The sequence below is a fragment of the Pelovirga sp. C15f genome, assembly GCF_057178085.1.
On record NZ_JBXUCV010000007.1, the window covers coordinates 1 to 57671 of the forward strand.

Genomic DNA, 57671 nt, shown 5'->3' on the forward strand with positions numbered 1-57671 from the left:
GGGATTCGAAGCGCAGCGAGCGCTGACTGAATGTCAGAAAAGCTGCCAGGACGGCCGCGTCAGCGAGCGGAGGGGAGCCGACGCAGGAGCCCGCGTGATGCGGGTGACGTAGTGGGCGAATCCCCCTCACGGACGCCACATTGAAGCGCCTCTGTCGAGTCATCGGAGGAGGCGTTTTCTTTTGGGGTTGATTGGGGGTTGGCTGGATGTTGGTTTCCCGCGAAAGCCTGCCATGATTCTGCTGTGAAATTTGGAGAGAAACATCTCCTATAACTATTCCCTCCAATTTAGTTGTCTTATCGATTTCCAATTTTATTCAATTGTTATAATGAAGGCACAATCTGAATCATATTGTTTTTATCGTGGTTAACTATAACTGAAGGCGTGATCAGAATCTGATTTTTTGTATCGTGAGACACATACCAAACGTCAATTTTATGATAATCCGCATTATCAGGAATAATATTTTCAACGCCAAAGGGATACCCCCATCTATCTAAGACATAATATGGAACTTCCTCACGTTTTAAAGCCAGAGCTATACCAATAGCTTGTGGCCAATCACGACTATCAAAAAGTAAAAAGATAGGTTTTTGAGGCGCTTGACTTAGGAAATAATGAACTTTTTGGGGAATTGACAGGTCGGACTCATTGATAGATTCGGTTGAGGGAGCCTGAACATATACAGCCACAAAAGTGAGCAATAAAAACGAGAAAGCAACACCTATGCGTGGAGCATTTGGAGAAACTTTCTCAGTATATTTTGAAATTATCAAAAAAAACGGAGTGCTTAAGAGGAAAATAAGTCCATAATTAAAGTAAGCATTAAAAGCATATAATTGACCGTCCTGTATCATTCCCCACAATATAGTCAGAAAAAACGACAGAAAAACAAAAAGGGTGAAATTTTTAAAGAAATACCATTGTTCAATCTTCAAGTTCTTCAAAAGATTTTTGTGAAGAATAAAAAGAAATGTCAACAGTGCTGTAGACCAAATTAAGAACAAAAAAATGTTTTCTGAAATAAAATTTAATATATTTAATTTTGATTCAATGAAGGTACCATTTCCAGTACTAAATGAATAAAAAAAGAATGAAAGAAGGTATCCAAGGGACTGGGTAAATGATTTTGATTCCCCAGAATGTGTCTCTATATGTCTAAATATTGAAGATATATTTGATTCAGATCCTTTTAGTAAATCGATCACAAAAGGAATTATGAAAATTAATATTAAAAAAAACGAAAGAAGCAATGGACTTTTTATGGATTTTTTATTTTCTAGTTTTTTTCTCCTAAATATAAATAAAATTATTGAAACTATAAAAATTGGGAAAACAAATAATGGCTGCGCTACATGACTATGTATCAGTAGGCATGAACTTAATGTTACGAGGGGCAATAAAGCAATATTACCGATAGAGAGTGCAGTTGCATATACAACAAGAGCAACTAAAGGCCCTGTTAAAATATTTGGTGGCCATATATCAATAATAGATAAAGATGCGTGATAATAGTGAGCTACAAAAAAAATAAAGAGAAAGCTAATAAACAACCATGATCGACTGAATCTGTGCAAAATCGACAATGCCGATCCTATGAAAAAGCTTTGAACCAACATGTTCATGAAAACATGAGACTGATGTGGTGAATTAAATATTTTTATTGTATCGTGAAAAAGAAACTCTCCCAATGCATAGATATAAAAAAAGGCTGGGCCAGGATGATTAAAATTCCATCGTGAATAATTTCCGTAAATTTCTTCAAAGTTTTTTGCATTAATTATTTTAAGTGAGTTAGCTGCATAATCACCTGTCTCAAATATTGCTGGACCAAAGAAAAAATCCTTATAATAAATAAGAAAAAAAACAGATATTAGCGCTGAGAGCAAAGAACACCTTTTCATATCCATAATTCTACCAATATTTATATTTTTCTAGTTATAGCAGAGGAGAACTCCCAAAGATTGTCATCAGGCCAGTCCAGCATTTCTAAAGATGTACCGTTTTTTTGCAAAGACAACAATCCCCTTGTTTTTGTTTCTACCAATCCAAAGATGGTTGGCAGCCCATTCGGCATAATTGTTGACGGATTGCTATGGATCCTCACATTCCCCAATAACTAGCAAACCAGCACCAAGCCCTTCAAGGGCTTCATACTTTTTCCTAAGTGCGCCGTTGCAGTTCCAAGTGATAATTTTCACTTTTACTCCTGCCCATTAATTCATCGCCCTGTCAGTATCTCGGACACCTACACCTTTGTCAAAATCAAAAGTAGATCATTTTCAGTTTGCCAGCTTTTCACCCCCAGCCCTGATCCCTGTGATCGGGGGCTTTTTATGCCACGAAAGGAGCCCTATATGATCCGCATCAACAACTGGCAAGACCTGTCCTTGATCGAGGACGATCTCGACATCAATCTCGCCATTCTGGAGCCGGATGAGTGGGACTATGCCGAAGCCCTGGGACCACCGGAAGAAACTATCCTGACCCGGATCGAATACAACGGCAATGTCCGTGTTTTCCGCCGTCTGATCTTCCCCACAGAAATTGTCCTCATCGAAGAATCCGCTCAGTAAAATCCCCCGTCAAAACCGTTCCGTAAACCAACCTCGTACCAACCTCACCACGCCATGATTCCGTCCGATTGATTCATATGCCGCAAATCCACAGGTCTGTTCAAGAGATCTCTGAGCAGACGTTCAAGGAGGCCTCCATGAAAAAAATGACCATTCACGTCATCGAGAGCCTTCCCGGACCGCCCGATGATGCCAAAACCTCCGACGCAGGAGGGCACCTGATGTGCCTGTCGAAGTGGGTGAATCCCCCTCACGGACGCCACATTGAAGCGCCTATTTCAAGTCATCGCAGGAGGCATTTTCTTTTGGAGGTTGCTTGGGGGTTGGTTTGACAGCCACATATCCCTGCCCTTGCCCGGCATCCGCAATCACGAAGGCCGCTTCCAGATATCGACATCTTGTCGAAAAAGTTTACACGGTATTGAGCCAACCATATGAAGAACCTCAACAAGCTGAAATTTATATAATATATATAGATGGCCCCTTTTTTGCTTATAAGCACAGAAACAATTTATATACTTTCTCAACTTCGTGTCCTTGGAGAAAAAAATGATTATAAAGAAATCTACTTTAAGTATTCTTTTGGTGTTTGCAGTCGTATTGACAATGGCAAGCACCTCAATGGCTCTTAGCTACACCTATGCTACAGATGTCAGATGGGATGATGGAACGGGCGTGACGTTGAGCAGTACTGTGGGTTCACGATATAATCAGACAAGTTCCCTTGGCAGTCCAGATTCGACTTTTTTAAGCTTGGGCCTTGGTGGTCTTGCAGTTTTCGACTTTGGGGCGGAGTTTGATGCTGCAGCTATTGTTTTTGAAACAACCAACGGCACAAGATCTACCTATCCCGAGTCAGCTAATGTTTATGTAGCCGATTCATCATACGATTTCTCTGGATTGAGCTCTGCAAATGGTGGAGCAACCATCAGTGTTTCAGATTTTAATTTTGTCGCTTTAATTTCAAATGCCACAACTTCGACCACTATTAACTTAACAGGTGGTCCTTTCCGTTATCTGCTCGTACAAGATGCTACCGTCGGCGGACCTAGTACGGATGGATTTGATGTCAACGCAGTTGGTGTCTCCCCTGTTCCCGAGCCCGGCACTCTGCTCCTTCTCGGTAGCGGTCTGACAGGTCTGGCCCTGTATAGACGCAGGATGAATAAAGTGTAAAGCTTTTTCGACACTGTAAAATATTTCGACACATAAAGGCGGAGTCGGCAATGGCTCCGCTTTTTTTGCCCCATCGGGAATTCATCTCGATGGGGTTTTTGTTTCCGCAAAAAAAGAATTCGTAGGCTTCCACGGTAGGTTTGCATGTTAGAAAAACTTTTCTGAGATAATGCTCTCTGTATAAGCAGGGAAGTTTTTATTGTGTCATTGTCGGGATTCGAAGCGTGAGGAAGCTTACTGAATGTCAGAAAAGCGGCAAGGATGTCCGCGCCCGTGAGGAGGGATGCGGCTTTGAATTAAAATATATGTCGGAAAACCTTACACTAATTATGAGCATTATAATTGCGAATCAGTAACTTACCGAACATACTCACATAAAATACGAGGCATAATTTATGCAAAAATCTATCATAACGCCATAAAGTTTTCATCTTATGGAGATCCAGGTGAGTTTCCGGTCCCGCTAAAGACAGTAACATCTGCCAGCTGTTTGAAATGTTGATTGATATGCCATTGAGGGATATTCATTTTTTCTTTGAACTATTGGGGGAGCGATACAGGAGGATAATCATGAAAAAAACTGCCAGATCGCTACTTTGTGCAACAGTTATATTGATTTTTCCATCACTGTTATTCGCAACGTCAACAGCAACCAGTACGGGGAGTCTCAGTGTCGACTGGGGACAACATTCAGGAGCCTTTGATTGGAGCACCAGCATCTATGGAATGAATGGTGCTGATGCAATCTGGGGGACAGAAAAGGCAAGTGACTATGATAGCCCCGGGTGGGTCGAAAACCTGGAGAGTGTTATTGATACGTCGTCAGCGACATTTGAAAATTCTGGCTCTGCTGCTGTCGGCGAAGCGTCAACAACAACCACTAGCGTCTCCTCCTCCGCTCAGGTGACCAACAACGGAACCGGCGTTACGTTAAATGCGTCGGGGACATCCCATTTAGTGCGTAACTTTACGATTACAGCTGCAGGGGATTTTAGTTTTGTTGCGAAATATCAATTCACAGATTCTGGAGTGCATGATGATGCTGATACTGAATGGGTTTACTGGGGGCATCATGTCAACCTTACTCTCAGCTACCATTCTTCAGAAGGGTGGGTAAAACTGGCTGAAGATATTATCGCCTACAATATAAATGATCCCATATCAGCTGAAGGATTGCTCTCAGTCGTTGATGCAACGGGCTGGGACCCACTGCGTAACTATGCTGTTGAACTCCATACATACAATACAGCCTCGGCTTATTCACCTGCCAGAGAACCTGCCGCAGTCCCCGAGCCCGGCACTCTGCTCCTTCTCGGCAGCGGCCTTGCCGGCCTGGCCCTGTACCAACGCAGGACGAATAAAGCGTAGAGTTCTGTCGGCAACCGTAAAAATACCGACACACTACCAGCGTTGTCAGCAATGACTCCGCCGGTAGTGTGTCTCAATGATGTAAGGAAGGGGAACTTCATTACCTGAAGTGCGACCGGGTAACACAAAACTAATTATGAGCCTAATTGGCATTATGTCCCCAGGCCAAGGTTCTTGATCAGCGTCACCACCCAAATGTCCTGATGACCACCTTTTTAACGGATAATTTTCCAGCTTCCATCCGGTTGTCTGCAAGCGGTGCCGTAGGCCTGCTGCTCCTCGCCCCCTATCCATACCGTCTGTTGATACTCACGACAATACATACCGGAACTGGTCTGGTAGGTTTCTAATGGTGTCAACTCACCACGGTGACCACTATCAGGATTACGCCATGGCGTTGATGTTCGGGTCGGGGCATGCTCCAGGGCATACTGGGCATTCTGCTGCATGATCACCTGGTCGGCCCGGTCCAGGGTCCGCCCTATATCCTGACCAATCAGCGCTCCCGCCAGGGTTCCTACCGCCACGGCCAGCAGCCGTCCGCGGCCGCCACCAACCTGGGCGCCAAGCAAGGCGCCGGTTCCTGCCCCGAGCAGGGTCCCGGTCTGCTCACGCGGCCCGGCTGAATAAGGGGCACATCCGCTGACGGCCAGCGCCAACAACAGCATCGACACAGCTAACTTTTTCATAACGGCACCTCCAGAAACTTTCTGCTCCAAACTTTCACAGTTACAAAGATCATAACAGACCCGCACAGAAAAACCACTTCAGCAAAAGACTTCACTTGACGCAGCATGCCAGTCCTGGATTTTCACGGGGCGACCTCTCGGCACCATGATGTCCATGCTTCAGACCGCCCCTAGGTGTTGACCACTTCCATGCGGTTGAGGTATTTGCCGATCAGCGCGGCAACAATAACCAGCAATGAACAGATCAGAATCATAATGATTCCTAGAGCCGAGAGTCGGCCCCACAAACCGTCTTCGGCAAAGCGCAGAATCTGAACAGCCAACACCTCGGTCCCCGGACGCGATAGAACCACCGATAGGGTCAGCTCACGCAGGAACATGGAGGCCATCAGAATCCACCCGGAAACAATGCCGGGAATCAGCAGCGGGATGATGATCTTGCGCAGGGTATAAAAAGGGCTCGCACCACAGACCCGGGAGGATTCTTCCAGATGGTCGTGTATCTGGACGAAAGCACTCGAAATGGGGCGCACCCCGTAGGGAAGATAAGTCGCGATGTAGCCGATTAACAAAGCCGTCAGGGTGCCGTAAAGTGGGGTGCGGACAAAAAACCACATGAAACCGACGCCAATGACGATTCCAGGAAAGGAAAAAGACAAAAAAGTCAGAGAATCGAGGATCCCAGCCGCTGTGGTTCTAACCTTGACGACTACATAAGAAACCAGAATCGACAGCAGGGTACCCAGGGTTGCGCCGACAATGCCGAGGTAAAGGCTGTTTTTCAGGGACAGAAGAGACACCGGATCCTTGAGGACATCAATCCAGTTAGCCCAGGACATCATCGAAAAGGCGCGGGCACTGGGTACCATTGAGTACGGCAGCATCGATGTGTAGAACAGCACCATGACCGGCAGGACGATCAGGACGAAAGAAATAATCCCGACGATAACAAACATCGGATAGCGGGCATTGTTCAGTTTGATCAGGGTTGGCTTGAACCCGCGACTGGTCACGGTAACAAATTTGCTGCTTTCACGGGTTAAATAACGGTACAGATAGATCAGGGTAATGGAGGCAACCAGGGCGCTCATGCCGATCGCCGCAGCCAGACCGAAGTCGGCGGCAAAGCCGCTGGAAATACTGCGATAGATGTGGGTCGAGAAGACATAAATCCGTCCGGGCATGCCGATCACCGACGGCACCGCAAAGGAAGCAAGGCTACGGACAATGACCAGAATCATAGCAGCGAGAATCGCCGGACGCAGAACCGGCAGGGTAATTTTTATCAAGGTCCGCCAGGCCGAAGCACCGCAGACCTTGGACGATTCCTCCAGAGACACATCAAAAGAGCTCATGGCCGGAGCAATGACCAGATAGGCAATAGGCAGATCAAGCAGCCCTTCAACCAGAATCATGCCGGTCAGGCTGTAAATATTAAAAAATGACCGATCAAGGCCGAACAGCTCGTAGAAAAGGGTATTGAGGATGCCATTGTTGGGGTTGAGCAGCAGCACCCAGCTGACAGCAAACAAAATATGCGGAATCATCATCGGAATAATCGAGATGATCCGGAAGATGAATTTAAACGGCAGGTCGGTTCTGGTGTTGACATAGGCCAGAAACAAGGCCAGTGCGGTGGCAAAAACCGCCGATCCCAGGGTGAAAACAAAGGTGTTCCAGAGGATTTCAGCAAAATCCGGATCGGTGTAGGCGGCGACATATTTGCTGGTGGTAAATTCGCCGAAAGAAACGAAATCCCGCGAAAAACTGCCGAGCAGCAGCATAATCACCGGGCACAGGGTGAGAAAGCCGACAACGGCAATCAGGCCGGTAGTCAGGGTCGGTTTTTTATTCATGGAAGCCGTCCAGTTCCTATTGCGCCAGCAGGAAACAGTGATCAGGATCAAAAGCGATACTGATGGTATCCCCTTCGTTGATATCGCGGATCGGATCAATGGTTGTTGTCAACAGCGTCTCGCCAATGCGGATCTCCCCCTCGTAGGCTTCGCCGATGAAGATCAGGGTTTCCATGCGACCACTGAAAACATTTTGTCGATCTGTTTCGTGTTGCGCTGCAAGGTTAATAAACTCAGGCCTGACACACAGGATCGCCTCCGTATCAATGGCAAGGGCATGTGGATTCAGGGCGTAAATCTTGCCGATGGATGAATCGAACAGGGCATGCCCCCCTTCGGTCTGGGCTACCTTGCCGGGGATCAGGTTGGCGCGGCCGATAAAGTCGGCAACAAAGCGATGGTCAGCGTTAAAGTAGATTTTTTTCGGGTCGCCGATTTCGATAATCTTGCCGGCACGCATCACCGCAATCTGATCAGACAGGGCAAGGGCCTCGATGCGATCATGGGTAACATAGATCGCGGTAATTTCCAGTTCGCTGAGAAAAGTACGCAGCTCCTTGCGGGTTTCTTCCCGCAGCTTAGCGTCAAGATTGCTCAGGGGCTCATCGAACAGAATAACTTTCGGTTCCGCCACCAGCGCGCGCGCCAGGGCTACCCGCTGCTGCTGTCCACCGCTGAGCTTGGTCGCCGGTCGCTTTTCGAACCCTTCCAGCTGAACAAACTTAAGAACCCCGGCGACTTTTTCCTGGATCTGGTCGCGAGGCATCCCGGCGGTCTGCAGCGGATAGGCGATATTGTCGAACACGTTCATATGTGGCCAGATGGCATAAGTCTGAAACACCATGCCCAGACGACGCTTTTCCGGCGGGACAAAAATCCCGTCGGCTTGGGAGAAAACCAGGTCGTCGCCAATGAAAATTTTTCCTTCGTCCGGGGTTTCCAGTCCGACAATGCAGCGCAGCAGGGTGGTTTTACCGCAGCCACTCGGCCCGAGCAGGGTAAAAATCCGATTGGCCGGAATCACCAGATCAACCCGGTCCAGGGCTTTGATCTGCTTCCCTTCCGAGTAGTAAAAGCGGCTCAGTTGTTCGATGCGAATTTCCATACGACCTCTTGTTTTACCGGGCCGACACCAACATAATTCGGCATCGGCCCGGGGCTGGAACGACGGTGGGATAAGCTGTGAGCGAGATTATTTGCCGTAAAATATTTTCTGAAACTCACTGCCCCAATGACGGATTTCCGGGTCGGTGAGTTCCCGAATCGGCAACACCCTGACCTCACTGATACCATCTATCGGTGGATAGACCCCGGGGGTCAGCACATATTCACCAACCTTGTCGGCCAGCAGCTGCATCGCATCGCGACTGAGCCAATAATCAACAAAAGCCCGTGCCCCGGCCGGATTGGAAGCGCCGGCAGCAACCGCAATGGCCCTGGGTGAGCCGAGCAGCGTGTCGACCCTGGCCCAGTCAAGGGGCGCCGGCGCTTTGGTCACAATATATTTCGGCATGGAAATGCCGATCAGTTTCTGACCACTCTCAATGGGTGCCGGAGTTGGGCCGAACGACGCGACAAACATTGGCTTATTGGCGGCAACTCCTTTAAGAAAGGCCATCCAGGAATCCTCGTCGGCAAAGATCCCGTTTTCTTTGAGGCCGACCAGCCAGGAGATAGTCGTAGCGTGAGACGCGGGATCGGGCATAACAATCCGATCAAGCCATTTGGGGTCGGCCAGGTCTTCGTAGCGGGTTGGCACATCCTCCGGTTTGACCAGTTCCTTGTTGTAGATCAGCCCGACATATTCAATCCCGAACTGGATAACGCTGTCATCTGCTGTTGCCCAGTCAGGATAGCCTGCGGCGGCAGGTGACCGATAGGGTGCGAGCACCCCTTTTTCCTTGAGCATATTAATGATGGGGAGGGGGCCCTGCAGCACGTCGGCCTGAAGCCTGCCGACGGAAAATTCGGTCAAAACGGTTGCCAGATATTTGCTGGTTGACATCCGGGTGTAGACTGCGGTGCCTTCATGGCCGACATTGTAGGCTTCAATCAAGGGTTCGATCGCTGTCATGTTCGCGTAAAAGTTGATGTTGTCGGTAGCTGCGGCAGCAACACCGCACCACATCAAGGACACCAAACTAAGCACCAGCAGGACTTTTTTCATCATTGACTCCTTTTTCATGTTGGGTAAGGGCAGGTGTTGTGCGCTGGACAATTTTAATATCAATTGGCCAAAGTCAGATTACGGAAAAAACAGGATATCTTTCGGCAACCATGGCAAGTTTACCATAGAAATTCGCAAGCATAAGGGACACTGTTTTTTTATCTTTGGTTTTATTGAATTTTTTTTTATCACAGGTTTTTCCTTCAAGATAGTTCAACTGTTATCCTTTTACAGTACACAGTCGAATGCCGCCGAAAATCCTGTCGAAAAAGTTTACACATCGTGAATCAGTCCAGGAAACAGCCACAGCCTGCTGAAATATAGGGCTTAATTATATGGCCTGTATTTTGCTTGATTCTCAGCCTGATGCTTCACTGGCAATGCGATTTAGTCAGTATCCTCTGGAAATAACACTAAATGACAAACCAGTTACGGCACCAGCACCTGGTAATCTGTCCTTTTCTGCTGTTGGCCTTGCCGATTGACACGCAGAAAGGATGCTTTACCGATGCAGAAAGAAATCACGCGTTAAACATTCCGACACTGTAAAGTATCTCGACATACGATAAGCGAGGAATATGAAAGAACGCCGCGCAACATTTGGTTACGATTGCAAATTGTGTAAAAGGGCATGTCACCTTTGCAACTACACCAGTTATTCGAGCGATCCCGTCGTTTTTAATCTGAACTTCTTCAGCCTGGAATTCCTTTCTTCCAATCGTTTTCAGGCCCAGCCCTTTTCTCATCAAATAAAAGGCTCAATTCCTTATCGTCAAAGGAATTGAGCCTTTTATTTCAATATTCTATTCAATGATTTTTTGCGTTATTGCACCCTAAAAAGGAATTTCATCGTCCGGGTTGAAGGCCGGTTCCTCAAAATCATCCTTGCTGGAGCTGCCGCCTGATGGCTGTTGTCCGCCACGCTGGGAAGAAGTATTGCCCCTGTCCTGCTGACCTCCGTAGCCACCACCCTGGCTGTCATCTTTAGTGCCGAGCATCTGCATCTGATCAACGACAATCTCGGTGATGTAACGTTTGTTGCCGTCACGATCATCATAAGAACGGGTCTGGATTTTCCCCTCAATGTAAACCTGCTTCCCCTTGTGCAGGAACTTGCCACAGATCTCCGCCAACTGCCGCCAGGCAACAATATTGTGCCACTCGGTTTTTTCCTGCCGCTGCCCGTCACGATCCTTGTAACGCTCCGTGGTCGCCAACGAGAAAGTCGCTACCGCCGTACCGGACGGGGTGTAACGCAGCTCCGGGTCTTTACCGAGATTGCCTACTAGAATAACCTTATTAACCGACATGAAAACCTCCTTATGTTCTGCAAATTGCCAAAAGTTGTTGTCACTCGCCTAAAGTTAGTGTCACTGAGCTTAAAACATATTAAATGCGCTGATACATTTTTCTCATCAGCGCTTAAATAGTTGGCAAGTGTCTTCTGATGTTTTTGAGCTGGTCATCGTATATGTTTCGTAAAGAGAATGAAAGTCAAAGTCTCTTCCAATAAAAGATGTGTATGAAGGACTCCTGGTATTTCTAACACGAAATGAGCCTGAACATCACGTGGAAAACTTCCATGAAGAAAGGAGCAAAATCACCATAAATGTCAAGCGCCTACAGAATCATCAGGTTAACAGCATATATCTTGTCTAAGTCGGTCACTTATACCAATTTGAAACTCACCACCGGTTATTGCGTGAAAACCCGCCACCTCGATTGTAGAGTGGCGGACTTTTTGGTTTTGATACCCACAATAAACGAAACGGATTTTCAGCCGATAGCTGTACAATTAATTCTTAGGTGATATATGAATCCAATACACCATAATTCATGAAAATGCACCAGCTCGCATGGGCTAACCAGGTCATTATGTGCTGTAGATGGTGATCAACGAGAAAAACGGGAAGTGTTCCTCATTTTCTCGAGTTTCCCTGTCATGGATTATTCCAAACATTAAGGATTGCTATATTTATGGCCTATGGATTGTGAACAACCCCGCTTTTAACGACCATCCGACAGGAATTGATGCCGATGCCATAAGCTAGATCCGCTGGCCGATCAATGTCCCACAAGGCAAAATCAGCTAGCTTGCCAATCTCCAACGTGCCTATATCGTTAGCAAGGCCTAGAGCACGTGCAGCATTAGAGGTGACTCCCAAAAGGGCCTCCAACGGTGTCAGGCGAAACAAAATACATGAAAAATTCAGAGCGGTAAGAAGCGAAGTCAGTGGCGAGGTTCCGGGATTACAATCGGTAGACACCGCAATAGGGATACCAGCCGATCGTAATGCGTCGACAGGTGGAAGCTTTGTCTCACGTAAAAAATAAAAAGCACCGGGAAGCAACACTGCTACAGTGCCGGCATTAGCCATTGCGTCAATTCCTTCGGGAGAGAGATATTCGAGATGGTCTGCTGACAGCCCCTTGTATCTTGCGACCAACTGCGCACCTCCGCAGTCTGAGAGCTGCTCTGCATGCAGCTTAACCGGCAAACCGGTTTGTTGTGCCGCCTTGAAAACTCGTTCGGTCTGAATAGGAGAAAATCCGATCTTTTCACAATATACATCCACAGCATCCACCAGCCCCTCAGCCGTAAGCACAGGCAGCATATTTTGACAGATATCGTCAATATATGCATCCGGTTGATCGGCGAATTCAGGTGGAAGGGCATGAGCTCCAAGAAAGGTTGTTCGTACCCGGATCGGTAATTCTCGACCGATCCTCCGAGCCACTCGCAGCATATTGGCTTCGCTGTTAATTTCAAGTCCATAGCCGGACTTGATTTCTATGGTTGTGACCCCCTCCGCAAGCAAATTTTTGACTCGTGGCAAGCTGTTGAAAAACAATTCCTCAATCGAAGCAGAGCGAGTTGCCCTAACTGTCGACATAATCCCGCCCCCCCGGCGGGCGATCTCTTCGTAACTCACACCATTCTGCCTAGCTTCAAATTCATCGCTTCGATTGCCGGCATAAACGATATGAGTATGGCAGTCAATGAGGCCAGGCGTTAACCAACAGGAACGACCATCATGTTCAATCGTCGTATTATAGTTTTCAGGCAAGTCTTTACGCCGCCCGAGCCAGGCAATCTTCCCATCGCTAACAGCGATCGCGGCATCATGGATTTCACCGAAATCTTTCGTGTTTGTTAAAGTTGCAAGGTGGACGTTAACCCAAAGTGAATCCCACTTTGTTGGAAAATCAGAATTCATGACCAAATATCCTTACGGTGATTTTGATTAATAGGTGAAACGATTTAAGCGGGTTCGTGCTGCTGATATCATTAGTGTCCGGATTCAATTCGGCGTTATCAGCCAGACGCAATTTTCCTGTGAGTCAGATTCTGTTGATGAGCGTTTCCAACTGGGCAATGTTACTTTATCCGCGCTTTGCAAATTCATCGATGACGTTAAAAATAATATGGGCTGCCAATTTTGATGTTTTGCCGCCGACATCCAATTTCGGTGCGACTTCTGCGATATCAAACCCTGCCACCTTCCTGGTCCGCAGAATATCCCTTATGAGGCGTCTGACATCTTTCGGGTCAATGCCGAATGGCTGGGAAGCACTTACCCCCGGGGCAAAAGCAGAAGAAATAACATCAAAACAAAGGGTCAGATAAATTCGGTCGGATTGGTTGATAAATTTGTTCAGCGCTGAAAGATCCTTTTTTTCCGAAATTTCATCTGCTGTTTGATACTTTATCCCAAGCTCCTCAGCTTTTTTGAAAAGGGCCCTGGTATTGCCGGCTTTTTGAATTCCCAGGCAGAAATATTTGAAATCTTTTTCATTATCTGCAATTTGCGCAAACATCGTCCCAGAAGACATCCCTTCGGCATATGCCCTTATATCAAAATGGGCATCGAAATTGATGATGCCGATCGTGTCATTTTTATAGAAACGCTTTAGTCCGTTGTAATGCCCGAAGGCAACTTCGTGGCCGCCGCCAAGAACAACAGGAAAAGCCCCCGCGGCACAAATTTTCTCTACGCTTGATGCCAGCGAATCTTCAGCTTTTTCCAGGTCCCTGTTTGAACAGACAACATCGCCGGCATCGTAGATATCAACATGATCCCAATGCCAGGGAAGGTTGGCCATGGCCTCGCGAATGGACGCTGGACCTTCTGATGCGCCCTGCTGTCCGTTATTCCTCCGGACTCCCTCATCAGATGCGAATCCCAGCAGACAAAGGCTTCTTTCTGAATGACAGAGAAATTCTTTATTCAGGTTGAGCGGCTGAATGACCTGATGCACCCTGTAGAAGTCAGGGTCAGTCGTATGATCTGTACGTCCGCACCAGCAGCTCATCCGGGGTTCATAATATCCAGTTGTACGCATCGTTCACACTCTGGTCAAAAAAGCAGGTTTGGCAGAAACGTCGCGAATTTCGGGAAAAACCAAAGGACAAGAACACAAAGAATCTGCAGAGCGATAAACGGCAAGACCCCTTTGTATATCTGCCCGGTCGAAATTTCAGGAGGAGCGGCCCCCCTTAGATAAAACAGGGAAAAGCCAAAAGGTGGTGTCAAAAAGGAGCTCATCAGGCCGAAGGCAATGACCACTGACAGCCAGATAGGGTCATGTCCCATCATGATCAGGGGCGGGCAGATAAGCGGGAGCAAAATGACACTGATTTCCACAAAGTCGAGAAAAAACCCTAACACAAAGATAAGGGCCATGCAGAACAGTAATGCACCGGTGGCACCTCCCGGCATGGCTGTTAAGATCTGGACAATTCTCTCTTTACCGCCAAGACCGATGAAGACTAGTGAGAACATGGATGCAGTCAGTATGGTTGCAAAGATCATCGAGGTCACAACCATTGTTGAGGTCAAAACCGGGGTCATTACTTTTTGCTTTATGATGACCATCAGTGACCTGAAGACAGTATAAGCCCCGATCAGTGCGAGAAAGATACAGACGACACCCATCGCAATATCCAACGGTGCGAGGTTAGACCTTTGCAAACGTACCGGATAGAGTCCCGCCAGGATACTCAGAAGAAACAAAGCGCCTATTCCAATAAGTATTACTCTGCCGTTGCCTTTTTGACGTGAACCGGCAATCAGAAGAGCTCCGATCGCCCCTACCGCAGCGGCTTCAGCCGGCGTGGCGATGCCACCTAAGATGGAGCCGAGAACAGCCACAATCAGCATGATCGGCGGTAAAATGGTTTTAAAGATTATCCTTACACTTGGCCGCTCGTCGCCGATTTCAGTCAAGGAAGGTGATTGGTTTGGGAAAAACCAGGCTACAAAAAGTAGATATACGATGTAGATAAACACCAGAACAAAACCAGGAACCATCGCCGCTGCAAACATTTGACCAACAGAGAGGGTTTCAATATTGAACTTTCCCTGGGCATACTGCGCCTGTTGATAAGAGCTTGACATGACATCCGTCAGGATAATCAGCAACGTGGAAGGAGGGATAATCTGACCGAGCGTTCCGGCGGAGCAGACAATGCCACTTGCAAGACAGGGGTTGTATTTATTTCTGAGCATTGTCGGCAGCGCGATCATTCCCATTGCCACAACTGTTGCCCCCACAATGCCTGTAGATGCAGCGAGAAGTGCTCCCACAAAAACAACAGATATACCTAAGCCACCGGGCAACCTGCCAAAAAGTTTGCCCATGGTTTCGAGCAGTTCCTCTGCAATTTGGGTTTTTTCCAGAATGATCCCCATGAGGACAAACAGCGGTATGGCAATCAAAACATCATTGGTCAAAATACCGAAAAACCGCTGTCCGAGTGCCCCTAAAAGCGACATGTCAAAATTACCCGTGAAATAACCGATAACAGCAAAAACGCCTGCAACACCGGTAAGGGTAAAAGACACGGGATATCCCATCAGGATCCCTGTAATGAGAGCTATTACAAGTAATATATCCAAAGGTAATATCATTGACTCACCTTATTTCTATCGAACAAAACAATACAATCTTTGAGAAGATTGGCCACACCCTGAATAATAATAAGTACGCAAAATATTGAAATCAGAGATTTAAGAAGAAATGAAGCGGGAATTCCACCAACTGAAACAGGGCCTTCAAAAATTATCCATGATGTTTTAACTGTGGGCCAGGTATAAATAAACAGGATAACCATAGAGGGAAGAAGGAAGATCAGGTGACCAAAAAGATCAACCATGGCACGCTTTCGGACAGAAAGCTTAGAATAGAAAATGTCCACTCTTACATGTTTGTCAACCATGAGGGTATAGCCGGACCCTAGCATGAAAAGTGTTGCATGGAGATACAAAACCCCCTCATTCAAAAAGATGTAATTCATACCAAACACGTAACGAAGAACAACATTAAAAAACTGGAGCAGTAGCATCATCAGACCAAACCAGCACACTATCCGGCCGATACCGTTGTTGATTGATTCTAGAAAATTAATTATCTTAGTCATTTTCTACCCTTATGATTCTGCTCCAGTTTTATGGTCGTGGTGGTTAGTTTGCTCCACCACGAAGCATTCTCCCAGCTTCTGGTGATTAACGGCAGGGAGTCAAGTGATGCGTAGCCGGCCATATATAGCCGTGTCGCTATTGACTACAACAGCGACACGGCTTGACAGTTCTGTTAATACTTATACTTCAATGCTCGGCCATTCAATTGACCATTTTCAGCATAAACATTGTACTCGGAAACAAGGTTTCTATAGTTTAAATAACTGTCAGTAATTCTACGGACAAGTTCATCTGAATGATTACGAAGGTCTTCAATAACCTGGCCAGCCGCATTACCCATTGCGACAATCACATCATCAGGCAGTTTTTTTACCTGGACACCATGTTCACTAACCATCTGTTTTAGGGCCATGGCGTGTTTGGTCGTGTACTCTGTCCAGACGATGTTGTAAAGACTGTCGCATGCATACCTTACCAGATCTTGGAGGTCTTTCGGGAGCTCGTTATATGCCTTCATATTGACCCCGCATTCTTCCGCAGAAGAAGGTTCACCTATCCCAGGCCAGTAGTAATACTTGGCAATTTGATGAAAGCCAAGAGCCGAATCGGACCAGGGCCCAATGAATTCACCGGCATCAATCGCACCCGACTGTAAAGCTTGAAACATTGCTCCACCTCCCATTGCCTGTACCGCCATACCCATTTTGGAGAGCATCTCAGAAGCAAGCCCTGTCGTACGGAAACGTAAACCTTTAAAATCCTCAGCTGATTTAATTTCTTTGTTGAACCAACCAGCCCACTGAGGGCCTGAGTTGCCGCAGAGAAAAGGCTTGATGCCGAATCTACCGTACATTTCATCATACAACTCCTGGCCGCCACCATACTTCATCCAGCCAACCTGCTCATCTGCACGAAGGCCGAAAGGCTGTGAACCGAAAAGCAGTATCCCTTTGGATTTTGACCCCCAATAGGACGGAACTGCGTGGTACATTTCCGCTGTCCCCTGGGAGACCGCGTCAAAAACACCAGGTCCCGGAACAATTTCTCCAGCTGCATACAATTTAACCTCCAGCCTCCCTCCGGAAAGGTTGGTAATCATATCCGCCAGCATTTGCGCTGCCACGCCAGGGCCGGGTAGATTCTTTGGCCAGGCTGTTACCATTTTCCACTGGTACTTCTTTTCAGCTGCAAGGGCTCGCCCAGGAAATGTGCCAAGACCTGCCGTCGCCGCTGCCGCCAAAGTTACAGTACCTGCTGCCTTCAGAACATCTCTTCTTTTCATAACGCCTCCTTTGAGGTTTTGCTCCATGTTGTAGTTCAACTTAAGAGCGGTTAGCGAGATTTTCACGGAAAGTGTGATTGTCTGCGGTGCTGTTTTTATAATTTGGCATAACCAGCAGTTTATAATGTCGTCAGGTTGCCCTAGAAAGGTCAGGTCTGATTCTCATTACTGACATTTGCCACGATCTAAAACTTTTTTCAGCTTGGCAATAAAAAACTGATTTTCTTGTTGTGTGCCGATAGAGACACGAACCCAATCAGGCATGCTTTTTCCTAAAAACCTGACAATAACTCCCTCTCTGAGTAAATTATCAAATATGTCTTGGCCATTTTTGACATTAATAAGAATAAAGTTGGCCTGTGTTGGAACATAGCGGATTCCCATGCCATCAAGCTGCCGATAGAGGTACTCTTTCCCTTGGCTGTTCCCCCGTATCACCCGTTGCAGATGAGGTATATCCTTCAGGGCCGCCTCGGCAGCAGCTTGAGCAACCATATTGACATTAAACGTCATTCTCACCTTATTCATCATGTCCACAGCCTCTTTGTCTGCTATGAGGTAGCCTACCCTTAAAGCAGCTAGTCCAAAGGCTTTGGAAAATGTTCTCATCACGAATATATTTGGATACGTATCAAGCATTGAGAGTGTATTTGGAAAATCCGGCGCGTCCACATACTCCACATAGGCCTCATCCATAACGATGATGACATCACTCGGGATTTTCTCGATGAAATTATCGAGTGTAACCCGATCAATATATTCTCCAGTGGGGTTATTGGGATTAGCAAGGAAGATAACCCTGGTGTTGTGATCCACTGAAGCTGACAGGGCGTCAAAATCAACCTTGAAGCTTTTCTCCTTTACCGGGACCCATCTAAACTCCACTCCCATCCCTTTAGTAACCAGTTCATAAATCGGAAATGAGGGGAATGGAGATATGACATTTTTACCTTCTGAAACAAAAGTCCTCAATATCAATACGATAAGTTCACTTGAGCCGGCACCGAACAGGAATTTTTCCACTGGCACGTCAAGATAATCAGCCATGACCCGGCGAAGGTAATAGACATCATCCAAGGGATACCTTGAGACCTCGCTCAAGGCGTCGCTAGCGGCCTGAAGTGCTGCTGAAGAGCATCCAAGGGGGTTCTCGTTAGAGGCCAGTTTTATACAGTTTTTAATGCCGAGTTCACGTTCAAGCTCTTTGACCGGCTTGCCCGGCTTGTAGGGCACGATTTCAGCGATATTGGAACCAGCAAGCTTTTCGTAATTTATCATACAGACCCTCTAAGCTTTTTATTCCGGGGTACTGTCCCGGGTCGATGGCGGATCAATGCTGCGAATTAAAACCTATAACTTATAAGCACTAGATCTGTTTTTTAACCAGCGCTGCAACCATCTCATCATCAGCAATATAAGGAAGTGTCACGTGCGAGTTCATCCGCTGGTCAGAGTTATATTCAGCGCAGGCTTCAAGAGCATGATCGTTTCTAGCCCAGGCCCGTCTTGCAACTCCACCCATAACATCCCAGGGAATCGCCATCGAAAGAATGGTGTCGACACGCTCTGAACCATCCAATACCATGCCAAACCCGCCGTTGATGGATTTTCCGATGCCAACCCCGCCACCGTTATGGAGTGCGACAAGACTCATTCCTCTCGCGGCATTGCCGGCATAGATCTGTGTTGCCATATCCGCCATGACGTTGGAGCCGTCTTTGATATTAGCTGTTTCTCTAAAGGGGGAATCCGTTCCACCCGTATCATGATGGTCGCGACCGAGCATAATCGGCCCCACTTCACCATTTCTGACCATTTCATTGAACTTCAATGCGATCGTCATTCTGCCCATGGCATCTTGATACAGTATTCGAGCCTTGGTCCCTACAACGAGTTTGTTTTTCTGGGCATCCCTTATCCAGATGTAGTTGTCTCTATCCTGGAATCTACGATCAGGATCAATACAGGACATGGCCGCTTTGTCAGTCTTCTCCAGGTCGCTGTCTTCTCCGGAAAGGCAAACCCACCGGAAAGGACCGTATCCGTAATCAAACAGCACCGGCCCCATGATGTCTTCCACATATGACGGCCAGACAAAGCCATCCAGATCGTTATTGCCGTTTCGGCAGATTTCTTTTATGCCTGTGTCATAAATAGCCTTCATAAAGCTATTGCCGTAGTCGAAGAAATAAGTGCCGTTTTCAACAAGCGTTTTGATGGCATGATAATGACGCTTGAGGGTCTTATCTATTTCCGCCCTGAACTTTTTTTTATCGTCGCCGAGAATCCGGGTGCGCTCCTCAAATGTCATGCCTGCCGGGCAATACCCACCATCATATACATTGTGACAACTTGTCTGATCTGACAGCATTGGAATATTGATTTTGTTTGCAGCAGCATATTCGAGCAGGTCGACGATATTGCCATGGTAAGCAATTGATAGTGCTTTCTTATGCTTTACGGCATCTGCTGCAATATCGAATGCTTCCTGAATATCGGAAGTAATTTTTGACACCCATCCCTGTGAATGGCGAGTCAGAATCCTGGAGTGATCGACCTCAGCAATAATGCCAACACCCCCGGCAATTTCGATGGCTTTCGGTTGAGCTCCGCTCATTCCACCAAGACCGGAAGTAACAAACAATATCCCTGAAAGGTCACCGTCACTGGCCACTCCAAGCTCTTTTCTGGCAGCATTGAGCAGAGTTGAATATGTTCCGTGAACGATTCCCTGAGGGCCGATATACATCCACCCCCCTGCGGTCATTTGCCCATAGTTTGCAACACCAAGGGCCTCAGCTCTATTCCAGTTTTCAAGATCATCGTACATACCGATCATCAGGCCGTTTGATACCGTAACTCTTGGTGCAAGCTTATGAGATTTGAACAGCCCCAATGGATGCCCTGAAAAAACTGTAAGGGTCTGTTCATCATTCATTTCCTGGAGATACTTTTTGATCAGGTGATATTGCATCCAGTTCTGCATCACCTTCCCTGTTTCTCCATAGGTCACAAGCTCATATGGATAAAGGGCAATGGCGAAACAAAGATTGTTATCGATCATGACCTGCAGGGCCCGACCCTCAATTGTTTTGCCTTCATAATGATCGATACCACCCGGTTTTATATCTCCAGCGGGTCGAAACCGGTATCCGACAATACGTCCAGTTTTCAGTAATTCATCCAGAAACTCAGGGGCCAATTGCTTATGCCACTTTTCCGGAACGTATCTGAGGGCATTTTTTACTGACAGTTCAATTTCGTTCCTGTTCAGAGTCAGCTCTCTTTTGGGAGCTCGCCTTATGCCGTCAACAAACTCCGGATACTCCGGAAGATCTTTGAAAATTTCATCAAGATTAAACCGGCAGGCCTGAGTGATCGTTTCATTCGTAAGCATTTTTATCTCCTAATAAATTCCGTAATCCCTGCTCTGATCATCCGCAAAATCTATGTCATTACTCTGGGCAGTACGAACTGCCATCTCAGCAAGCTGTTTACTTTCAATCAGCTTTCTGGCAACTACCAGATCTTCACCGAAAAGCCTGTCTTCATCAGCATGATCAATGTGCTCCCTGATTAGATCATGGCATGCTTCAAGAACGGGACCCGATTTCAACGGAGCCCTGAAGTCAAATGCCTGAGCAGCACACAACAGCTCGACGGCTAGGATGTTCTCAACATTTCCGATGACACTATTCAGCTTTCTGCCACTGATTGAGCCCATACTGACATGATCTTCCTGCCCAAGAGATGTGGGAATGCTGTCTGCGCTGGCGGGAAAGCACAGGGATTTATTTTCTGACGCCAGTGCGGCAGAAGTATACTGCGGTATCATAAAACCTGAGTTGATTCCGGTGTTTTTCATCAACAGTATGGGAAGGTCATCCCTACCCTCAAGAAGCAGGTAGCTGCGCCTGTCGGAAATATTACCCAATTCGCTCACTGCGACAGTGGCATAGTCCAATGGAATTGCCATCGGCTGACCATGGAAGTTGCCGCCGCTGATGGTGTTATCCGCGCTGAAAATAATGGGATTATCCGTCACGGAATTCAGCTCTATGTCGAGCATTTCTTTTAAATGCAGAAAGGCATTCCGGGAGGCGCCGTGAACTTGAGGTATACATCTGAGGGAGTAGGGATCTTGAACTTTCCCACAAGTTGTATGGGATTTTAGAATCTCGGACCCGCTCAGCAGCGTGCGCAACCTGCTTGCAACATAAACTGTTCCCTTGTAGGGACGGAGCTGGTGAAGTAAAGCGTCAAAGGGCATAACAGAGCCAAGAAGAGCTTCAATGGTCATGGCACCAATGATATCGGCCGTATCAAGACAATTGGCGAAACGTTCTAATCCTACAACAGCATAAGCCGCTATAAACTGCGTTCCATTGATCAGGGCAAGCCCCTCTTTCGATCCAAGCACCAAAGGTGAGAGACCATAAGGACGGAGCGCTTCAGCCGCATCCACCTCTTTTCCATCACAAAAAACTTTACCCAGCCCGATTAAAGGCAGAAAAAGGTGAGCAAGGGGAGCAAGGTCCCCCGATGCCCCAACTGATCCCTGACTGGGAACCACCGGTATAATGTCATGGTCAATATGCCATATGATTCTGTCCAGCGTTTCCTTAGATATCCCAGAGTACCCTTGGGCAAGAGCCTGAACCTTCAGGATCATCATCAGTTTTGCCACTTCTGTTGGTACAGCTGGCCCAACACCTACACTATGGCTTCGCAGAATATTGTATTGCAGTTTTTCGGTAGCGTGTGGAGGAATGATCGTGTTGCACAAACGCCCAAAGCCCGTATTGATTCCATAAACGGTCGTGCCGCTTTCAACGATATCCTGCACCGCTGCGTATGCAGCTGCCACTTTTTCGACGGCTTTTTTACCCAGAACAGCCCGACGCTTTCCCCTTGATATTTCCAGAGCAATGCCGGCGGTTAAATAATCATCCCCAAAACTGAAGGTCTCTGTTTTCATAGGTATCTCCTTTTATTGTTAGCTGTATATACTGATTTTTTTAACATGTCTAGTGTTTTTTCTTAAAACAGTCAAGATAAATCCATGTCTGCTGCGATAAAACCGGCCAGGGAAATCCTACAATCCTGTCGCTTGACAGCGTTTACACCCCAGCGCCATGAGTCACATACGGCCTCCGATCATGCTCAAGCCCCCCTGCACAGTCAACTTTAATATCTTTTATTTCAGATATATAGCGACTACCATAGCACCTCTGGCAGAGCTGTTAAAGGCGTATCTAGGGACTTGATACCTCGTGAATGGGCAAGAATAATCAAGGATGGCTTGCCTACCCAGAGCTACGCAAAACCATCAGCGCTTGCTGTCTTAGTTCGACGGATGACCGCCAGGAGAATTATTTTCAGAAATTTTAGTATATACAGGATTAAGCATTTTCTTGATTTTTAATTTTATATGTATATACTGAAGCAAACCATCAAAATATGAGATCAAACGGACTATCTATGAAAAAAAACGACATTCCATTGTATCAGCAGATCAAAACGCTATTTATCGAAAAGATAACCAGGGGAGAACTGACAAGTGGCATGAAGATTGAGTCAGAAGCTGAACTGGTAGATTTATTGGGGGTCTCGCGCATGACCGTCAACAAAGCCATACGATCACTTACAGATGAAGGCTATCTATTGCGCATACCAGGAAGTGGTACTTTCGTCGCAACAAAAAAACCACAGACTGCACTGCTTGAAATCAAATCAATTGCAGATGAGATCAAAAACAGAGGGGGTATCTATTCGAGCATGATTCACCGGGTCCATGAGGAGAGGGCAAATCCTGCAGTAGCTGCCGAAATGGAATTGCAGCCATATGCCCCTGTTTTTCATACGATTGTAATACACAAAGAAAATAATATTCCCATACAGTTGAGTTACAGGTTTATAAATCCCACAGTCTTTCCTCATTTTTTAGAACAAGACTTCAAACACAAGACAATCAGTGACTACTTATTACAATCAGCCGCGGTTACGGAGATGGAACACACGGTTGAAGCACTGATTCCGGATGCCTGGATTCGTGATCTTTTGGAAATAAATTCTTCTGAGCCATGTCTGGCGCTACAGCGCAAAACGTGGTCGGGAAAGGTGGTCGCGACGTTCAGTACTTTTTATTATCCAGGATCTCGTTACTCGCTTTTTGGAAAATTTTCTGTATCCCCCTCTAAAGTCATGAACATAACCTAGAAACAGGCTGTCGATACCATTTAAGCAATATCAGTTCGGCACATAATTCTGTAAGGGGAAACAGATCCATCGCTTTTTCGGAAGGTCTCATCCCCTTAGCCACCCCTCTATGGTGCCAGTGAAATTGCTCAGCTAACGGCGCTATCGGATAATCCATCTAATTTTTTCAGGAGTATAAAGATGCAGCTCACCCAAGAGCAAAAAGATATGGTTAGTGGAAAACATGGAGCTGGGGTTGCCTTGGCAATGAAAATCCAAGTGGCTATCGGCGAGTCGTTCAATGCTGAAAAAATGGTACCAATTACGCGGGCACATGTAGCTCTGAGTAATCAGGAAGCTGATCTTTGGTTTGCAGAAAAAATGCTGCATGCGGGTGCCAAATGTAGGATAGCACCGACGGTTAATCCCGGATTCTGCCTTTCATTTTTCAAAGGTGCCAACATGGTTTCCTCTGCGGACGCAGACTTAATGCAGCGTACCCATGACGCGTACAAAGGGTTGGGAGCTGTCCTGTCATACAATTGTACTCCCTACCTTGATACAAACGTACCTCAGTACGGTGAAATTACAGCTTTTTCCGAATCAAGTGCCACACCCTACATAAACTCTGTCTGGGGTGCCCGCAGTAACCGGGAAGGTGCCAATAGTGCTCTATGTGCTGCAATTACGGGACTGGTCCCAGAATATGGACTTCTGTTCGATGAAAATAGAAAAGGAAACATCCTTGTCGATGTCCAAGCTGAGATGACGTCTGATTTCGAGTACCAACTCCTTGGATATATGGGGAAAAAAATTGGCAATGGAATTCCGGTTTTTACTGGATTGCCGAAATGCATTACTCCGGAAGCATTGATGAATCTTGGGGCACAGCTTAATACATCTGGCGCCTACGGTATATATCACATTGTTGGTGTGACACCTGAAGCCCCTGATCAGAAAACTGCTTTGGGCGGACGGGAGCCGGAAAGAAAAGTGACCATAACCGATGAAGATCTGGCCCAAATTCTTGAAACCATATCAGAAAAAGGGAATCGCAAAATAGATTTCGCAATGTTTGGTTGCCCCCACTTTACCCTCCGGCAGGTCCAAGAAATTGCCGCCAAGGTTGAAGGAAAGAAACTGAGAGCCGAGATGTGGATTTTGACTTCAAGTCACACTAAGGAAATGTCCAAGCGCATGGGGCTGCTGAAAATTATTGAAAATGCCGGAGGCAACATCGTCGAGGATTCATGCCCGGATCAACCCTGTTGGGGGCATTTGAACGGAAAAGTCGGGGTTACGGAGTCACCAAAATGTGCCTACTACCCTAAGCGTCGGGGTATGAACTTTGTTATTAGAAATTTGAACCAATGTATCGAAGCAGCAATTATTGGAGAGGTATGAGATGAGCGAAAAATCGTTTCCATGCCACAAGATTTCAGAGGGTTACGCTGAAGGCGAGGTTATCGTATCAAGCGATGACATTATGTTCTATCTCATAGAGCCCCAAACCGGGATCGTTATTGAAAAGGGCCATTCTCTTGAAGGCAAGAGTATTGCGGGAAAAATTCTCGTTTTCCCCGGAGGAAAAGGTAGTTCCGTTGTCCAGGCGGATGGCTTGTACCAATTGATAAAACACAACAATGCTCCGAAAGCGATGATTATTCAGAATCCGGAAACAGTCCTTGTAGCGAGTGCGATTATCATGGAAATGCCCATGGTGGATCGACTGCCTTCAGAATTTTATACAGTTCTGAAGGATGGAGATTTCATTTGTGTTAATGCTGACAAAGAAATTGTACATAAATCTTAAACTTCAGGGTTAGGGACGACGGGAAATGAAGCCATTAATATGGATAATTGACGAAGAATGGTTGGAGTATCGGATTGAGGAAAAAATATTCAGGGGAAAATACCCACAAAGTATGATTAGGTATTCTTCCTATGATTATGCCGAAGATCTTGAAGCTTTTGGTCACCATGCAGATGTTATCATTGCACAGGTCTATGCGGATATTCCCGGTGAGGTTCTACGGAAATTAAAAAAATGCAAAGGGATTGCTGTATATGGCGGTGGTTTTGACCGAGTCGACGTTAGAACTGCCCGGGAACTAGGTATCGGTGTCACTAACGTTTCCGACTACTGTAAAGAGGATTTGGCAGAGTATGTAATGGCTTGTATTTTCCACTTCAGGAAAAATATCCTCGGTTACGCAGACGCTTTGGACAAAGGCACTTGGGGTGCTCAGGCTGTGAACAAGATTACACGAAGGATTGCGGGCAGCAAGTTGTTGATTGTCGGGCTGGGAAGAATTGGTAAATGCGTTGCACAAAAAGGTAGAGGGCTCGGCATGCAAATTCTTGCATTTGATCCCTACGTTGATGCCGAACAGATGAATATGTTGGGGGCTGAAAAGGTTTCTTGGACAGAAGGTCTTAAACAGGCTGATTTTATCAGCATTAACGCCATTCTCAATCAGGAAACGGAGCGGCTAATAGGCTATGAAGATTTCAAGCAAATGAAAAAGACTGCCTATTTAATTAATACCGCCCGAGGAAGGATTGTCGTAGAAGCCGATCTGATTAAAGCTGTCGACGAAGGTCTTATCGCCGGGGCAGCTCTGGATGTGATTGAGGTTGAGCCAGCTACGTTCAAAGAGGATATTTTTTCAGCTCAGGGAATTATTGTAACTCCTCATATCTCTTATATTTCTGAAGAATCCTATGCAGAACTGAAAGCAAGAAGCGTGAACAATGCCATAGATCTTTTAGAGGGTAGAGTGCCGGAAGACCTTGTAAATTAATGATACATAATTTGTTTGACAACATAGATAATGACAAGTGGTATCTGACGTTGCCGAAGGTCCCCAGTTAAAGAACGAGGGCAAAAAGGAATACTTTCGTCCCCCCTGGGTCAGCATAGTTGTCGCCTCAAATAAAAACTGAGAGGAGACAATCCATTATGCCAATGAGATATTTCCCAGCCTTCAGGGTCCTGATGATTCAGAAGATGACTGATCCGGATGGGCCGAGTCCAATTTCTTTGGCCGACGAAATAGGCGTTTCACGCAGCTCACGGCAAATCAGCCGCGCTGAAAACGGAATTGAGCGATCTAATCCTGCCGTTCTTGAACAGCGGTAGTACCAGCAGGCTGCTGAGCATCTTGATGATCGTCTGCCCAATCATTGCCGGCCAGATCGGACCGAAAGCGAGCAAAACGAACACCATCGAATCGAGCGGAATAGAAACCAGGTTACTGTACAGAAGCCGTTTCTGGAAACCGCCACTGGTCCTGGTGTAGATAATCCAGTCGCTGAACTCGGCGATGAAGAAGGCACTGACCGAGGCCAGTGCCAGTTGCTGATTAAATGCAAAGGTGATCACCGATGCGACCAACATCCATCCCCAGCAGCCGACCTTGCCATAACGTTCCTGCACAAAGTCACGGGCGGAAAAGGTCAGGCCGATGGCGATCGCTCCAGCCGGAAAGGTCAGGCCGAGGATTGTAAGCAGACCGAAGGAGTGCACTAGAATGTTGGCGAGAACAATCGACCCGAGATAAAAAAACACACTCATATATTTTGTTCCTGCTTTCTGAAAAAAATTACCTCGAGTAGTATTCAACGATCTGTTTTTCATTGGCCGGGCTGTTAATCTCGTCAGCCTGGGGCATGCGGGTCACTTTGACGCTTAACGCTTCGCGGTCAACCGTGAACCACTCCCCACCGGAAAGAGGTGGGTTGTCGGCCAGGTAGCGAGCGGCCAGAGTCCGGCTATTTTCCCGCTCGCGCAAGGAGATAACGTCACTTTCCCTGACCTGGTAGGACGGAATATCCACCCGATGGCCATTGACCTTGAAATGCCCATGGTTGACCATCTGCCGCGCCTGCGAAAGAGAACGGCCGAAGCCGGCACGAAACGCCAGGCTGTCAAGACGAGTCTCTAGCAGCACCAGCATGTTGTCGCCAGCAACCCCCCGCATCCGTTGTGCCTTATGGAACACCTGACGGAACTGTTTTTCCAATAATCCGTAGCTGTGCCGTAGTTTCTGCTTCTCGATCAATTGCAGGGCATAGTCTGAGGATTTTCTAAACCGCTTGGTACCGTGCTGCCCTGGCCCATCCTCACGCCGCTGCAGCAAGCGATCATATTTGTCGTTACCGTAAATATTTACGCCGAAACGGCGTACGATCTTCCCTTTGGGGCCTGTAAATCTGGCCATATCTGCTCGCTCCTTTAGTAATTATTTTGAAAACGGCTTTCATATTTATTATCTCTGACTGAATTTGTCAACTATTTTGCCTGGATTATTTCCGTATGACAGTTTTCTGAAAAATGCTTAAATAATTGACATTTGCCGAACCAGAAAAATCAAAACGGCCCTTGCGCTAAACTGCTAAAATTACAGTAAAGCGAAAAGGCCGCTGGTGGTGCCTCATCATTATGTTTTCTTTTTTCTTCCGTACTAAACGAGATCGAGTCAGCCGCCGCAGGCACAATGGCACTGTGGTTTGTTTCCTTATGGTCTGAGCTGAACGAAGCAGGCGCCATAAGCCCTTGATCGACTATGGGCTGATAAACGCTCAGTTTCATTCAATTGACCAGGTGGCCGGCCCATTCAGGTTGAAGGACAGGCTTCAACCCCCTCCCGTGCGGACATCTTGCCGAAAATATTTTCCCGCAATAAAAACTCCTTATTGGTCTCAGTAAAATGACAATTAAAGCGGATGGTATTGCTGCTGGCCTGGTCAATCTCTTCGGTGAACATACCGATGTGAAAGCCCATTGGCTTCAACCCCTCCAGGAGCCTGTAGACCTGGGCATTGACTTCTTCAGGGGTCAGATGGCGGTTATCGACTGCGGACTTCATATTGCTTGCGTACAATGATGACTCTGAAGGATTAATCGAGAGCAGGGTCAGGTATTTGATGTCCAGATTGTGCAATAGTTCCCGGGTTCCCTCAACGTGCTGTTGTGAAAACTTCAAGCCCCCCACCCCCGGCATCAACATCGCAGACACATCGATGCCCGCTGCGGCCAACTTTTTCGATGCCTTGATCATCTCAGCGCGAGTGCAGTCCTTATGAATATAATTCAGGATCTCATCAGACCCGCTTTCCAGCCCCCAGTAAATCAGGGACAACCCAGCTTGTTTGAGCCGATTAAGTTCGTCAGCACTCTTATCCAGTATCGAAATTGTCCGGCCGTAAAGGGAGATTTTCTCCGGTTTAAAGATCTCCCACGCATAGCCTAGGCATCGCAACAGTAATTCAGTATCCACCCCCAACGAATTGCCGCTGCCGATAAATAATCTCTGGATGCGTAATTTTTCAGATCCGATGGCGCCGCTAACCCGGTCAACATGATCTTTGAATTGGTCAAAGGATTTGGTCACTGCTGCCAGGTCAGAATATTCAGAGCAAAAGGTACAGCGGTTGTAATCACAACCGGTGGTCAACTCCAAACGCAACACGTGGGCTTTGCGCTCGGATGGCGGGCAGGACAAGGTGGGAGAGCTGAACAGGTTCGGATCCTTGTAAGCTCTATCCAGTCCGGGGGCAAGCACAGGGAAAATCCGATCAAGAACGCCAACCAGTTCGTCACCATCAACCTTCAAGAAACCCTTACCAACCAGAAATTGAATCGCCAGGCTTGCGGCAAAAGAATAGATGGAAGGATCAAGACAGGATTTCAGCGACCTTGAAAATGAATCGTTAAAAAAATACTGCGCCACACCATGAAGATCCTGATGTCTGGCAATCAGATCTTCAACGGTCAAGAGTTGAAGCTCCTGATCAGGAATCTCGGTTGAAAAGGTGTCAGTACCATAGGGCCCGGCAGTAAAGTAAAACCGGACCCTGGAGCAACCATCAAGTTTTTCCGTAATAAAACCTTCGCTGCCGGGCCTGATGTAACGACTGTCACTATCCAGTCGCACACTGACCCTCGCCCCTTTTTGTAGAACAGAAGAATCCTCATCCTTGATAGCGTAGACAAGGACCGGCAGCAACTGATGTCGCAAATCAGCAAAGGATATCGTGGTTGCAAAAAGGCCTGAATCAACCGGGAGATTGATTCTGGCCTCTATAGCACGGACCGCATTCTTTACAACTTCTGTTTTATCATCAAGATGGTTGTAGAATGTTTCAATTCCAGCAACATAAGGCAACAAACTGGATATGCTACGATTACTGAATTTACGGATCAGTTCTTCTCGCCTGAATCTCCGGCCGTAAATTTGCCTTAACATCCACAGTAATTCGTCATCACTTACAAACATAGATTCACTGCCTGACAGAATTTCAAGATTTATCCACAGCGATTATTTGATCATAACACTCAAAATCGCCAATTCAAGGCACTGTGAAACACCACGTCAGCGGCGCTACCGACAACAACATCCTCAATGACCGCCAGATCCAGGCTGACTTGCTCGGAAAAATGCAATGAGCCTCCGATACCCAACTGCAATGATAGTGAGTTGATCTGGGTTAAGCTGCTGTTGTCGTAAAAGGAGGTATGACCATCAAGCTGCAGCTTGAAATCGATCCATGTCAACGGCATCCAGCCGACACCGATCGAACCAAAACCGACCCAGCGGCGCTGCTGATCTCTTAGAATGTCCCCCTTGCCCAGCCACAAGACCCCACCACTGGCGAACAGGGTAGTATTCCACTCCCCTAAGCTCTCGGCATCACTGGCGGTCAACCGCAAATGAGCATCCATTGCGCCGCTGCCGCGCAATCGACTACTGTTCCCGGTCGGTAATTTGATGCCGCTGCGCAGTGCGACACTGCGGCGCGCAGCCGGTTCAGCCGCGAGCAACTGGTAGGAAGCAAACAGGGAAAGATCACCAAAACCGCCGTTACTGCCGGAATAATCAAGGGCGGAAGAGGTATTGCGCTGGTAGAAATAGCGCAGTTGCTCGCGGCGGGCACTGTCGCGTCCACCCTGCGGCAGGCCGAACAAGTCATGCCAGCCCTCAATGAAGCTGTCGAGCATACCGCCATCATGGGAGATCATCGGTACATCAGCGCCCACCTCCCACCTCTCGGCCAAGCCATAGCGCATGGAGACAATGGCGCGGCTGGTTTCGCCATCGAACAGAACCGATTCTTCTCCCTTATCTTCTTTCGTATAATGGCTCGCCACTTCGGCAACCACCCGTAATGACAGGTCCCCCGGGGAAGTGAGATCACCGGCTTCAGCCGCCGGCAGGCCGTAGACCTGAACGACCGGGGACAGGCTGGAGGTATACAGAGGTTTTACCTGGATCAGCTCCCGTACTGAAGCCGACACAGTACCTGGCAGTAGCAGGATAAAGATGATCAGAAGTATCCGCATGATATCTCTCTTTAACCGTTGGATGTAGGTTGTGTCTCGGGATCCCTAAAAACAAATACATTGGTCACCACTCTGGCAAGCGCCACCGGTTCCTCATACCAGTGCCGTCATAATCGCCGGCAACTCACGGATATCTGCAATTTTCAGCGTCGCCGCCGAGAGATCGTGGCTGGCAGTGAAATCATTATGTACGACAATACAGTCGACACCCGCCGCCACGGCGGACTTGAGCCCGCGGGCAGAATCCTCGACCACGACAGCCTGATCTGCTGTTACCTGGAACCGGCGCAAAGCACTCAGATAGGGATCTGGGTGGGGTTTGGCGCGGGGGTAATCTTCAACCGTCAGGATAAAATCCATGTAGTCGATCATCCGCCGGTCGCGATGGATCAACTCAAAATCGACCCGTCTGGAGGTGGTGACAATCGCCATGCGACAGACAGAGGAAAGCTCCTTCAGGGTTTCTGTGACACCCCCGATCTCAATATTTTCCGTCATCAGATACTGTTGGTAATAGTTGTCACGTCGGGCACGAGCAGCATCGATCCGCTGATGGTCAACGCCGACCGCCTGGGCCAGTGTCCAGACCTTGGTGCCGTCCGCCATCAACTCCAGATAGACTGACAGGGGCAGTTCAATCCCCAACTCCGCCAGCGCCCTTTGGTTGGCCATATAGTACCAGTGTTCGGTATTGACCAGCACCCCGTCATGATCAAAGAGGATGATTTTTTTCATAGCCGTCACTGTAACATCTCGAGCTATTGGATAAATATTATTTTTACAAGATTACTCGATACTATTCATCACTATCCTTGCCCCGTCGCAAAAATAGTGCTAAATAAGCCGCTTGAATTCCTGGCACCTCTTCAATCTGCAGAGCCCGATGATTCTTAACCAGCACCAGACAACAACAACCCCACAAGCCTGCCCACTGTGCCGATGTACAGGCACCAGCCCCCTGAGCTTTCAGACCCCAAAAAAACGTCGTTACTGGCACTGCCGCTTTTGTGACCTGGTTTTTGTCGATCGGGACGCCTTGCCCACATTAGAGCAGGAGAAAGAGACCTACACATTTCATCAGAACAGTCCTGATCATCCGGGTTATGTGGAATTTTTACAGCGGATCATTCAACCGGCGCGGGCCTATCTGACCCCGACCATGCGCGGCCTTGACTACGGTTGCGGCCCAGGGCCAACCCTGAGTGTCCTGCTGAAACGCGAAGGGATCCCCTGCCATAACTACGATCCCATTTTTTTTTCGGAGGATCCACAAGGGCCGTTTGATTTTATTTTTGCCACCGAGTGCTTCGAGCATTTTCACTGCCCGGCCACCGAACTGTCACGCCTGACGCCGCTGTTGTCCCCACAGGGATACCTTTTTGTCATGACCGAATTGTGGCATCAGCAGATCGATTTTCGTAGCTGGTATTATGCATCCGATCCGACCCACGTCAGTTTTTATCATCTGAATTCTTTCGACTACATCTGCCGGCAGTACGGTTTCAACATTCTTGCCCACTATGACGCGCGGGTCCTGTTACTGCAAAAAAATCAGCAGCAGTAATCATTCTTGCGGTAACGGCTGCAGAGAGGGCTACGACATCAACTTCCGTAAACAGTAACCGGAATAAATGGCTCCCAGGGGATTGTGGGCGAGGACGCGGTCTTTGACCGCAAAGGTGGTGACCGGAGCGTGGGAATAGCGATTGAACAGCATGTCATGACCGACACAGAGGCCGACGATGATATTTACATCGGTATGCTGGTCTTTTAACACAAAGGCCTGCCCCGCAGGATTACAACTGGCTTCATAGCGATCAGGCTTAATATGGGGCATGCCGTAATCATCTTTATCAATGCCGCTGTTTTTACAGCAGACCGTGAACACCTCAAAGTGGCGCGAGAGAATCCGTGCCAGCTGGTCGGTCTCTTTGGCCAGACCGATACAGTTGGCGATGCCGACCCGGCGCCAATCCATCTTGTGAAAAAAACCGACCAGCTCTTCCAGTCGATTCCACTCCATGTAGTGCTCGGCCTCAATTTCGGCGGCAGCCTTGAGGATACTGCAGGATTCAGGGTCAAGGTATGCTTCCTTGCTCTGCTCACCTGTCAGACTGAAGTCGTTACCTTTGACACATTCCCCACCCTGATACACAGTGCAGGCCAGACAGCCGCGACAATCATTCATCTTCATTCCTTTTTTGATCAGAAACCGCTTCGAACGTTGCTTCGAGAACCAGCGCCTGGCCGGCGACAATGGCAGTAATCAGCTTTTGGCGGCCGCTGCTCACCAATCGTTGGACGGTGCCGCGGGAAACACCCATTTTTTCTCCGGCGTCCTCCTGGGTCAGTCCCAGGCCGTCGCACAGGCGTAGAGCTTCGAGTTCATCAGCGGGCAGATATGCTTGTGACAAGTCGGTCATTGGAACACCGGCAGGCTTATAGACTGAGGCAAAAGTCGGTCGATGGGGGCAGGCGCAGTGACGGTGTTTTTTAGGGCGTGGTGACATGTTGATCCTTAAAAAGAGCGGCTATCCACAGAACGGATAGCCGCCAGCGCATTAAAAACGCTCACAATCAGTGGCAACAACTGTGGGAATGATCGTGTCCTTGACCGTGTCCGTGACCCTGGCCCTGGCCCTGGCCCTGGCCCTGGCCATGACCGTGGGTACTGCACACCATGTCGTCACCAATTTCACTTAACTTATTATTTGCCAACAGGTCCAGATTGTCGGCAACCCGGGCAGCTGACGCTTGATAAACCTTCATTCCGGCACGCCGTAAACCCATAAGAGCACCACCACCAATACCGCCGACAACGATAGCATCAACCGACTGACCACCCAGGGCCTTCAACGGACTGCAGGAGCCATGCTGATGATTGAGGTCGCGGTTGATCACCTGCCCGACCTCACGGGATTCACTGTCGACCACGACAAATTGTGGAGCAGAACCGAAATGGCCGAACACTTTGCTGTCAAGACCTTGATCATTTTGTACTGGAAAACAGATTTTCATAGGAACCTCCTTAAGGTTTTGTGTATATGCACAATATAGACCTCTGAGTTTCCTTGTCAATGGGTATTTTATATGCGGATCGGATCACCCCCTTGTTAATCAGGGATCCATTCACAAACCACCCCGGCGTCGCCAGCTCATCAATATTCTCTGACTCCCGCAGTGACAGATGTTCAGTTTCAGGAAGCCAATATATAATGTACTGAACTTTTTGTACAATCCTCATAAAACCCTAACATTACGATAGTAATTATCCAGAAATTAAGAGAAAATGACGCCCTTGGAGGTGCTATGGGGAATGAACATATTCTGGTCATTGAAGATGAGGAAGATATCCTCGCGCTACTGCACTACAATCTGATCAAAGAAGGGTTCAAGGTTACCTGTGCGCAGACCGGCGAAGAAGGCTTGAATGCCGCCCGCGCTGAGAGCCCCGATCTGATCGTCCTTGACCTGATGTTGCCGGGGATTGATGGGCTGGACGTCTGCCGGGCTTTAAAAAATGCCAAAGCAACCGCCGCTATTCCCATCGTTATGCTCACCGCCAAAGGAGAAGAGCACGACATCGTCACCGGACTCGAACTGGGGGCTGACGACTACGTGACCAAGCCCTTCAGTCCACGGGTGCTGTCATCACGCTTAAAGGCGGTGCTGCGTCGCCGCGAGCGCGACAATGTCAGTGCGACTGAGGAGGGGGAATCATTGCACATCGGCCCGATCAGCATCCACCCCGGCCGCAATCAAGTACTGGTCGATGGCCAAGAAGTCGATCTTACCTTTACCGAGTTCCGCGTTCTCTACTTGCTTGCCCGCCGCCCCGGCTGGGTCTTTACCCGTTATCAGATTGTCAATGCGGTCCGTGGGGACGACTATTCGGTCACCGATCGCGCTGTCGATGTCCAGATCGTCGGCCTGCGCAAAAAACTTGGGCCTGCCGGAAAAATCATCGAGACCGTTCGCGGTGTTGGCTACCGTTTTAAGGATCAGTAATGCGCCTGCGTTTTATATGGCAGATCCTGCCGGCATTTTTTTTTCTTATCCTGATCACCCTGCTGCTGCTGACCTGGCTTTTTGCACGCAATTTGAGCAACTTTTACCTCGAAGAAACTGCGGCCGGGCTGGAAGCCCATGCCAAACTCGCGGCTTTCCAGGTTGCCGACTCCTTCGCCCTTGAGCACAGCGACCGCCTCGACGAATTAAGCATCCGTCTCGGTAAAGAGACAAAAACCCGCTTTACTTTCATTCTGCCATCCGGTGCCGTTCTCGCCGACTCACTGGAGACCCCCGAACGCATGGAGAACCACGCCCTGCGGCCGGAAGTCGCCGTTGCCCTGACCGGCACGATCGGGCAAGCCACCCGCTACAGCAATACGATCCATAAAAACATGATGTACGTCGCGATCCCGGTACTTAATCAGGATCAACTGATTGGCGTCGTTCGGGCCGCATTACCGGTCACAACCATTGATCAGACCCTGGGCATTGTTTATCAGCAGATCATCGTCAGTGGCCTGGTTGTTATGCTGATTGCAACCCTGATCGGTATCTATATCAGTCGCCGCATCAGTCGTCCCCTTGAAGAGATGCGCCGGGGCGCGGAACGTTTTGCCCGCGGCGAACTGACCGAACGCCTGCGCGTACGCGGTTCTGAAGAGATTGCTGCCCTGGCGACTGCCATGAACATCACCGCTTACGAACTTGATCAGCGCATGCGCACCGTCGTGCGTCAGCACAACGAGCAGGAAGCTGTCCTCGCCAGCATGGTCGAAGGGGTACTGGCGGTCGACACCAGCGAACGCATCATCCGTATTAACCACGCTGCCGCGGCATTAATCGGGGTCACCCCTGAAGAGGTCAAGGGACGCAGTATCCAGGAGGCGATCCGTAAAGCGGATCTGCAGCGCTTTGTCCGGCGTGCCCTTTCAGCTCGCGATCCGGTCGAAGGTGATATTGTCCTGCATGGCAACGAAGATCTCTATCTCCAGGCCCATGGGTCCCTCTTGCGCGGAGAATCGGGACAGGAGCTTGGCGCCCTGATTGTTCTCAATGATGTCACCCGCTTGCGGCGCCTGGAAAATGTCCGCCGCGACTTTGTTGCCAACGTTTCTCACGAACTGAAAACACCCATCACCGCCATCAAAGGGTTTGTTGAAACCCTGCAGGAAGGTGCCATTGCCGATCCGGCCAGCGCCGAGCAGTTTCTTGAGATTATGATGCGTCAGGCCGACCGCCTCAACGACATCATTGATGATCTGCTGATCCTTGCCCGGATTGAACAGGACAGTGACCAGCAGGAGCTCCCCCTCACCACCATGAACCTCACCACTGTCATCAACGCTGCTGTGCAGGCCTGTGCCAATCTGGCGACTGAGAAACAGGTTAATCTTGAGCATATCTGCCCCCCCGATCTTCGCATCCCGATCAACGCCCCGCTGCTGGAACAGGCGCTGATCAATCTGCTTACCAACGCCATCAAGTACAGTCCGCAGCAAGGCAGAGTGCTGATTGAAGCAAGTCATGGCGAGAATAATACCATCATCAGTGTGCGTGACTGGGGGTGCGGCATCGACAAGGTCCACCTGCCACGCCTGTTTGAACGCTTTTATCGCGCCGACAAAGCACGAAGCCGCAAACTCGGAGGAACCGGGCTAGGTCTTGCTATTGTCAAACACATTGCCCAGGCCCACGGTGGTGAAGTAACGGTCGCCAGCACGCCCGGCGAAGGGAGTACCTTTTCCCTGCAGATTCCAATGAAAACAGAACCAGGCATTAATCTTGTGGCCGGCATCAAAACAGCTCCACAAAACATCTCCGACCAGGAGGATTGACCAACATGCCCCAGTATCTTCAACGGCAGATTGAGGACTTGAAAAAACGCATTCTTACCCTTTCAGCGGTAGTGGAAGAGGGTTTTCATCAGGCGATTCACTCCCTTGAGGAGATGGACACCAGCCTCGCTCAGGCCGTTATTGAACGAGATGTCGAAGTCAACGAGATGGAGGTTGATCTTGAGGAGGAGTGTCTGAAGATCCTGGCGCTGCATCAACCGGTGGCAATTGACCTGCGCTTTATCGTCTCGGTACTGAAGATCAACAACGACCTCGAACGGATCTCCGACCTGTCGGTGAATATTGGCCAGCGCACCCGCGGCCTGGCGGCGTTGAAGCCGGTACCAATACCATTTGCCCTGTTCGCCATGGCGGCTAAAGTCGAAAGTATGTTGAAAAAAAGTCTCGATTCTCTGGTCAATCTGGATATGGGACTGGCCCGGGAAGTCTGCCGGCTCGACGATGAAGTCGACGCTATGCACAAAGACAATTACGGCCTGGTCAAAGATCAGATCCGCCAACACCCTGAGCAGCTCGACGCTCTGATTGAGTATCTTTCCCTGTCCCGCCACCTGGAACGCATTGCCGATTTGACCACCAACATTGCCGAAGACGTGCTTTACATGATTGATGGCGAAATCATTCGCCACACCTACTAACTCTGATGATTGCTGCAGGGCAAAAGAGGGGTAGACTCCCTGTTAAGCTGTCCCGATTATTATTGGTTAAACCAATTGATCTATAGTTAAACCGTTTCTTACTGGCATCCTTCCTTTATTCGACAAGCGACAAAAAAAGAAGTTACCTCTTGAGTTTTCCATAAGTAATCTGGTAGCTTGTGGTCTTACTCTCTGATTTATAACAATATTTGAGAGCACCTCTTACCAAAGACAAGGAGACGAGGATGAAAAGCTGGAAAAAGATACTCATGATGCTGGTGCTGGTTGCAGCTGTTGCCCTTAATGCGCAGGCAGCTGACAAAAAGGTTATGTGGAAGCTGGCGATGACCTGGGGTCAAACTCTGCACCCCTTCACAACTTCCGTTGAAAGCATGGCCCAGATGGTCGAAAAGATGAGCGATGGCAACTTTATCATTCGTATCGATTCGGCCAACCGGCACAAATCTCCTTTTGGTGTCCTCGACATGGTCAAGGCCGGCCAGTACGAAATGGCCCACACCGCCTCCTATTACTGGAAAGGCAAAGACATCAATCTGTTGCCCTTCACCACCATGCCTTTTGGTATGACAGCGCCTGAGCAGTATGCCTGGTTTTATTATGGTGGCGGCATGGAGCTGATGCAGAAAGCCTACGCACCACACAATATGTATTCATTCCCCGGGGGCAATACCGGCAACCAGATGGGTGGCTGGTTTCGCAAGGAGATCAATACCCTGGACGACCTTAAAGGTCTGAAAATGCGCATCCCGGGTTTTGCCGGAGAGGTTCTGGCGGAACTGGGTACCGTGGTCACCAACATCGCACCGGGCGAACTTTATACTGCTCTGGAGCGTGGGACCATTGATGCCCTTGAATGGGTCGGGCCGGGAATGGATATCAAAATGGGCTTCCACAAGGTTGCACCCTATTATTACACCGGGTGGCACGAGCCGGCTACCGAGTTACAGTACCTGGTGAACACGGAAGCCTTTGAAGCATTGCCGGAAAACTACAAGGAGATTTTACGGGTTGCCATGCGCACTGCATCCTACGACATGTACGCCCAGAACTACCATGAAAGCGCTGTTGCCTGGGATGCGATCGCAACAGAATTTCCCCACATCAATGTTAAAACCTTTTCCAAGGATATTATCGATGCAATGAAAGCTGCCAACCAGAAGCTGCTCAAACAGATGTCTGACGAATACCCGCTATTCAAAGAAACGATGGATTCACAAGCGGAATATCAGAGAAAAGCGCGGGTCTGGACCCAGATCTCTGATTTTGACTACCTGAAAGACAACCTGTAATCTGATAAACCAGCACCCCAGGTAACAGTCAATTAACTGTTACCTGGGGTGGGTCTATGTCATCAAGGCTTCGTCAATCAGCACCTGGCTGACAACAAACAAGCGATCCTGCTCAATTATCCGGCACCGCCCTTTCCTTTTGGACTTCTTGACCAGACAATAAAAGGCGGTGTCTTATTATGTCTGACTTATTGCCCGCACCCTAAGGAACGAAAATGCTTTTAAAAGCGGAATACTATTTCGACAAATTTGCCGACTGGATCGGTCACTTTTGTGGAATCCTGATGGTTATCATGATGTTAAATGTTTTCTACAATGTTGTGATGCGCTATTTCTTCCGAAGTGGTTCCATTGGCATGCAAGAGCTCGAGTGGCATTTTTTCTCCCTGATTATTCTGTTCGGCATCTCCTATGCCTTAAAAGAAGATGGCCATGTCAGGGTCGATGTCATCTATGACCGTCTGCAGCCAAAAACCCAGGCACTGATCAACCTGTTTGGTGCCCTGGTGTTTTTGATTCCGATCGCACTTCTGATTGCGACCGGTTCGACAGAATTTGTACTGGAATCATACCGCAGCGGTGAAGGGAGCGGTGATCCCGGCGGCCTGCCTTATCGCTGGCTGATCAAGTCAATGATTCCTCTATCATTTTACCTGCTGTTATTCATCAACCTCGGCTTCATCATCAAGAACATCAACCGCTACCGGGCTCATTCACGCTCATCGATGGAGGCATAACATGGTTGGCATTATCATGTTTTTTGCGGCTCTGGTGATGTTGTTGCTCGGTTTTCCTGTCGCTTTTACCTTCGGTGCGGTCGCGGTCTTTTTTGCGATGATTGGTGGAATAGTCGAGTCACTGCAGTACGGTGGAACTATTCTGCAGGGTTTTACGATCGGCAAGGACATGTTCGGGTTCATGCCCTTTCGCATTTTTTCCATTATGCAGAACACCATCCTGATGGCCGTCCCGCTGTTTATTTTCATGGGGATCGTCCTGCAGAAGACCAAGCTGGCTGAGCGTCTGCTTGAATCGATGGGCTTTCTGTTCGGAGAGGTTCGGGGAGGGCTGGCGATCAGCACCATTCTCGTCGGTACCCTGCTCGCCGCCTCAACCGGGGTTGTCGGTGCCAGCGTTGTCGCTATGGGGGTTATCTCACTGCCGGTCATGCTGAAATACGGCTACAACAAAGAACTGGCGACAGGGACAATCTGCGCAGCAGGCACCCTCGGGCAGATTATCCCACCCTCAATTATTCTGATTATTCTCGGTGATGTTTTTCAGCTGCCGGTCGGTGATCTATTTAAAGCCGCACTGTTTCCAGGCCTGGCCCTGGTTGTCGGCTATATTTTATTCATCCTGATCGCTGCATTTTTCATGAAAGACATTGCCCCCCCGGTTGCGATTCAAAGCAAAGAAAGCAAAACCAAGCAGGTCATTAACGCCCTGCTGGCAGTGGCGCCACCGTTGATTCTCATTATCCTGGTGCTGGGGTCGATTTTCACCGGGATAGCAACCCCGACGGAGTCCTCTGCGGTCGGCTGTATCGGCGCAATTTTACTGGCACTGCTCTATCGCTCCTTTTCCTTTAAAATGCTCCATGAAGCGGCTCTTGGAACCGTCAACGTCACGGCAATGGTCTTCGGGATACTGATTGGGGCGACGGCCTTCTCCATGGTTTTCTCCTATACCGGTGGCGAAGAAATTGTTGAGTCCTTTATGCTCGGCCTGCCGGGAGAGAAGTGGGGCTTTATCATCCTGTCAATGGTTGCCATCCTGGTGCTCGGCTTCTTCATCGATTTTGTCGAAATCTCTTACATTATCGTGCCGATCCTGGTTCCGATAGCCGAAGCCATCGGCATCAATCCGATATGGTTTGCCATTCTGATTGCCATGAATCTGCAAACATCATTTCTTACCCCGCCGTTCGGTTTCAGTCTCTTTTACTTAAAAGGGGTTGCTCCACCGGATGTCAGGACGGTACAGATCTATCGCGGGGTAATCCCCTTTATTCTGATTCAGATCGTTGTCCTGATGATGCTGATGTTTTATCCCGCTTTTTTCGGCATCGATATCATGCACTGAGCCGTCCCTGTTTTCTTCTTAAGACTCTAAAATCAGCAAAGGGCGGTTCCGTTACGCAACGGAACCGCCCTTTGCTGAAAATACAATCCCGCTCATCCAAGGCCAGAGCGCGAAGAGATGAACTCTAGAGGGGAGAATCACTGTGGCGAACGATTTCTCCACGGGCAACATAGATCACCTCTTCGGCCAGATTAGTCGCCAGATCCCCAATCCGCTCCATATTTCTGGAGATAACCAGTTGATGGACCAGCGACTCGGCCCGCTCCGGGCTCTTTTTCAGCGCCTGACGGATAGTATTGGAGTTGGTCTTGTGCAGACGATTGAGACTTTTTTCGAGAATGAACACATCCGCCGTAGCCTCCGCATCAATATCCACCAATGCGGCCATTGCCTGATGCAGCATCTGCCTGGCGATGGCTGCCATTTCGGCAAAATCGTAAACCAGCGAGCTATCACCAAGTTCTTTCATTTTGATCGTGCGCTTGGCAACGTTGCCGGCTAGATCAGCGATACGCTCCAGATCATTGTTGAATTTAAGAACTGCGACAAGAAAGCGCAGGTCTACGGCCACCGGCTGGTGCAGCGCCAACAGCTTGAAACATTCCTCCTGCAGATCAACCTCGCGCTGATCGATGGCATCATCATTAGCAATAATCTCCGCGGCCAGCGTCACATTGACACCCAGCAAAGCCTGCTTTGCCAGTTTGACCTGCTCTTCCACCGCTTGACCCTGCTCGAGGAGCAGGGTTTTCAGGCGTTTGATTTCTCGAAAAAAAATCTGGGTCATAACTCTCTCATTGGCTTATGCAGCCTTATCTATTTAATTCTAATTGGTTGCCAGATAAGCATTAACAATGTCGAATTCAGGCGAGAGGATTGTCACGCCGTTGGGGCCAGCGCCGGGGCGTACCACATGCTTGGCCGGTTTACTCTTGGAAGCAATGTAGTCATTAGCCTCTTTGGTCCCTTCTTTGAACACCCACAGGCGGCCATCATAAACTGCTGTGACAAAGCCCGGCTTTGACATCAGGTAGCCGTCAATAATTTCAAATTCAGGCGAACGAATGGTCATGCGATTCGGCCCGGCGCCGGGACGTACCACATGTTTGGCCGGTTTACTTTTGGAAGCAGTGTAGGCTTGCGCTTCTTTGCTGCCGGCGCTAAAAACCCATAAGCGACCATCTTCAACGGCGGTCACATAGCCGGGACGATCATAGTTTGTGCCATGATGTGCAGCGTCAAGATCCCTGGCGGCACAACCGATCGTGACAGCAGCCACCAGGGCGAGCATCAGCATCGGCACGAAATTTCTTAATCTGATCATTGTTTGTTTCTCCTTTGTTTTTAAGGTATTGGGGTGTCGGAAAAGTCCAACATGGGATAGTTAACTGTTTCCACAACAGTCGACGTCCATCAACCAAAACGCCCGGAAATATAATCTTCGGTTTCTTTAAGCTGGGGCTTTTTAAACAGTGAAGCCGTGGCACCGTACTCCACCAGTTGGCCAAGGTACATAAATGCGGTGTAATCGCTGACCCGGGCGGCTTGCTGCATATTGTGGGTGACAATGAGGATGGTGTATTCGCCGCGTAGTTGATCGATCAGATCCTCAATTTTTCCGGTGGCAATCGGATCAAGGGCCGAGCAGGGTTCATCCATCAACAGCATTTCCGGTTCCGAAGCAATGGCGCGGGCAACGCAGAGGCGCTGCTGCTGACCTCCGGACAGTCCGAGAGCGCTCTGTTGTAAACGATCCTTGGCTTCATCCCAGAGAGCGGCACCGCGCAATGATTTTTCACAAACCTCGTCAAGAATGCGACGATCGCGAATACCGTCAATCCGGAGCGGATAAATAACATTTTCATAGATCGACATGGGAAAGGGGTTCGGCTTCTGTGCCACCATCCCCATGCGCTTACGCAGCTCAATGACATCCACCCCTTTGGCGTAGATAGAATCCTGGTAAAGTTTCATCTCACCACTGATGCGCACCGAATCAACCAGATCATTCAGGCGATTGACGCTGCGCAACAAGGTAGATTTTCCGCATCCTGATGGACCGATCAGGGCAGTCACCTTGGATTTTGGCACCTTCATCGAGACATCAAAAAGCGCCTGAGCTTTGCCGTACCAGAGGCAGAAATCCTCCACGCTCAAAACCGCCTCTTCCCGATCCAGTTTTTTATCGACGACCGGCGGAAACCATTTTCCGGATGCGATCTCCTGCAACCGCCCGCGATTTTTGCGCTCGGCATATGATGGATCAGCGGCGGCGCCGGTGCCGTTATGGGTTATTCCTGTTGTCTGTGTTGTTGCCATCAAACCTGCCTCTTCTATAGATAAGTTAAACCGCGCTGACCACGAACTTGCGCCGCAACCGATTACGCAACCAGATAGCGCCGAGGTTGAGCAAGGTAATGATCAGGATGAGCAGTAAGGTTGTGGTAAACACCATGGGGATTGCTGCTTCACTGTTCTGACTCTGGAACCCCAGATCATAAATATGGAAACCCAGGTGCATGAAACTGCGCTCCAGGTGCACAAAGGGAGCAATACTGTCGATCGGCAGTTCCGGCGCCAATTTGACTGCGCCGACCAGCATCAGCGGTGCAACCTCTCCGGCGCCCCGCGCCATAGCGAGAATCATCCCGGTCATGATCCCCGGCATCGCTCTTGGCAGCACTATGCGCTGGATCGTCTGCCATTTACTCGCGCCGGATGCATAGGAACCCTCACGCATGGAGCCGGGAACTGCAGCCAACGCTTCTTCGGTGGCTACAATCACCACCGGCAGGGTCAACAGGGCCAGGGTCAGACTGGCCCAGAGAATACCGCCGGTACCAAAAGTTGGATTGGGCAGTTTTTCACTGAAGAACAACTGATCGACGGTACCACCGACCAGATAACAGAAGAACCCCAGACCAAACACGCCGTAGACGATACTCGGCACCCCGGCCAGGTTGTTAACAGCGATACGGATAACACTGACCAATGGCCCGGCCTTGGCATATTCGCGCAGATAGAGGGCTGCCAGCACCCCGAATGGCACCACGAACACGACCATGATCAGGGTCATGACAACGGTTCCAAAGATGGCCGGGAAGACCCCACCCTCACTGTTGGCTTCACGCGGATCGTCTAGGAGAAATTCCTGCCAGCGATCCAGATAAACACCGATACGCTCAAACAGGGAAAGTTGATTGGCGGGATAAGCCCGCACCACTTCGGCCAGGCCCATGGTCTTTTCCTGACCATCGACCGTCACCATGTTGATCTGATAACGATCATTCTCACGGTTGAGCTCGGCAATCTGTCTACGAATTTCTGCATACTGCTCTTCGAGTCTGGCGTCTGTTTGCTGATAAAGCTCTTGCTGGCGTTCTAATGCTGTTTGCGCCTGACGAAACTCTTCAGAGCGCACTCCATGATCAATACGCGCCTGTTGCGCAGCCATCTCGAAAGTACGCAAGTCAAGACGAGCACTTTCCTGCTGATGGTTGATGTTGCCGACTTCTTCACTTTCCAGTGACCGGCGCTGTTTCCACCGTTTGCGGATCTCGTCGTGATAGCGTTCATACTCCTGCCAGACCGTGGCCGGGGTACCGGCAATCTGCTCGCCATCAATGTAAAAAGCCGCAGGAATACCGTAAAAGCGTCCCCAGGTCATTCGTTCCATAACCACAAACCATTCCGGTTTTTCGATGCGCTCAATCGTGTAATCACTCACCCAGGTAAAGTGATTGTTGTCGATTTCATAATTTCCAGTACGTACCAGTACGCGTTCAGCAATGCCTTCGTTCTCTGCCAGCATATTTTCGGCCCGTTCACGGTACGCTGCCGGCAATGCCTCGATCAGTGCCGATCGCGGTTGATAAGAACCTGAGCGGGTCACCTCACCGGTAACCACCTGACCGTTAACGGTGTGATAACTGGTCACCGGCCCCGGCCAGAAGGTTGCCATACCACGTACGACCACCAGCAGAATCAACGCGATAATCATGACAACGCACAGCGCCAGCATGCCACCAGCCAGCCAGACCATCGGCTGTCCAAGAGAAGCTACCGACGTGCCATTACTCCCCTGACGGCGCCAAAGCCGTACAGACGGTTCCTGTTGATTATTGTTACTGCCTGTATTTAAGTCTTTTTCCATACTCGTAATGCCGTACCTTCAGCTAAGCAAACTAATTGCTGTATCGCGTTAGAGCTGAAATGCTCTTTTTCTGAAACGTTGCCTGATCACCTCAGCAATCGTATTGATCGTAAAAGTCAGCAGGAACAGGGTCAGAGCAGCGAGGAACAGGATGCGGAAATGGGTGCCGTAGATGACCGCTTCCGGCAACTCAACCGCAATATTGGCCGACAAGGTTCTGAACCCGTTAAAAATATTCATTTCCATCACCGGAGTATTGCCGGTCGCCATCAGCACGATCATGGTTTCACCGACCGCTCGACCAAGCCCCAACATCACCGCCGAAAACAGCCCGCTGGCGGCGGTCGGTATGATAATGCGAATAGCAGTCTGCCAGGGACTGGCCCCAGCCGAAAGAGACCCGGAACGCAAATGTTCAGGAACACTTGAAAGAGCATCTTCGGCAATGGTGTAAACCGCCGGAATTATGGCAAAGCCCATAACAAAACCGACAATCAGGGCATTGCGCTGGACATAGGTTCCCATGATCTGACCAGTAAAGGGAAAGTCGCCACGAACATCAATGCCTGTCAGGGTCAGGCTTGTGGCAACCAACCAGGAGACAGCAACAACAATGACAATACCGAAACCAAATTTGGCGATTTCCGCCATCACTGTAGCAAAACGCGTTAACCCCGCCGTTTTATTGCGCAGCCAGGGATTGACGAACAACCCGTAAATCACGATCAATACAGTGCTGATCAGGGGCAGGAACAGCAAAAACCAGCCACCGGTACCGGTGCCGACCTGGCCATCCAGCCAGGCCTTGATATCACCGGAAAAAAGCGTGTTTTCCAGTACCGGACCCAACATATCGGCCGTCACAATCCCCATGGGGAGCGACAGGAAGACAATGATATAGAAGCGAAAACGCGAGAAACGGACGAATTTATCAATCGGCAGCAACAGAAAAAGATAAGCCGCCAGGGAAAAACACAGAGGAACGGTAATAAAGGCCGCCAATACTCCGGCGGTCTTCCCCTCGACAAAAACGGCAAAGACCAGGGCTGCAAGAAAGCCCAGCACGACTGTGGGCAGACTTTCCATCAACTCCACCAACGGTTTGACCTGGGCTTTGACGCGTTTATCTTCAAGAAATTCGCTGGTGTAAATAGCTGCCAGCAGCGCCAGGGGGACGCCGAACAACATCGAAAAAAAAGTTGCCTTGAGGGTGCCGTAGATCAGGGGCACGAGGCTGTATTTCGGCTCAAAATCATCGGTTCCGCCGGTTGATTGCCAGACGTAGCCGGGCTCATTCATCCCCTCATAATGCACCTTACCAAACAGGGTTTTCCAGGTCGCCGTCGGATGTTTATTGTCCAGGTGCCATCCCATAAGACCGCTCGGCACCAGCGCAGTGAGCAGATTGTCGCGCGGCGCCAGTGACACGGCAGCAACTGCCCCTTGCCCGGACTTTTCTTCAACCAGCAACTGGTCACTGGTAACGTGATAGGTACGTACCGTGCCATCGGCATAACCGGCCGCCAAAAGCCGGCTTCTGGTTGAAGGAGCGAGAGCGACAACGGCACCAGGACCCTGCCCAAGATCATGCACCAGGGTCAACTTGTTACCATCCGAAGTGCCGGTGCCTTCAGGCCTGGTCCGGAACCAGGCACTTAAACGTCCTTGCGAATCCCCGGCCACCAGAGTGGTTCGACCAATCAGAAAGGAAAGTGCCGTCAGGGTTGCATCACCGGCGGGTATCAGACTGAGCTCTTCAGCTACCGCCAGAGCGTTCAGGTTGCGACTGTCGATTCGCGCCAGATGGCCATCGGGCCAGGCGAGAAACGCCGTATCACCGAGACCTGACAGGTCAAGCCACTGGGGCATGCCACGCTGCGTAAAATCAAGCTGTAACGACCCGCCGCTAACCGTGGTTGTCACCTGACCGGTCAGCAGGTTGCGCCGTGACACCATGCGCTGGATGCGCAAAATACCGTCATCGGTCAGGTAGGTCAGCACCGGTCCGCTGTTGGTCATGATCATGGATATCCGGCGGATGTTCTGATAACCGGTTTCAACAATCGATTCGGTGGTTATCTCCAACTTGAGCTGGCGCAATTGACCGACGGGGGTACGTTGTACAATGCCACCCTCCCAGGGGAACACCGAACCTACTTCAAGCTCCTGCAAGTCACCGGGCAAGGTCTGCTCATCCAGTAAAAAACGGGTGTTGAACTCAACTTTTTTCAGCTCAATCCGCCCATCGACAAAAGCACTGATCAGCGTCCTGGAGAGTGAATCGTATGCCCATGTTTGCGGCGTTTCGCCCTCATAAACCGGAATCTGCTGCAGCGTTTCACCATCGTCCAGAGCAAAAACCCGAACATTGCTCCCACCCTGTTCAAGGGTCCAGGCACTTAAAAGAAATTCGTCAATGATCAACAGGGGTGATTTTCTGGTTTCATTGCTGATGGCAGAAACTTTTTGCGCCGGCGTCATCTCGGCTGGAGCAAATAACGGAACAACCACCGACGCCAGGAAGACAAAAACTCCGGCAACGGCAATAATGGTTCCCAGCCCACCCAGCGATATAAAGATTTTCGCAGCCGCATCCATATACTTGATGCTTTTTTTGGTGGCGTAGCGCCGCTGGGTGCCGGTAATTTTTTTCTGTTGGGACATTGATTCAACCACCATCAGTTTGGCAATAAGCGTTGTTTAAGTTATTAAAGGCCTGTTTGAATTGGATCGGGCTGATTACCGCTGCACATTCTGATGAATGTTATTATTGACCATAATGGGCAGTGGAAATCAGCCCGGAAACGGCCCCCAAAGGTCAACCGATTCCGAGCTGGAAACTTATTTAGTCAAATCTTATTTTATCCCGAGTTTCTGCAGTTGCTCCTGAGCAATCACGTTGGATACCGGGAAGTAGCCGTCACGCACCACATCTTCCTGGCCATTGCGGCTGAAGATGTAACGGACGAATTCGCGGCGCAACGGGTCGAGCTCACTGCCTGGTTTGTAGTTGGTGTAGAGGATCAGGAAACGGGACAGGGGATATTCACCGGTATAGGCATTTTCCGCTGCTGCAGCTACACATTTTTCACCGGGGCCGGTGGCCAGGGGTACGGCACGCACGTCAGCGGTCATGTAGCCGATACCTGAGTATCCGATCCCGGCGAGCTCACTGGCGACACCCTGAACTACCGAAGAACTGCCTGGCTGCTCCTTGACTTCATCCTTGTAATCGCCGCCGAACAGGGCATTGTCTTTAAAGAAACCGTAGGTGCCTGAAGCGGAGTTACGCCCATAGAGACTGATCGGCAGGTTGGCAAACTGACCGGTCAGACCAACATCACCCCAGGTGCGGATATTCTCGGCATTACCGCCACGACGGGTCTTGGAGAAAATGGCGTCCACCTGCTGCAGGGTCAGACACTCGATGGGGTTATCCTTGTGGACGTAAACGGCAAGCATATCGATACTGGTGTTCAGTTGAGTTGGTTTGTATCCATAGCGTTTTTCGAAATCGTCGATTTCCTTGGCTTTCATCGGGCGGCTCATGGGGCCAAACTGGGAAGTACCGCTGATAAGAGCAGTCGGGGCTGTTCCGGAACCTTTGCCCTCAATTTCAACCTGAATATTGGGATAAAAATTCAAGATCCCTTCTGCCCAGAGGGTCATCTCATTGTTCATTGAATCAGAACCGATACTTTTGATGGTACCGGATACACCGGATACCGGCGTGTAGGGCTTTAAAGCGGGGTCAAGGGCTAAAGCGGCAAGCGGCAGGCCAAAACACAGCAGGCCGGTTGCAATGAGGCTGACGATACTTTTTTTCATGATGAGATTCTCTCCTTTTTGTGGTTAAAAAATTTTTTGGACACATGAACTCCAGGTGCTTGCTCGCAGTTTCGTTGCTGCACATATCGCACTCTTTTTGTTAGGACAATGTTAGGGTTTGACGATTTTTTGATGAGGTTGGTGCCGTCATTCCACGGCGCGTCAGCAATTCTTATGACCATGGATCGTCTGTATCGACACGCTGCATGAGAAAAGTTTGACGCTGATAGAGATGTGACAGTAGAATGGATTGTTTTGTTTTTACTAAGGAAGGGGTTTCACGCGAGTGTTACGTACACTATTTTTTTATCTGGTTTTCTACCCCTGGACAGTGATTGCCTTGACCGTTGGCGTCGTTCTCTCCCCATTTGGACATAATATTGTCCATCGCTGGGGAATCCTGTGGGGACGCAGCTGTCTGTGGCTGGCGGGGTTAAAACTCAAGGTAACAGGAAGCGAAAACCTGACAGTTGATGGGCCGGCGATTTACGTCAGTAACCACCAGAGTAATTTCGACATCCCGTTGCTCTATGCCGGCCTGCCGATCCAGTTCCGGTGGATGGCTAAACAGGAGCTGTTCAGAATTCCTCTGTTTGGGCTGGCAATGAAAAGTAGTGGTTATATCCCGATTGACCGTTCCAATCGTAAAGAGGCGATGCGCAGTCTGGCGGCCGCAGCAAAACGGATTCGCGACGGCGTATCAGTCATCATCTTTCCGGAAGGAACCCGCAGCCCCGACGGGACCCTGCAACCATTCAAAAAGGGGGCCCTGCTGCTGGCCGCCAAAGCCGGGGTGCCGATTGTACCCATGGCCATTCACGGCAGCCATCAGGTGCAGCCCAAAGGCAGCCTGCACATCAACCCGACCCCGTTGCTGCTGACAATTATGCCCCCGATTGCTACCGATGGATTGAAGATGTCACACATCGATAAACTGACCGATCAGGTCCACGAGCGGATCGCGCGCTGTCTGGAAAAACATGAGCAACCCTGCTGAAAATCCTACTGAAAGCGTCCGTCTGCTACCCTTTGGCGGTTTTGGTGAAATCGGTATGAATCTGCTCGGAATAGAGTCGCAGGGCAAAATTCTGCTCATCGATTGCGGACTGATGTTTCCTGAAGCCTACATGTTCGGCATCGACCTGGTGTTGCCGGACATCAGTGCCCTTGAGGAGCGCAGCGCCGACGTTATTGCCCTGATCCTGACCCATGGCCACGAAGACCACATCGGCGCGCTGCCCTTTTTATGGCAACGCCTTGGCTCCCCGCCTGTTTACGGCACCGGTCTGACCCTGGGGCTGTTACGCCGCAAACTTAAAGAATACGATCTCGACAGTCGGGTTGAGATGATTGAAATCACACCCCGTCGGCAGATTGATCTTCCTCCCTTTGTGGTTGAACCCTATCGGGCCGCCCATTCAATCGTTGATGGCGTCGGACTGGCGATCAGAACTCCGGCGGGGTTGATTGTCCACAGTGGCGACTTCAAGATTGACCCAACCCCGGTCGACGGCAAAAACACCGACCTCGCGCGCCTGGCAGAACTTGGCGAGGAAGGGGTACTGTTACTCCTGGCGGATTCTACCAACGTCGAAAACGAAGGGTACACCCTGTCAGAACGCACCGTCGGCAAGGTACTGGAGGAAATCATCCCCCGCTGCCCGCAACGCGTGATCCTCTCCACCTTTTCCTCCAATATCCATCGCCTCCAGCAGGTTGCCGACGCCGCCAGGCTGGCCGGGCGCAAACTGCTGATTAACGGCCGCAGCATGGTTGGTAACATCGCCGTTGCCCGCCAACTCGGTTATCTCACTATCCCGTCTGAGCAGTTTATCGAGCTGCGCGAACTGCCCCACGTGCCGCCTGAAGAGGTGCTGATTATCACCACCGGCAGCCAGGGGGAACCCTTAAGCGCGTTGATGCGGATGGCCCTTGGGGATCACAAACAAATCACCATCGAACCAGGCGATACAGTCATCCTCTCCTCCAAGTTTATTCCCGGCAACGAAAAAGCCATCAGTGACCTGATCAATCATCTCTACCGTCGCGGGGCTGAAGTCATTTACGAAAAAACCAGTGAAATCCATGTTTCGGGCCACGCCAGTCGCGAAGAGTTGAAACTCTTGCAGAGTCTGGTCAAACCGCGCTACTTTGTTCCGTTACATGGCGAATACCGTCATCTGGTCAAACACCGCCAACTGGCCATAGAGATGGGAGTAGCCCCGGAAAACACCCTGGTCCTTGAGAATGGTCAGGAACTTATCATTGGCACAGAGGGCATGCGTTTTGGTGAACGTTTTGATAGCGGTCGGGTTTTTGTCGACGGCAAGGGGGTTGGCGACGTCGGGGTCATGGAGCTGCGCGACCGCCGCCATCTGGCCAACCATGGCCTGGTGATTCTGATGCTGGCGATCAACCAGTCAACCGGAAAAATTATCCAGGGCCCGGACATTTTTTCCAAAGGCTTTATCCCCGAAGATTCTGACGATGGTGAAGCATTACTGGCCGAAGCCCGGCAACGCGTCTGCGAACTGCTTGATGAACACAGCCTGGCCATGGTCGGAGACTGGGAGGAACTCCGAGTCGAAGTCCGCAAGGTGCTGCGCCGTTTTTTCAACCGCGCCATCGCCCGGCGCCCATTGATCCTGCCGGTTATTCTGGAACTCTGATATGAACGATAAAGAAACAACAGCCTTGGCTGAGAACCGGATGCGTAAGGAAATCCTCGGTCTGGTATGGCTGGCCCTGGGAATTTTTCTGTTAATCTGCCTGCTCAGTTACAGCAATGACGATCCTTCTTTCAATAACAACCTGCATCCTGAGCAGGTACAGAATCTGATCGGCGTCTTTGGTTCCCATCTGGCCGACCTGATGTACCAGACCTTCGGCCTGACCGCCCTGCTGTGGCCGCTGGGCTGTCTGCACCTGGCATGGCGCTGGCTCAAATTCAATGATGTTCATTTTCGTATCACCCGTCTGATCGCTTTTCTGCTGATGCAGATTACCTTAGGAGCCCTGCTCGCACTGCGTTTTAACAGTATCCCTCTATTCGGTCAGCAAATCGATGAAGCCGGCGGTACCCTGGGGCGCATTCTGGTACAAATATTAACCCACTACCTCAATGTCGGTGGCGCGGCGATTGTACTGATTGTCTTTTTCCTGGTAGCACTGATCCTCTCTACACGTTTTTCATTCGTTCTGTTTATCGACGGCTTTCTCGATCGCCTGGGACGCCGACTGGAGATGCGCCGGGAAGCCCGACGCGCACGCAGGGAGCTCAAGAAAAAAACCCGTCAGCAGCGTGATGAGAAAGGGCCGGCCATCATCACCAGCGAGCCGAAAAACCTCACAGCACCGGCGCCGGGCAAAAAATCCAAAAAAAGAGCAAACGACAAGGAAGACCCCCAGGTCGCGTTTTCTTTTCTCGAAGCCAGTGGCGACTACCACCTGCCACCGGCCTCCCTTCTTGAACACGATGGTGCCCCGGCCAAACCGGTTGATCGTAACAGTCTGACCATGGCCGCGCGCATGCTCGAAAAAAAGCTTCTCGATTTCGGGGTTGAAGGAGATGTGGTTGAGGTCAAACCGGGACCGGTGGTCACCATGTACGAATTCTCCCCGGCACCCGGCGTCAAGGTCAACAAAATCTCCAACCTCCAAGACGACCTGGCCATGGCCCTGCAGGCGGTATCGATCCGTATTGTCGCCCCGATTCCCGGCCGGGGTGTAGTCGGTATCGAGATCCCCAACAAGGATCGCGAAACTGTTTATCTCAAGGAGATCATCGATTCCGAGGCCTTTAACAAACATGGTGGCAAACTGCCCATGGCCCTGGGCAAGGACATCTTCGGTCAGGTGGTAGTTTCCGATCTGTCACGCATGCCCCACCTTCTGGTTGCCGGTTCCACCGGTAGTGGCAAGTCGGTTTCCATCAATACCATGATCCTGTCCCTGCTCTACCGTGCCGCACCTGAGGATGTGCGACTGATCATGATCGACCCCAAAATGCTGGAGTTGTCGATCTATGAAGGCATCCCCCATCTACTTCTGCCGGTGGTGACCAACCCGAAAAAAGCCGCTCTGGCCCTGAACTGGGCGGTACGCGAGATGGAACGTCGCTACCAGCTGATGGCGGCCAAAGGGGTTCGCAACATCGATGGCTACAACCGCAAACTCGTTAAGGAAGCCAAGGAAGCACAAAGTCGTGTGCCTGATCCGGAACCTCAGTTGGATCCAAACGATCTGCTCGACGAACTGCCCCCCATCACCGCAGAAATCCCCCCGGAGGAACTGGAACACGGCCACCTCCCCTATATTGTCGTTATTGTTGACGAACTTGCCGACCTGATGATGGTTGCCGGGCGCGACATCGAAGAATCTATCGCCCGTCTGGCGCAGATGGCCCGGGCTGCAGGCATCCACCTGATTCTTGCCACCCAGCGCCCCAGCGTGGATGTTATTACCGGGTTGATCAAGGCCAACTTTCCAACCCGGATTTCCTTCAAGGTGTTTTCGCGCATCGACTCACGCACCATCCTCGACTCCATGGGAGCCGAAGCCCTCCTCGGCATGGGCGACATGCTTTTCCTCCCACCCGGAGTCGGTTACCTGCAGCGGGTTCATGGCGCCTTTGTCTCCGAACTGGAGGTGCAGCGCGTGGTAGAATTTCTTGCGCGCCAGGGCAAGCCCGAATATGACAAGTCGATCCTTACCACCCCACCGGCGGTTACCGATCAGGCCGGTGAAGAAGACTATGACGAACTCTGGGATGATGCTCTCAAAATCGTCAGCGACACGCGCCAGGCGTCCATCTCCATGATCCAGCGACGCTTGCGTGTTGGCTACAACCGTGCCGCCCGCATGATTGAAAAAATGGAACAGGAAGGGATCGTCGGCCCCTCCGACGGCAGCGGCAAACCCCGCGAGGTCCTGATCAGCAAGATCGAGTAGACTTCATACGGATGGACCTATGAAGGCTACTCGGCGGCTTGACACCAGCAACACTCTGTAACCCTGAACAGATCACAGTCTGCCGGTTTCGTACGATTGACCCACCTAAGACCAAAAAATCGACCTTTCTGCCAGTTAAAACCAATCCCACGCAACGAGCGAGCATTCAATCGTTACTTTTGTAGATATTTATGTATGGATTCTTCGATATTTCATGTTGATATGAATTTTTTATTGCGCTAGTCTTGCCGCACTTTTAAATCGTGCCTGTTGTCGCCAATACCCTGTGCAAAAAAAGGAGCCATACCATGTCCGCCTTCGGCAAAAAAACCCTCTTCACCATCCTGCTTTTCTGGGCAGGAACAGCGACAGCGACCGACCATTCCATGTTTATTACGGATCCCTTCAATAGTGGTCCGGAAGTGACGGAAACCTGCCTTTCGTGTCACGACGATGCGGCCCGGCAAGTCATGGCAACCAGCCACTGGACCTGGTCGCTGGAACAGAACGTCGACGGCAAAAAGATCAATCGCGGAAAAATCAACGCCATCAATAATTTCTGCGTGGCCGTTGGTTCCAATGAGCCGCGCTGCACCAGTTGCCATGTAGGATACGGCTGGGAGGATCAGAACTTCGATTTCACTGATCAGACCAAAGTGGACTGTCTGGTCTGTCATGATGGCACCGGCACTTATAAAAAATCCCCGGCCGGCGCCGGCAACCCTGCTGCAGACGTGGACCTGCTTCAGGTTGCCCAGAGTGTCGGCAAGAGCTCGCGGCAAGCCTGCGGTGCCTGCCATTTCTTCGGCGGTGGTGGTGATGCCGTCAAGCATGGCGACCTCGATTCCAGCATCACCAATCCCAGCCGCGACATTGATGTTCACATGGCCACTGATGGTTTGAACTTCAGCTGCAGCGACTGTCATTCTACTGAAAACCACAACATTCGCGGCCACGCTATGGTGGTCTCTCCGAGCGGTGAAAATCATATTGGTTGTGTCGGTTGTCACGGCGAAGAGGTTCACGAGAGTAAAATCCTCAATAACCACTATGCTTCTGTGGCTTGCCAGACCTGTCACATTCCGGCTTTTGCGAAAGAAGTTGCTACCAAAACCTCATGGGACTGGTCGACAGCCGGACAGGATCTCGATGTCCCTGATGATGAACATGGGCGCAAAGCATATGACAAGCGCAAAGGACACTTTACCTGGGGGAAAAACATACAACCAACCTATGCCTGGTACAATGGTGAGGCCGGTGCCTATCAGCTGGGTGAAAAAATCGATCCTGACAAGGTGACAACACTGAACTACCCCATCGGTGCGCGCACCGATCCAGAATCAAAGATTTATCCTTTTAAAGTTCACACCGCAAAACAGATCTACGACACCAACAACATGTACCTGATCACCCCGAAAGTCTGGGGGCCAAAAGGTGATCCGGATGCCTACTGGGTGAATTTCGACTGGAATAAAGCAGCGGCAGCCGGAATGCAGGTAAGTGGCCTTGAGTTCAGCGGTGAATACGGCTTTGCCCCCACCACCATGTACTGGCGCATCAATCACATGGTCGCTCCCAAAGAACAGGCTCTGCGCTGCACCGACTGCCATGGTAAAAAGAGTGATTTTGCCTGGAGCGAATTAGGCTACAGCGCTGATCCGATGCTTGATCGTAAACAAAGAAGACTTAAATAATTCAAACTGTTCAGCATTTAGACTTAAAAGCTCTCCGTATGTACATAACGGAGAGCTTTTTTGTGTTTCTCCCTTGACTGTTATTCTTGAATCTGCAACAAATATTGAACATCAAGGTTCGATGAACGCCCGTCCCTGCGATAGAAGTGGATGAATGATTTTTTTTGTACCACCCGTTTCAGAATAAGGGTGGCACAAAAGGATCGTATGCAGCCATCACAAATTGTGACGCAAATAAATTTCCAACGTCAGTTGAGGTGACCTATGCCGCGAAAACCCCGGCTGGAAGACGATCAGATCATCTACAACAGCATGCGGGCCATCCGGAGCATTCCACAGGCAAAAATTGAATTCATGATGCAGAAAATTGGTGGACCCTTTGCCGGCGCGTTCCGTCTGTCCGGTCCATGGGGTGAGCGCTACTACTACATCAAGGTGGTACCACGCTTAACCGCCGACATCGCCGACCTGGTCATCCATCAGCTCAAAACCTCGCCGGCACCACAAAATGCCGCACCCCTGCTGGTCAGCAATTATATTTCCGCCACCATGGCGCAAAAGTTGCGCAAGAGCAAAATCGAACACGCCGATTGTGCCGGCAACGTCTATCTTGACCAGATGCCATTATACATAGATATCAGTGGCCGCAAACAGGCACCAAAGCCCCCGACAGCAGACCGCCTGTTCCGCGCCAGTGGTCTTAAGCTGATTTACCTGCTGTTGCGCAACCGCAAAGCAGTCAACGCCACCTACCGCGCCCTGGCCGATGATGCCGGTATCGCCCTGGGGGCCATCGGCAGTCTGTTTGGCGAACTGGAAAAACGTGGCAACTTGACCCGGGACGAACAGGGAAAACGACAACTAACAGCGGTCGAAGAGTTGCTGCAACGCTGGCAGCTGGGATATGTGGAAACCCTGCGCCCACGCCTTTTCCTGCAACGCTGCCGGCTTTCTGTCGGTGACACGCCGGTCGGTCTGGCACAACGGCTGAAACAGCTGAATGTCAGTTCGCAGATATTCATTGGTGGTGAGTTAGGGGCCAGCCTGATGACACGCGGCTTCCAACCGCAATCGGCAGTGCTCTACCTGGAGCCGGAACAACAGCTTAAGACCATGCTGCAACTGCATCTGACCGCCGATCCCGACGGCGAGGTAACCCTGCTGCAGACCTTCGGGCGTCAGTGCCGGTGGACCGGATTGCAACCGGAGGGACTGACCCTGGCCGACCCCTTGTTGACCTTTGCCGAACTTAATGATTGTAGCGATGAACAACTGGCAGTCCGTCTTTATCAGCAGTACCTGATACCGCGCTTTAACGATAACAAATGACGGACAGCCTAGCTGTGCCCCCCACCGAGCAGCCGGCCGCGCACCTGCTCGCTGTTGATGCCGGCCTGCACACCGGGCTGGCACTATACCGTCACGACAGCCGGCTGCTGTGGTATCGCTCCCACCATCTGGCCGATCAGCAGAAACTGAAACGCCTGATTGCCACATTATTGCGCAGCACACCCCAGCCAACCCATATTTATCTGGAAGGCGGTGGTCCTCTGGCCGAGCTGTGGCAACGTGAAGCCCTCAAACTGGAGCGCGATTTTATCCAATTGGATGCCGGACAATGGCGCAAACGACTCTTTTATGACCGTCAGCATCCGAGCGGACGCGTTGCCAAGCAACAGGCGCTGAAGATGGCTGTCGAGGTGGTTGATCACTTGAGCCACAAAAAACCGACGGGACTGCGCCATGATACCGCTGAGGCCATTCTGATCGGACTCTATGGATTATTGGATCTGGGCTGGATCGCACACTGGCCCCCGAAAAAGGAGCAGCATTGATGGCACACTATGATTTTATTGTTATTGGTGGTGGCATTATCGGCCTGGCCACCGCGCGTCAGCTGCAGCAGGATCATCCCGCCAGCAAGATTGCCGTCCTCGAAAAAGAATCACGTCTGGCCCTGCACCAGACCGGACGCAACAGCGGGGTTATCCATGCCGGTGTTTACTATAAACCGGGAAGCCTCAAGGCACGTTTTTGCCGGGAAGGGAATCAAGCCACCAAAGCCTT

At 49.8% G+C, this 57671-nt stretch carries 51 protein-coding genes (1 of these 51 running past the window's edge); 22 read left to right on the forward strand and 29 right to left on the reverse strand.

Annotation, left to right across the window (positions count from 1 at the left end; translation table 11 throughout):
• Nucleotides 1–323: 323 nt before the first annotated feature.
• Nucleotides 324–1910: a hypothetical protein gene (locus AC1931_RS13315; protein ID WP_483877770.1), complete on the reverse strand. Its 1587-nt coding sequence runs from the start codon at nt 1908–1910 to the stop codon at nt 324–326.
• 447 nt (nt 1911–2357) lie between these two features.
• Between AC1931_RS13315 and AC1931_RS13320 the strand changes: the two genes are divergently transcribed.
• From AC1931_RS13320 to AC1931_RS13335, 4 genes are all read left to right on the forward strand, one after another.
• Nucleotides 2358–2576, forward strand: a complete 219-nt coding sequence (locus AC1931_RS13320; protein ID WP_483877771.1) for a hypothetical protein — start codon at nt 2358–2360, stop codon at nt 2574–2576.
• A 137-nt stretch (nt 2577–2713) separates the two neighbouring features.
• On the forward strand, nt 2714–2908 hold the full coding sequence (locus AC1931_RS13325; RefSeq protein WP_483877772.1) for a hypothetical protein: 195 nt from the start codon (nt 2714–2716) through the stop codon (nt 2906–2908).
• Between the two features lie 217 nt (nt 2909–3125).
• A complete protein-coding gene (locus AC1931_RS13330; protein WP_483877773.1) occupies nt 3126–3752 on the forward strand; it encodes a PEP-CTERM sorting domain-containing protein in 627 nt (208 codons plus the stop codon).
• Between the two features lie 570 nt (nt 3753–4322).
• Nucleotides 4323–5120, forward strand: coding sequence for a PEP-CTERM sorting domain-containing protein (locus AC1931_RS13335; protein ID WP_483877774.1), 798 nt, complete (start codon nt 4323–4325; stop codon nt 5118–5120).
• Nucleotides 5121–5335: 215 nt separating this feature from the next.
• Here AC1931_RS13335 and AC1931_RS13340 read toward each other — a convergent pair whose 3' ends face one another.
• The 14 genes from AC1931_RS13340 to hutH form a co-directional block, all read right to left on the reverse strand.
• Nucleotides 5336–5809 (reverse strand): RT0821/Lpp0805 family surface protein, encoded by a 474-nt coding sequence (locus AC1931_RS13340; RefSeq protein WP_483877775.1) that lies wholly within the window; start codon nt 5807–5809, stop codon nt 5336–5338.
• Nucleotides 5810–5979: 170 nt separating this feature from the next.
• Nucleotides 5980–7665 (reverse strand): ABC transporter permease, encoded by a 1686-nt coding sequence (locus AC1931_RS13345; protein ID WP_483877776.1) that lies wholly within the window; start codon nt 7663–7665, stop codon nt 5980–5982.
• Between the two features lie 16 nt (nt 7666–7681).
• Nucleotides 7682–8770 (reverse strand): ABC transporter ATP-binding protein, encoded by a 1089-nt coding sequence (locus AC1931_RS13350; protein ID WP_483877777.1) that lies wholly within the window; start codon nt 8768–8770, stop codon nt 7682–7684.
• Between the two features lie 87 nt (nt 8771–8857).
• Nucleotides 8858–9835, reverse strand: coding sequence for an ABC transporter substrate-binding protein (locus tag AC1931_RS13355; RefSeq protein WP_483877778.1), 978 nt, complete (start codon nt 9833–9835; stop codon nt 8858–8860).
• 70 nt (nt 9836–9905) lie between these two features.
• On the reverse strand, nt 9906–10049 hold the full coding sequence (locus AC1931_RS13360) for a hypothetical protein (RefSeq protein WP_483877779.1): 144 nt from the start codon (nt 10047–10049) through the stop codon (nt 9906–9908).
• Between the two features lie 616 nt (nt 10050–10665).
• Nucleotides 10666–11142 (reverse strand): single-stranded DNA-binding protein, encoded by a 477-nt coding sequence (locus tag AC1931_RS13365; protein WP_483877780.1) that lies wholly within the window; start codon nt 11140–11142, stop codon nt 10666–10668.
• A 672-nt stretch (nt 11143–11814) separates the two neighbouring features.
• The gene (gene hutI / locus AC1931_RS13370; RefSeq protein WP_483877781.1) at nt 11815–13050 is read right to left on the reverse strand and encodes an imidazolonepropionase; all 1236 of its coding nucleotides are present in this window, start codon (nt 13048–13050) and stop codon (nt 11815–11817) included.
• 166 nt (nt 13051–13216) lie between these two features.
• A complete protein-coding gene (gene hutG, locus AC1931_RS13375; protein ID WP_483877782.1) occupies nt 13217–14176 on the reverse strand; it encodes a formimidoylglutamase in 960 nt (319 codons plus the stop codon).
• Between the two features lie 14 nt (nt 14177–14190).
• Nucleotides 14191–15744, reverse strand: coding sequence for a TRAP transporter large permease (locus AC1931_RS13380; protein ID WP_483877783.1), 1554 nt, complete (start codon nt 15742–15744; stop codon nt 14191–14193).
• On the reverse strand, nt 15741–16253 hold the full coding sequence (locus tag AC1931_RS13385; protein WP_483877784.1) for a TRAP transporter small permease subunit: 513 nt from the start codon (nt 16251–16253) through the stop codon (nt 15741–15743). The genes AC1931_RS13380 and AC1931_RS13385 overlap by 4 nt, the downstream gene beginning before the upstream one ends.
• Before the next feature lie 173 nt (nt 16254–16426).
• The gene (locus AC1931_RS13390) at nt 16427–17536 is read right to left on the reverse strand and encodes a TRAP transporter substrate-binding protein (protein ID WP_483877785.1); all 1110 of its coding nucleotides are present in this window, start codon (nt 17534–17536) and stop codon (nt 16427–16429) included.
• A 165-nt stretch (nt 17537–17701) separates the two neighbouring features.
• Entirely contained in the window at nt 17702–18814 is a 1113-nt protein-coding gene (gene hisC, locus AC1931_RS13395) for a histidinol-phosphate transaminase (RefSeq protein WP_483877786.1), read from the reverse strand.
• A gap of 88 nt (nt 18815–18902) precedes the next feature.
• Complete coding sequence (locus AC1931_RS13400; RefSeq protein WP_483877787.1) at nt 18903–20933, reverse strand: urocanate hydratase; 2031 nt, start codon at nt 20931–20933, stop codon at nt 18903–18905.
• A gap of 9 nt (nt 20934–20942) precedes the next feature.
• Nucleotides 20943–22514 carry a histidine ammonia-lyase gene (gene hutH / locus AC1931_RS13405; RefSeq protein ID WP_483877788.1) on the reverse strand — a complete coding sequence of 524 codons (1572 nt, stop codon included), beginning with the start codon at nt 22512–22514 and terminating at the stop codon, nt 20943–20945.
• A gap of 503 nt (nt 22515–23017) precedes the next feature.
• On the opposite strand from hutH, the gene hutC reads away from it, so the two are divergent.
• From hutC to AC1931_RS13425, 4 genes are all read left to right on the forward strand, one after another.
• Nucleotides 23018–23755, forward strand: coding sequence for a histidine utilization repressor (gene hutC / locus AC1931_RS13410; RefSeq protein ID WP_483877789.1), 738 nt, complete (start codon nt 23018–23020; stop codon nt 23753–23755).
• A 180-nt stretch (nt 23756–23935) separates the two neighbouring features.
• Nucleotides 23936–25138, forward strand: coding sequence for an aconitase X catalytic domain-containing protein (locus AC1931_RS13415; protein ID WP_483877790.1), 1203 nt, complete (start codon nt 23936–23938; stop codon nt 25136–25138).
• Nucleotide 25139: 1 nt separating this feature from the next.
• The gene (locus tag AC1931_RS13420) at nt 25140–25547 is read left to right on the forward strand and encodes an aconitase X swivel domain-containing protein (RefSeq protein WP_483877791.1); all 408 of its coding nucleotides are present in this window, start codon (nt 25140–25142) and stop codon (nt 25545–25547) included.
• A 25-nt stretch (nt 25548–25572) separates the two neighbouring features.
• Entirely contained in the window at nt 25573–26538 is a 966-nt protein-coding gene (locus AC1931_RS13425) for a C-terminal binding protein (protein WP_483877792.1), read from the forward strand.
• 269 nt (nt 26539–26807) lie between these two features.
• On the opposite strand, the gene AC1931_RS13430 is transcribed toward AC1931_RS13425, so the two are convergent.
• From AC1931_RS13430 to AC1931_RS13450, 5 genes are all read right to left on the reverse strand, one after another.
• The gene (locus AC1931_RS13430; RefSeq protein ID WP_483877793.1) at nt 26808–27311 is read right to left on the reverse strand and encodes a VUT family protein; all 504 of its coding nucleotides are present in this window, start codon (nt 27309–27311) and stop codon (nt 26808–26810) included.
• 28 nt (nt 27312–27339) lie between these two features.
• Nucleotides 27340–27957: a 30S ribosomal protein S4 gene (rpsD, locus tag AC1931_RS13435; protein ID WP_483877794.1), complete on the reverse strand. Its 618-nt coding sequence runs from the start codon at nt 27955–27957 to the stop codon at nt 27340–27342.
• A gap of 396 nt (nt 27958–28353) precedes the next feature.
• Entirely contained in the window at nt 28354–30015 is a 1662-nt protein-coding gene (locus AC1931_RS13440; RefSeq protein ID WP_483877795.1) for a radical SAM protein, read from the reverse strand.
• Between the two features lie 59 nt (nt 30016–30074).
• The gene (locus AC1931_RS13445; protein ID WP_483877796.1) at nt 30075–31079 is read right to left on the reverse strand and encodes a DUF3187 family protein; all 1005 of its coding nucleotides are present in this window, start codon (nt 31077–31079) and stop codon (nt 30075–30077) included.
• Nucleotides 31080–31172: 93 nt separating this feature from the next.
• Complete coding sequence (locus AC1931_RS13450) at nt 31173–31814, reverse strand: HAD family hydrolase (RefSeq protein ID WP_483877797.1); 642 nt, start codon at nt 31812–31814, stop codon at nt 31173–31175.
• Nucleotides 31815–31962: 148 nt separating this feature from the next.
• Here AC1931_RS13450 and AC1931_RS13455 point away from each other — a divergent pair, with 148 nt between their 5' ends.
• The gene (locus tag AC1931_RS13455; RefSeq protein ID WP_483877798.1) at nt 31963–32643 is read left to right on the forward strand and encodes a class I SAM-dependent methyltransferase; all 681 of its coding nucleotides are present in this window, start codon (nt 31963–31965) and stop codon (nt 32641–32643) included.
• A 30-nt stretch (nt 32644–32673) separates the two neighbouring features.
• On the opposite strand, the gene AC1931_RS13460 is transcribed toward AC1931_RS13455, so the two are convergent.
• The 3 genes from AC1931_RS13460 to AC1931_RS13470 all read right to left on the reverse strand — a co-directional run bounded on the left by AC1931_RS13460 (nt 32674) and on the right by AC1931_RS13470 (nt 34097).
• The gene (locus tag AC1931_RS13460; RefSeq protein ID WP_483877799.1) at nt 32674–33267 is read right to left on the reverse strand and encodes a DUF1847 domain-containing protein; all 594 of its coding nucleotides are present in this window, start codon (nt 33265–33267) and stop codon (nt 32674–32676) included.
• Nucleotides 33260–33589, reverse strand: a complete 330-nt coding sequence (locus tag AC1931_RS13465; RefSeq protein WP_483877800.1) for a DUF134 domain-containing protein — start codon at nt 33587–33589, stop codon at nt 33260–33262. The genes AC1931_RS13460 and AC1931_RS13465 overlap by 8 nt, the downstream gene beginning before the upstream one ends.
• Before the next feature lie 67 nt (nt 33590–33656).
• Nucleotides 33657–34097, reverse strand: a complete 441-nt coding sequence (locus AC1931_RS13470; protein ID WP_483877801.1) for a NifB/NifX family molybdenum-iron cluster-binding protein — start codon at nt 34095–34097, stop codon at nt 33657–33659.
• A 291-nt stretch (nt 34098–34388) separates the two neighbouring features.
• Between AC1931_RS13470 and AC1931_RS13475 the strand changes: the two genes are divergently transcribed.
• The 6 genes from AC1931_RS13475 to AC1931_RS13500 all read left to right on the forward strand — a co-directional run bounded on the left by AC1931_RS13475 (nt 34389) and on the right by AC1931_RS13500 (nt 40979).
• On the forward strand, nt 34389–35087 hold the full coding sequence (locus tag AC1931_RS13475) for a response regulator (RefSeq protein ID WP_483877802.1): 699 nt from the start codon (nt 34389–34391) through the stop codon (nt 35085–35087).
• Nucleotides 35087–36925, forward strand: coding sequence for a sensor histidine kinase (locus AC1931_RS13480; protein ID WP_483877803.1), 1839 nt, complete (start codon nt 35087–35089; stop codon nt 36923–36925). The genes AC1931_RS13475 and AC1931_RS13480 overlap by 1 nt, the downstream gene beginning before the upstream one ends.
• A 5-nt stretch (nt 36926–36930) precedes the next feature.
• A complete protein-coding gene (gene phoU / locus AC1931_RS13485) occupies nt 36931–37584 on the forward strand; it encodes a phosphate signaling complex protein PhoU (RefSeq protein ID WP_483877804.1) in 654 nt (217 codons plus the stop codon).
• A 245-nt stretch (nt 37585–37829) separates the two neighbouring features.
• The gene (locus tag AC1931_RS13490; protein ID WP_483877805.1) at nt 37830–38894 is read left to right on the forward strand and encodes a TRAP transporter substrate-binding protein; all 1065 of its coding nucleotides are present in this window, start codon (nt 37830–37832) and stop codon (nt 38892–38894) included.
• A gap of 215 nt (nt 38895–39109) precedes the next feature.
• A complete protein-coding gene (locus AC1931_RS13495) occupies nt 39110–39631 on the forward strand; it encodes a TRAP transporter small permease subunit (protein WP_483877806.1) in 522 nt (173 codons plus the stop codon).
• Nucleotide 39632: 1 nt separating this feature from the next.
• Nucleotides 39633–40979, forward strand: coding sequence for a TRAP transporter large permease (locus tag AC1931_RS13500; protein ID WP_483877807.1), 1347 nt, complete (start codon nt 39633–39635; stop codon nt 40977–40979).
• A gap of 124 nt (nt 40980–41103) precedes the next feature.
• Here AC1931_RS13500 and phoU (AC1931_RS13505) read toward each other — a convergent pair whose 3' ends face one another.
• The 6 genes from phoU (AC1931_RS13505) to AC1931_RS13530 all read right to left on the reverse strand — a co-directional run bounded on the left by phoU (AC1931_RS13505) (nt 41104) and on the right by AC1931_RS13530 (nt 48960).
• The gene (gene phoU / locus AC1931_RS13505) at nt 41104–41766 is read right to left on the reverse strand and encodes a phosphate signaling complex protein PhoU (protein ID WP_483877808.1); all 663 of its coding nucleotides are present in this window, start codon (nt 41764–41766) and stop codon (nt 41104–41106) included.
• A 39-nt stretch (nt 41767–41805) separates the two neighbouring features.
• Complete coding sequence (locus tag AC1931_RS13510; RefSeq protein WP_483877809.1) at nt 41806–42303, reverse strand: hypothetical protein; 498 nt, start codon at nt 42301–42303, stop codon at nt 41806–41808.
• 89 nt (nt 42304–42392) lie between these two features.
• Nucleotides 42393–43298, reverse strand: a complete 906-nt coding sequence (gene pstB, locus AC1931_RS13515) for a phosphate ABC transporter ATP-binding protein PstB (protein ID WP_483877810.1) — start codon at nt 43296–43298, stop codon at nt 42393–42395.
• Between the two features lie 25 nt (nt 43299–43323).
• Nucleotides 43324–45132, reverse strand: a complete 1809-nt coding sequence (pstA, locus tag AC1931_RS13520; protein ID WP_483877811.1) for a phosphate ABC transporter permease PstA — start codon at nt 45130–45132, stop codon at nt 43324–43326.
• Nucleotides 45133–45180: 48 nt separating this feature from the next.
• Nucleotides 45181–47796: a hypothetical protein gene (locus AC1931_RS13525; RefSeq protein WP_483877812.1), complete on the reverse strand. Its 2616-nt coding sequence runs from the start codon at nt 47794–47796 to the stop codon at nt 45181–45183.
• Between the two features lie 192 nt (nt 47797–47988).
• Nucleotides 47989–48960 (reverse strand): PstS family phosphate ABC transporter substrate-binding protein, encoded by a 972-nt coding sequence (locus tag AC1931_RS13530; protein ID WP_483877813.1) that lies wholly within the window; start codon nt 48958–48960, stop codon nt 47989–47991.
• A gap of 286 nt (nt 48961–49246) precedes the next feature.
• Between AC1931_RS13530 and AC1931_RS13535 the strand changes: the two genes are divergently transcribed.
• The 7 genes from AC1931_RS13535 to lhgO all read left to right on the forward strand — a co-directional run.
• Nucleotides 49247–49957: a lysophospholipid acyltransferase family protein gene (locus AC1931_RS13535; protein ID WP_483877814.1), complete on the forward strand. Its 711-nt coding sequence runs from the start codon at nt 49247–49249 to the stop codon at nt 49955–49957.
• The gene (locus AC1931_RS13540; RefSeq protein ID WP_483877815.1) at nt 49941–51629 is read left to right on the forward strand and encodes a ribonuclease J; all 1689 of its coding nucleotides are present in this window, start codon (nt 49941–49943) and stop codon (nt 51627–51629) included. The genes AC1931_RS13535 and AC1931_RS13540 overlap by 17 nt, the downstream gene beginning before the upstream one ends.
• Nucleotide 51630: 1 nt before the next feature.
• On the forward strand, nt 51631–53910 hold the full coding sequence (locus tag AC1931_RS13545) for a DNA translocase FtsK (protein ID WP_483877816.1): 2280 nt from the start codon (nt 51631–51633) through the stop codon (nt 53908–53910).
• A gap of 308 nt (nt 53911–54218) precedes the next feature.
• A complete protein-coding gene (locus AC1931_RS13550) occupies nt 54219–55604 on the forward strand; it encodes a tetrathionate reductase family octaheme c-type cytochrome (RefSeq protein ID WP_483877817.1) in 1386 nt (461 codons plus the stop codon).
• Nucleotides 55605–55868: 264 nt separating this feature from the next.
• The gene (locus AC1931_RS13555) at nt 55869–56933 is read left to right on the forward strand and encodes a type IV toxin-antitoxin system AbiEi family antitoxin (protein ID WP_483877818.1); all 1065 of its coding nucleotides are present in this window, start codon (nt 55869–55871) and stop codon (nt 56931–56933) included.
• Entirely contained in the window at nt 56930–57439 is a 510-nt protein-coding gene (locus tag AC1931_RS13560) for a hypothetical protein (protein ID WP_483877819.1), read from the forward strand. The genes AC1931_RS13555 and AC1931_RS13560 overlap by 4 nt, the downstream gene beginning before the upstream one ends.
• Nucleotides 57439–57671 carry the 5' end (the start) of an L-2-hydroxyglutarate oxidase gene (gene lhgO / locus AC1931_RS13565; protein WP_483877820.1) on the forward strand. It continues 964 nt past the right edge of the window, so 233 of the gene's 1197 nt are visible here — the first part of the coding sequence; its start codon is at nt 57439–57441; its stop codon lies beyond the right edge, outside the window. Before AC1931_RS13560 ends, lhgO begins: the two co-directional genes overlap by 1 nt.

Bases quoted from the DNA above. Each gene is read 5' to 3' on its own strand.
- AC1931_RS13315 (WP_483877770.1), bottom strand. From the start codon at position 1,910: ATGGATATGAAAAGGTGTTCTTTGCTCTCAGCGCTAATATCTGTTTTT.
- AC1931_RS13320 (WP_483877771.1), top strand. From the start codon at position 2,358: ATGATCCGCATCAACAACTGGCAAGACCTGTCCTTGATCGAGGACGAT.
- AC1931_RS13325 (WP_483877772.1), top strand. From the start codon at position 2,714: ATGAAAAAAATGACCATTCACGTCATCGAGAGCCTTCCCGGACCGCCC.
- AC1931_RS13330 (WP_483877773.1), top strand. From the start codon at position 3,126: ATGATTATAAAGAAATCTACTTTAAGTATTCTTTTGGTGTTTGCAGTC.
- AC1931_RS13335 (WP_483877774.1), top strand. From the start codon at position 4,323: ATGAAAAAAACTGCCAGATCGCTACTTTGTGCAACAGTTATATTGATT.
- AC1931_RS13340 (WP_483877775.1), bottom strand. From the start codon at position 5,809: ATGAAAAAGTTAGCTGTGTCGATGCTGTTGTTGGCGCTGGCCGTCAGC.
- AC1931_RS13345 (WP_483877776.1), bottom strand. From the start codon at position 7,665: ATGAATAAAAAACCGACCCTGACTACCGGCCTGATTGCCGTTGTCGGC.
- AC1931_RS13350 (WP_483877777.1), bottom strand. From the start codon at position 8,770: ATGGAAATTCGCATCGAACAACTGAGCCGCTTTTACTACTCGGAAGGG.
- AC1931_RS13355 (WP_483877778.1), bottom strand. From the start codon at position 9,835: ATGATGAAAAAAGTCCTGCTGGTGCTTAGTTTGGTGTCCTTGATGTGG.
- AC1931_RS13365 (WP_483877780.1), bottom strand. From the start codon at position 11,142: ATGTCGGTTAATAAGGTTATTCTAGTAGGCAATCTCGGTAAAGACCCG.
- hutI (WP_483877781.1), bottom strand. From the start codon at position 13,050: ATGAATTCTGATTTTCCAACAAAGTGGGATTCACTTTGGGTTAACGTC.
- hutG (WP_483877782.1), bottom strand. From the start codon at position 14,176: ATGCGTACAACTGGATATTATGAACCCCGGATGAGCTGCTGGTGCGGA.
- AC1931_RS13380 (WP_483877783.1), bottom strand. From the start codon at position 15,744: ATGATATTACCTTTGGATATATTACTTGTAATAGCTCTCATTACAGGG.
- AC1931_RS13385 (WP_483877784.1), bottom strand. From the start codon at position 16,253: ATGACTAAGATAATTAATTTTCTAGAATCAATCAACAACGGTATCGGC.
- AC1931_RS13390 (WP_483877785.1), bottom strand. From the start codon at position 17,536: ATGAAAAGAAGAGATGTTCTGAAGGCAGCAGGTACTGTAACTTTGGCG.
- hisC (WP_483877786.1), bottom strand. From the start codon at position 18,814: ATGATAAATTACGAAAAGCTTGCTGGTTCCAATATCGCTGAAATCGTG.
- AC1931_RS13400 (WP_483877787.1), bottom strand. From the start codon at position 20,933: ATGCTTACGAATGAAACGATCACTCAGGCCTGCCGGTTTAATCTTGAT.
- hutH (WP_483877788.1), bottom strand. From the start codon at position 22,514: ATGAAAACAGAGACCTTCAGTTTTGGGGATGATTATTTAACCGCCGGC.
- hutC (WP_483877789.1), top strand. From the start codon at position 23,018: ATGAAAAAAAACGACATTCCATTGTATCAGCAGATCAAAACGCTATTT.
- AC1931_RS13415 (WP_483877790.1), top strand. From the start codon at position 23,936: ATGCAGCTCACCCAAGAGCAAAAAGATATGGTTAGTGGAAAACATGGA.
- AC1931_RS13420 (WP_483877791.1), top strand. From the start codon at position 25,140: ATGAGCGAAAAATCGTTTCCATGCCACAAGATTTCAGAGGGTTACGCT.
- AC1931_RS13425 (WP_483877792.1), top strand. From the start codon at position 25,573: ATGAAGCCATTAATATGGATAATTGACGAAGAATGGTTGGAGTATCGG.
- AC1931_RS13430 (WP_483877793.1), bottom strand. From the start codon at position 27,311: ATGAGTGTGTTTTTTTATCTCGGGTCGATTGTTCTCGCCAACATTCTA.
- rpsD (WP_483877794.1), bottom strand. From the start codon at position 27,957: ATGGCCAGATTTACAGGCCCCAAAGGGAAGATCGTACGCCGTTTCGGC.
- AC1931_RS13440 (WP_483877795.1), bottom strand. From the start codon at position 30,015: ATGTTTGTAAGTGATGACGAATTACTGTGGATGTTAAGGCAAATTTAC.
- AC1931_RS13445 (WP_483877796.1), bottom strand. From the start codon at position 31,079: ATGCGGATACTTCTGATCATCTTTATCCTGCTACTGCCAGGTACTGTG.
- AC1931_RS13450 (WP_483877797.1), bottom strand. From the start codon at position 31,814: ATGAAAAAAATCATCCTCTTTGATCATGACGGGGTGCTGGTCAATACC.
- AC1931_RS13455 (WP_483877798.1), top strand. From the start codon at position 31,963: ATGATTCTTAACCAGCACCAGACAACAACAACCCCACAAGCCTGCCCA.
- AC1931_RS13460 (WP_483877799.1), bottom strand. From the start codon at position 33,267: ATGAATGATTGTCGCGGCTGTCTGGCCTGCACTGTGTATCAGGGTGGG.
- AC1931_RS13465 (WP_483877800.1), bottom strand. From the start codon at position 33,589: ATGTCACCACGCCCTAAAAAACACCGTCACTGCGCCTGCCCCCATCGA.
- AC1931_RS13470 (WP_483877801.1), bottom strand. From the start codon at position 34,097: ATGAAAATCTGTTTTCCAGTACAAAATGATCAAGGTCTTGACAGCAAA.
- AC1931_RS13475 (WP_483877802.1), top strand. From the start codon at position 34,389: ATGGGGAATGAACATATTCTGGTCATTGAAGATGAGGAAGATATCCTC.
- AC1931_RS13480 (WP_483877803.1), top strand. From the start codon at position 35,087: ATGCGCCTGCGTTTTATATGGCAGATCCTGCCGGCATTTTTTTTTCTT.
- phoU (WP_483877804.1), top strand. From the start codon at position 36,931: ATGCCCCAGTATCTTCAACGGCAGATTGAGGACTTGAAAAAACGCATT.
- AC1931_RS13490 (WP_483877805.1), top strand. From the start codon at position 37,830: ATGAAAAGCTGGAAAAAGATACTCATGATGCTGGTGCTGGTTGCAGCT.
- AC1931_RS13495 (WP_483877806.1), top strand. From the start codon at position 39,110: ATGCTTTTAAAAGCGGAATACTATTTCGACAAATTTGCCGACTGGATC.
- AC1931_RS13500 (WP_483877807.1), top strand. From the start codon at position 39,633: ATGGTTGGCATTATCATGTTTTTTGCGGCTCTGGTGATGTTGTTGCTC.
- phoU (WP_483877808.1), bottom strand. From the start codon at position 41,766: ATGACCCAGATTTTTTTTCGAGAAATCAAACGCCTGAAAACCCTGCTC.
- AC1931_RS13510 (WP_483877809.1), bottom strand. From the start codon at position 42,303: ATGATCAGATTAAGAAATTTCGTGCCGATGCTGATGCTCGCCCTGGTG.
- pstB (WP_483877810.1), bottom strand. From the start codon at position 43,298: ATGGCAACAACACAGACAACAGGAATAACCCATAACGGCACCGGCGCC.
- pstA (WP_483877811.1), bottom strand. From the start codon at position 45,132: ATGGAAAAAGACTTAAATACAGGCAGTAACAATAATCAACAGGAACCG.
- AC1931_RS13525 (WP_483877812.1), bottom strand. From the start codon at position 47,796: ATGTCCCAACAGAAAAAAATTACCGGCACCCAGCGGCGCTACGCCACC.
- AC1931_RS13530 (WP_483877813.1), bottom strand. From the start codon at position 48,960: ATGAAAAAAAGTATCGTCAGCCTCATTGCAACCGGCCTGCTGTGTTTT.
- AC1931_RS13540 (WP_483877815.1), top strand. From the start codon at position 49,941: ATGAGCAACCCTGCTGAAAATCCTACTGAAAGCGTCCGTCTGCTACCC.
- AC1931_RS13545 (WP_483877816.1), top strand. From the start codon at position 51,631: ATGAACGATAAAGAAACAACAGCCTTGGCTGAGAACCGGATGCGTAAG.
- AC1931_RS13550 (WP_483877817.1), top strand. From the start codon at position 54,219: ATGTCCGCCTTCGGCAAAAAAACCCTCTTCACCATCCTGCTTTTCTGG.
- AC1931_RS13555 (WP_483877818.1), top strand. From the start codon at position 55,869: ATGCCGCGAAAACCCCGGCTGGAAGACGATCAGATCATCTACAACAGC.
- AC1931_RS13560 (WP_483877819.1), top strand. From the start codon at position 56,930: ATGACGGACAGCCTAGCTGTGCCCCCCACCGAGCAGCCGGCCGCGCAC.